Here is a 57,671-nt window from a genome sequence, read left to right on the forward strand (position 1 = left end):
ACCGGCGACGCGCGCCTTGTCTCGACGGATTTGCGGTCTCCAACGCGGCACGTGTACGAAACGGCAACAGGCCCTAGACCCGAGCCACGGCCGCCGGTGGAAGAGCGTGATTCGATATACGACACATTGACGATGCTCGGCGATCACACTTGTACGATAGTCGGACCGGGCGTGTGTACCGGCACAGCATTGCCTGCCGCTTTGACACGCCCGATGGCTCGGCTATGGCGTACCTTCCTTGAGACCCGAACCACGCCGCCCACTGTGATTTTTCGGTACCCATGGTGATAGAGGCCGGACCCTTGTCCGGCTTCAGCCTTTGGGTATCCCGTCCGGCGCCAGCAAGCAGCGCGATTGCTTGGCACCGCCAGCGGCGTGGTGCCAGAGCACCCCGACTTCGACTGCTGGCAGACAACGATAATCAGTGATTTGCGCTATGTCCTGTAAAAGCAATCACAGTTCACCAATCAACTTGGGCTTGTACCCTTCTTTTTGGAAGACGGCTTTGATGGAGCTTTCGAGGTGGTCATGTCGGGGCCTGCCGACTTTTTCGCCTTCTCGGGTTTCTTCGTGGCCGCCGATAGGAGTTCGGCTTCTGCACGGAACCAGTGTTCTTCCTCCTTGCCTTCGGGATAGCTTTCGCTTTCCCAGATGAAATAGCTGCGCTGACGAATGTCATGCTCTGTTACTGGAGCATTGCTTTTCTTGGCCATGACTTCCTCACGGGTGGTGAATGCGCCGGCAGAGCATGAGGTCTGCCGGCAGGGGCCGTCTTCCGACTGAATTACAGGCACTAGCGTGCCGCCTTCGGGGATCGGGTGTTTTGATCAGGGTGAACTTTTCATCTTTGTTTTGTCGCTTGGCACCGGGTCGCCAAGCTCGTTTCGTGGCGCGCGTCCCAGACGGCTCTCCACTGCCAGCACATGACGGGTGGTGGCAAGAACGGAGTCGGGATTGAGGCTGATCGCGTCGATACCGAGTTCGACCAGAAATTCCGCCATCTCCGGGTAGTCCGAGGGCGCCTGGCCGCAGAATCCGGAGTGGATGCCATTGCGTCGACAGCCTTCCACGGCGAGACGGATCATGGTCTTCACTCCGTCGTCGCGCTCGTCGTAGTCGAAGGCGACGATTTCGGAGTCACGGTCCACACCCAGCGTGAGCTGGGTGAGATCGTTGGAGCCGATGGAAAAACCCGCAAAACGGCTGGCGAAGGCGTCGATCAGGATCACGTTGTTCGGAATTTCGCACATGGCATAGATTTCAAGGCCGTTCTCGCCACTTTGCAGACCGCACTCGGCCATTTTCCGCAGCACCGCATCGGCTTCCGGGATACGGCGCACGAACGGGATCATGAGTATCACGTTGGTGAGTCCCATTTCGTCGCGCACGCGTTTCATGGCGGCGCACTCCATGGCGAAGCCGTCGGCGTAGGCGGGGTGGGTGTAGCGCGAGGCGCCGCGAAAGCCGATCATCGGGTTCGATTCGACCGGCTCGAAGTCGCTGCCGCCGAGCAGCGCGGCGTATTCATTGCTCTTGAAATCGGACATGCGCACCACGACCGGCTTCGGCCAGAATGCCGCGGCAATGGTGCCGACGCCTTCCGACAATCGGGCCACGAAATACTGGTGTCCGTCCGCGTAACCGTGGAGCAGCGTTTCGATCTTCGCCCGCTCGGCCGGGTCCGAGACCCGCGCCGGCTGCAGCAGGGCCAGTGGATGGGCCTTGATGGATTCGTTGATGATGAATTCCATGCGCGCCAGACCGATGCCGTCGTTGGGCAGGAACGAGGCCTTGAACGCCAGATCGGGGTTGCCCAGGTTGATCATGATGCGGGTGGCCGGTCGCGAAAGGTCGGCCAGATCGATCTCGTCCACGGTGTATGCCACCTGGCCGGCGTAGACGCGCCCCTTGTCGCCCTCGGCGCAGGACACGGTCACTTGCGTGCCCGTGGCTACGCGAGTGGTGGCGTTACCGGCGCCGATGACCGCGGGGATGCCCAGCTCGCGGGCGACGATGGCGGCGTGGCAGGTTCGGCCGCCGCGATTGGTGACGATGGCCGCGGCCTGTTTCATGACCGGCTCCCAGTCCGGGGTGGTGGTGTCCGCCACCAGCACCTCGCCGGGCTGGAATTCGCGCAGGCGTGCCACGTCCGTGATCACCCGGGTGATGCCGGTCGCGATGCGGGCGCCAACCGAACGGCCTTCGGCCAGCACCGGGCCGCCGCCGGTCAGCCGGTAGCTTTCCAGGACTGTGCCGCGCCTTTGCGAGGCCACCGTCTCGGGCCGGGCCTGCACGATGTAGAGCCGGCCGTCGGTGCCGTCCTTGGCCCACTCGATATCCATGGGCCGGTCCGCGCTTGCCCGCTCGCTGTAGTGCGCTTCGATGCGCAGGGCATAGTCGGCCAGTGTGAGCACCTCTTCATCGTCAATGCAAAAGCGCGAGCTATCCGCCTCGGGGGTGGGCACGTTGCGTGTGGCTGCGCGGGTACGGCCCTCGGCATAGACCATTTTCATGTGTTTGGCGCCCAGTGCACGGCGCAGTACCGCGCGGTGGCCGGATCGCAGCGAGGGCTTGTGCACATAGAACTCGTCGGGATCGACGGCGCCCTGCACGATATTTTCTCCCAGCCCCCAGGCGCCGGTGATGAAGACCACGTCCCGAAAGCCGGATTCGGTATCCAGAGTGAACATCACACCGCTGGCTGCCTGGTCCGAGCGCACCATCTTCATGACGCCGATCGACAGCGCCACCTTGAAATGGTCGAAGCCCTGATCGATGCGGTAATGGATGGCGCGGTCGGTGAACAGGCTGGCGAAGCAGCGTCGACAGGCGTCGAGCAGGGAATGCTCACCGTGCACGTTGAGAAAACTGTCCTGCTGGCCGGCGAAGCTGGCGGTTGGCAGATCCTCGGCGGTCGCCGAACTGCGCACCGCCAGACTGAGGCCGGGGCCATATTGGCTTTGCAAGCGCCCGTAGGCATCGATGATTTCGCGCGCCACCTCGGGCGGCAGGCCGGCGCCGTAGACAATCTCGCGGGCCTGCTTGCCGCGTTGGGCGAGTGTGGCCACGTCATCGCCATCGAGGTCGTCCAGGGCCTCGTGCAGGCCCTGCCAGGCATCGGCGCGGTCCAGCATCAGCCGGTAGGTGTCGGCCGTGATGGCAAATCCGTTGGGTATGGGCACGCCTTGTGGTACCAGCTCGCGATAAAGCTCGCCCAGAGAAGCGTTCTTGCCTCCAACCAGCGGCACATCATCAATGCATAGTTCGTTAAAGAAACGCAGGTATTGATAGGTCGGCATGGTCGGCTCGGCGTGTTTCAGGCTATGAGTCAGAAGCGTTCATGATCAGGCGGGCGGCAGAGATCATCGGAGCTCAACAGTGGGTCGTGAGCCGCGGTGGCTTACGGCGACCCGAAAACGGTAGCCCGAGTCTATGAAGTCGAAATTGATCGAAATCATAAGCGCGGCGCAAAATGGAACTAATTGAAGAGAAGGAAGTATTAGATATAAGCCCGTTCCGCATGGATCCGTTGACCCCGTGGCGCACGCATGTCAGTACGCTTGCTGAAACAAGGACAATGCGATCCCCGGGGAGGCAGTCCGGGGCGCGGGCTTGGTGTCAAGGCTCGCCCTTCGTGCTCATTCGTCATGCCGGTCGGCGCGAGCTGGGCCTGGAACGCCGAATCCTTGGAGGAATGATGATGTGCTGGGTCTGTTTCGACCTATCGTGACCAGACAAGCCGCCATCCTGGCGTTGCTCGCACCCAAGTTGCCGCTGGACGAGGTCTGATCGCCTAGTTCCGTGCCGAGTACGGCTTGCACCGAACTCTGCCGCTATAGTCCGGGGCCTGCGCATTCTGGCCGGTGACTACTGCAAGGTGGCGAACGCGCTGGTCCTGCCTTGATGTGCCAGCTGTTTTATTTTCGCCACTAGACCGAGCGCGTTGGCACGCAACGCGCCAGTTTCCTCCCTCGCCATTTGCGCGACCTGCTGATCGCGACGGTGCTGGATAGCGCTGGCCAGCTGCTGGGCGTTGCGGTGTCGATGCCTTGGATCGAGGCGCAGGCCGGGCGCCCGGCTGGTCGAAGTCGGGCATGTGGCGCTGTATCCGCTCGATACCGGGGTTGGCAGGGGTTTCAGATCCACGCGAATCAGCACCAGCGCGCGCCGCTCAGATACCCGTTGTGCATGCATAGCTGTTTCATTCTTATACCGAACACCTGAGATATCGGTACCGGGCCTCCTATTTTGCGAGATGCCAGTCAGTCATGGCCGTACGAGCGTCTTTCATGGCATATCCAAGCACGTCCGGTTAGGCCTTTCTGGAAATGCGCATGTAGTGACGCGGATCAACTTCCAGGCGCGTTGTTCGGGACACACTGGCCAAAGCGCGGCTGAACCCTGCTTTCCAAGGAGCCGGCCACATGCAGACCTATGAATTGCAGGGCCACAGCCAATAGGATTTCGCCATGACACGTATTGCCATTAACGGCCTTGGCCGCATTGGCCGCCTGATTATTCGTCATTACATGAACGAGTCTGTCGACGATGTGCATATCGTCGCAGCGAATGACTTAGTGTCGACGGATGATCTGGCCTATCTGATTCGCTACGATTCTGTACACGGACGGGCGCCTTTTTCCGTGGAAGCCACAGCGGATATGCTTCGGCTTGGGGATCGCGAGATCCAGGTATTTGCCGCCGAGGATCCCGCGGAACTTCCTTGGGGAGAGCTCGGCGTGGACGTGGTGTTGGAGTGCACCGGTCGTTTCACTCGGCGGGAAGCCGCAGCTGCCCATATTGATGCAGGCGCCAGACGTGTCGTGATTGGGGCTCCGGCTAAAGACGCCGACTTCACTTTGATTTTGGGCGTCAATGAAGATGATTTCGATGCGGCCCAGCATCGGATTATCTCCAATGCGTCCTGCACCACGAATTCCCTAGTACCGCCGCTCAAGGTACTCCTGGATAATTTCGGGGTGGCAATGGCAATGGTCACTACCGTGCATGCTTACACTGCGACACAGGGACTGGTCGATCATCCGGAAAAGAAAAGAATCCGGGGCCGGGCTGCCGCCGTCAACCTTATCCCCACCAGCACTGGCTCGGATGTGGCGACGACGCAGGTGTTGCCGGAATTGACCGGTCGACTGCGAGCGCTTGCGATACGTACGCCGATCCTCGACGGTGCCATCACCGATATCAGCGCTGTTCTCGAAAAAACAGCCACGGTCGAAACTGTGAATGCGGCATTCCAGGCGGCTTCGGCGCAAGGTCCGATGGCCGGCATTCTCGGCTACAGCGAAGAAGACTTGGTGTCTTCCGACATCATAGGCGATCCGCGCTCAAGCATTGTTCATGCCCAGTCTACACGCATGGTCGCGGATCGCATGGTCAAGGTTCAATGTTGGTATGACAACGAAGCAGCTTATGCTAAGCGCATGCTCGACGCCGTGCTTAAATTGCCGTTATGATTCGTTCGCGAGAGCTATATGCAAATCTGGTGTATGGGGACCTGGATCTCGCGGCGTTCCGGTGATCGTTGACTCGCTCGTCTGCTCAATGCCGTCGACGACAGTGTCGCCTTGCTTGAGCCGTGCGAGCCATTGATAGCCGCGGAGCCGGCGTTTGGTTGCCGACTGCCCGAGCTTGAAGCTTCGACTCAGGATTGTGGCCCCTGTCACGTAACCGCATGTCTTGGCGATTCGCACACGCCCGCTGCAAACGTCGATTCGATCGGGTTCGTGGTGCGGATCGGTTGCCAGTGCGCCCCCGGGAAATCGTAGAACGTCAGCAGTGCGTCCCGCTCCTTGGCCAGCCCGTCAGCCGCGTTCGGCGGCTTGTCGCTATAGGCGCCAATAAAGGCATCGAAGGCGGTGTCGGCATCGGCGCGGGTCCCGGCCATCCAGATCGCCTGCCGCGCCGACTTGGCCTTGGGCTGGGTTTTCTTCGGCGATTTGTTGTTCAGGACGTTCGCGGTCTCGTCGACCCAGCAGCGCTGATGGCGGTGCTCGGAGACACCTGGGCGTTGACGCTCCGGAAACCGAGGGGCCCCGTTGCCGACTATTTCAACCCCGCCTGTATACCACTTTCGAGCGTAGCTCTAACAAATCCGGCGAGGGGTACCGAGTGGCCTGTGACCTTTTCCGCCCCCGACCGAATTACACGAGCGATGCTGCACTAACCGTCTGTGGCCGGGTTGATGTGTATCAAGTGCGCATCGCCGCCGTCCTGAAATGATCGGGTGACAGGCTAAGGCTTGTCGCCGCCATGAGAGGGCGGCGTTGCGGTCGCGGCCGTCCGCGGTTTGCCGGGCACGATTTCTTCGGAAGGCCGGGCGTCGGCGGAACCTCTCCGCGTCGGATGGCACGGGGTGATCCGGGCGCCGGAGCGGATGTCGGGCGTGGATGAGCACATATATCTCGCAAAAAGGCGATGTATCGTCCCGCGCAGGCTATATATTGAGTGTCTGTTTCGGTTATCGGATGGCCCATTGGCGGTCGCTCCCAAGTGCGCAAGGGTAACGGTATGTCAGGTCAGAAGTATGTTCTGGAAGTTCAGGCCCGGTTGCCGGATGCGTTGTCGGAGCTCAAGGCACTATCCGAGAATCTGCTTTATGCGTGGGACCGTCATATCCGCGGTCTTTTCTGGCGCATGGATACGGCCTTGTGGGAGCGATGCGGCCACAATCCCAAGGTTTTTCTGCGCCGTATTTCGCAGGAGCGCCTGGCCGAGCTGGCCGGCAACGCAGCGTTTCTGGAGGAATACCAGTATGTGCTCGGCCTGTTCCGCACTTACCGGGACCAGACCCGGGCCCCGTCAGCGCTTGTGGCGGAAAAGATGGGGGCGGAAGACGGCTTGGTCGCCTATTTCTGCGCCGAGTACGGACTGCATGAGAGTCTGCCCATCTATTCCGGCGGGCTGGGTATTCTGGCCGGAGATCATTGCAAGGCGGCCAGCGGGCTGGGGCTGCCCTTCGTGGCCGTGGGCCTGATGTATCGACAGGGCTATTTCCGGCAGCAGATCGAGCGCGACGGCACCCAGAATGCGATATTTCAGCCCCATGATCTGCGCGATCTGCCGATTACGCGGGTCGATGGGGATGATGGCGAGCCGCTGCAGATCACTGTGCCGTTCCCGGATCGCGAGGTGGCGGTCCAGATCTGGAAGGCCGAGATCGGCCATCTCGCACTGTACCTGCTCGATACCGATGTCGCCGACAATGCCGGGTCCGATTGTTCGATCACTTTTCAACTCTATGGCGGCGACCGGCGCCGCCGGATCGAGCAGGAGCTGATCCTCGGTATCGGCGGCGTGCGCGCCCTGCGGGCCCTCGGGCTGAAGCCGTCGGTGTGGCACGTCAATGAAGGGCATGCAGCGTTTCTGATGATCGAGCGCTGCCGCGAGGCGATCGAGTCCGGCATGCGCTTCGAGGCCGCTATGGAGCAGGTGGCCGGCGCGACCGTTTTCACCACCCATACGCCGGTGGCGGCCGGGCATGATGTGTTCGAGCCGGATCTGGCGGCGGCCTACCTCGGCCCGTATGCCAGGGCCATGAACCTCGAGCTTGATGAGTTGCTCGCACTCGGGCAGAGCGAGCAGAACGACGCAGCCTTCAACATGACCACGCTGGCGTTGCGCACGTCGCGTTATCAGAACGCGGTGAGTCGTATCCACCGCGGCGTGACGGCCGGGATGGAAAGCCATATCTGGCCCCAGGTGCCGGTTGATGAGTCGCCGTTGCAGTACGTGACCAACGGGGTGCATGTACAGACTTTTCTGTCGCGGCAATGGAGTTATTTCTTTGACATGCATGCGCCGGGCTGGCGTGTCCGGCAGTGCGACCACCATTTCTGGCGCAATCTGGTCCAGTCCATCCCCGATCAGCAGTTCTGGCTCCAGCGCATGTCGATCAAGGCCGACATGCTGGATTACGTCGCCCGGTGTCTGACGCGCCAGTATCGGCGCCAGGGCGTCGGCGACGCCCATATCGAGCGTCGGCTGGCGGTGCTGCGGCCCACCTTCGGGCGCGATCCCATGGTCATGGTGTTCGCGCGGCGGTTCGCTACCTACAAGCGGGCGACGTTGCTGCTGCGCGATCCGGACCGGCTGGCCGCCTTGCTCAATGACGCCGAGCGGCCGGTCATCCTGTTGTTTGCGGGCAAGGCCCATCCCGCCGACGAACCCGGCCAGGCACTGATCCGTACGCTCGTGGAATATTCGAGAAAGCCGCAATTCGCGGGCCGGTTGTTCGTACTGGAGGATTATGACCTGGCGCTGGGCCGCCAGCTCGTGGCTGGCGCGGACGTCTGGCTCAATACGCCGTTATACCCGATGGAGGCCTGTGGTACGTCGGGCCAGAAGGCAGCGCTCAACGGCGCGCTCAATGTGAGTGTCCTCGACGGCTGGTGGGGCGAGGGCTTTCAGGGCGACAACGGCTGGGGCATCACGCCCTACAGCCACAGCGATCCCGAACGGCGCGACCACTACGAAGCCGAGGACCTGCTCGATCTGCTGGAAGACGAGGTGGTGCCCCTTTACTTCAACCGTGGCGACCTGGGTTATTCACCCGGCTGGATAGCGCGAGCCAAGGCCGCGATTTATACCGTGCTGCCGCGTTTCAATGCGCAGCGCATGCTGCTCGATTACATCGAAAACCTGTATCTTCCGGCCAGTCGCCATGGTCGCCGGCTCGCGGAAGACGACGGCCAGCCCGCGGCCGACCTGGTCGCCTGGAAACAACGCGTGGCGCAGGCCTGGCCGGGCGTGACGCTCAGCCGCAGCAACGGCTGCGTTGAGCAGATCGACAGCGGCGATACGCTGGAATTGCATGTCGCGGTCGAACTTCAGGGTCTGGAGGCCGATGACCTCCAGCTTGAATGCGTGATGACCCGGGTCCGCGACGACCGCGAGAGCGAGTCGGCGATCTGCTGCCGCCTGGTGCCCGAGAACGGCGGCAACGGGACCGCGATCTATCGGCTGGCTGAACCCATCGAGGTGCCGGGGCGCTATGAGTACCAGGTGCGAGCCTATCCTTGTCATCCGATGCTGGCGCATCCGTTCGAGACCGGCCTGATGCGCTGGCTCTGAGGCCCGGGACAGGGCCCTAGCCAGGCGCCAGACGACCGTACAGCTGGTTGAGCGATCGATATTCGGCGCGCGTATGGCCATCGTCCGGCACCCGGTCGAGTTGCCACGACCAGTTGCCGGCCGCGGTGCCGGGACGATTCATGCGGGCTCCGGCGCCCAGGCCCAGCAGATCCTGCATCGGCAGTACGGCCAGTTGTGCAACCGAGGCCAGCACTTCACGGCGCAGCGCCGCGGGTACGTCCGCCGGGCCGCCCAGATAATCCCGGGCGTGCCGTTGCACCGCGTTGCTGCAGTCCTCGGTCCACCAGCCGACCAACGTGTTGTTGTCGTGCGTTCCGCTGTAGACGACGGTCTGCGGGACGTGGTTGTGCGATAAGTGCACATTGTCGGCTCCGCCGCCGAATGCGAACTGCATCACCCGCATGCCCGCCAGGCCAGCACGATGACGTAACTGGTCGACGTCCGCGGTAATCTGCCCCAGGTCTTCGGCCACCAGCGGCAGCGGGCCGAGCGCCGCGGTCAGACCCGCGAGCAGCGCCGCGCCCGGGCCGGGCGCCCACTGGCCGGTGGCCGCGTCCGGGCTGTCCATCGGCACTTGCCAGGCGGCGACCAGCCCGCGGAAATGATCCAGCCGCACGAGATCGAACAATGCCAGTTGGCGCCGCAGGCGCTCGATCCACCACTGCCAACCGTTTGCGCGCATCGCCGTCCAGTCGTAATGCGGCATGCCCCAGAGCTGTCCGCCGGCGGAAAAATAATCCGGCGGCACGCCGGTGTTGGCGGTCATGCGGCCCTGGTCGTCGAGCTGAAACAGTGGGCGCTGCGCCCAGACGTCGGCGCTATCGTAGGCGACGAAAAACGACAGATCGCCGAATAGCCGGATGCCGCGCCGGTGCGCCTGTTCGCGGAGCTGCGACCAGGCGCGGTGGCAGCGATACTGGCGCCGGTAGGTCGCGTGAATATGCTCGGCATGGCGCTTGCCGGCCGCCTCGAGCGCCCGGGGTTCGCGATTGGCGAGGGCGGGCGGCCACTCATACCAGGGCCGGCGGTGTGCCTGTCGCAGCGCCATATACAGGGCGTAATCCGGCAGCCAGTAATGCTGTGCGGCGACAAACGCGGACAGATGGGCCGGATCGCCGGCCGCGCATGCCTCGGCGGGGTCGATCAGCGTCGGGTCGATCGCGAATACCGAGGCACTGCGATAGGGGCTGCCGGTCTCATCGCGCGGGTTCAGTGGCAGCGTCTGCCACACGCTGAAGCCCGCAGCGCAGAGAAAATCGCAGAATCGCACGGCCTCGGCGCCCAGGCGACCCGGTGCGCCGCGCCCGGGCAGCGAGGTCGGGTGCAGCAGGACGCCGCTGCGTCGGAGGTCGAGCGCTTGCCGCATGATCGTCAGTGGGCGCGACGCATGGTGTCCACCTGGCCCCGGCTCACGCCATGCGTGAATACATGGGCCAGCGTATCCGGCGGATCGCGACCGAGGAGCTGATACAGCGCCGCCAGATGCACCCGGAACAGGCGTTCGAAGTGGGTCACCGTATCGGCCGCACTGTCACCGCCGAACCACCAGAACCAGTCCGAGGCCTCGCACAGCGAGAGCTGGCGCTCCGCCGCCGCGCGCGTGGCCTCGTCCAGGGCCGGCGCCGACTGGTCGAACACATGCTTGGCGGCCGCCAGCATATCCCACGCCCGATTTTTCTCGCTGTCCCCGATCCAGGTCGAGAACGTGCCGTAGACCCAACTGCCGGCGACGAGTCGCGGCAAGCGGGTCGTGGCCTGGCCATGTTCGGCCAGATAGCGCGAAAAGGTGGTGGTGGCCAGGCGCTCGTGGGCCGCCAGCGCGGTGTAGAGCGCATCGAGAAAATGGTAGCCGTTGTCGGGATAGTATTCCCAGGCGTTTTCGCCGTCGAGAATGATCGGCACCACCATGGGGCTGTCATCCGTTCGCGCAGCGTCGATCGCCTCCAGGCGCTGGACGAGATCGGCCACGGCGTCGTCGGCGTGCCAGTCGCGATAGACGAAACCGATGGCGTCGGCCAATGCATCGTCGCGAAAGAAGCAGGCCGGCCCGTCCGGGTCCAGGCGGTAGGCGCGATAGAGCGCGTCCGCGCCCGGGTCGTCGGCGTCCAGGCTATGGCGCAGCACGGCCTGGCCGCTGGCCACCCAGTCGAAGCCGGCCTCGCCTGCCAGTGCCACACTGCGCCGGCAGACGCCGCCTTCGGCCGGCCAGCAGCCGGCCGGCGGTTTACCGAAGAACCGTTCGAAGGCCTCACGCGCCCGGGCAAGCTGCCAGCGCGCCCGGGTTTCGCCTTCCGGGTAGGCAGCGCTCAGCGGCATCGGGCATTCCGGCCAGGCGGCGCGCGCGCTGTTAAGGTCCAGCAGCAGCGGTAGAATAGGGTGGCTGTACGGGGTGATCGACAGCTCGATGCGGCCGGCGTCGGCGAGCGCCCGGTACCGGTCCACCACAGCCGCGATCAGTTCACTGATGACCGCGACCAGCGTGCGGCATTGCAGCATGCTGTAGTGGCGTTGATGCGCCAGCAAATCCTGCACGCGCTGATCCGTGCGCCGCACCGTTTCGCCGATCCAGCCGAGGTGATACCAGACCAGCAGATCGACGAAGAATTGATCGTGCAGATAACTGATCTCATCCGGCTGGGCGAGCATGTGACGCGCCGTATCGACCAGTTTCTGATACACGGGAAAATGCGCGAACAATGGGTTTTCCGCGCCGCGCAGGCAGGCCCGGAGCAACATCAGCCGCTCTTCGCGTTCGTTGGGAATCAGCGGCTGCTGCAGCGCGGCCAGCAGGGGATCGTGAATCGGCCCGCCGCCGACCGCGACGGCGGCGAGGTCGGTGGCGTACGCCTCGATCTGCTCCAGCAGCACCGGCGAAAAATTCACCACCGCGCGAACATCGGGGTGCGCTTCCAGATGCGCGACCATGTCCACGTAATCCTTGGTGGCATGCAGGTAAGTCCAGGGATCCTGGAATCGTCCGCTGGTCGGATCGAAATAATCCGGCTGGTGCATGTGCCAGCACAACACGATCTGAAGCGGTGAAAGTGCGGCTTTAGCCATTGAGGAGCGCCTCCCGGGTCACCAGCACAATGCCTTCGTCAGTGACTTCAAAGCGACGGAAATCGGCGGTCTCGTCGATGCCGATCTGGGTGCCGTCGGGAATATGGCAGTCGCTGTCGATCACGGCGTTGCAGATTCGGCAGTCGGCGCCGACGACCACGTCGGGCAGAATCACCGAATCCTCGATCACGCTGCGTTCGGCGACGAGCACGCTGGAGAACAACAGCGAACGGCGCACGGTCGCACCGGAGACGATGCAGCCCCCGGCGACCATGGAGTTGACGGCTTCGCCGCGCCGCCCGTGATCGTCGAACACGAACTTGGCCGGCGGCACCTGTTCCTGATAGGTCCAGATCGGCCAGTCGCTATCGTAGAGATTGAGTTCCGGCGTTACGTTGATCAGTTCGAGATTGGCCCGCCAATAGCCGTCCAGGGTGCCGACGTCGCGCCAGTAGCCGGTGCCGGCCTCGGCGTTCTTGTTGAAGTGATAGGCATACACGCCATGGGCTTCGGTCACCGCGCGCGGCAGAATATCCTTGCCGAAATCGCGGCTCGAGTCCGGGTCGCGGGCATCGGCCTCGAGCATTTCGATGAGGTAGCGGGTGCTGAAAACATAAATGCCCATGGAGGCAAGAGCGCGATCGGGCTGGCCGGGCATCGAGGTCGGCTCGGCGGGTTTTTCGTCGAAGGCGACGACGCGTTGTTCGTCATCGACCGACATCACGCCGAACCCGCGGGCTTCGGCCAGCGTCACATCGACGCAGCCGACCGTGACGTCCGCATCGTGGCTGACGTGGAAGCCCAGCATCGGGCCGTAATCCATCTTGTAGACATGGTCGCCGCCCAACACCAGCACGAACTGCGGCTCATGTTCGGCGATGATGTCCAGATTCTGATAGACCGCGTCGGCGGTGCCGAGATACCAGGCTTCGCCCATGCGTTGCTGGGCCGGCACCACTTCGACGAACTCACCGAACTCGCCGCGCAGAAAGCCCCAGGCCTGATGCATGTGGCGGATTAATGGATGCGCCATGTATTGGGTGAGCACCGAAACGCGCCGGATGCCGGAATTGATACAGTTCGACAGAACGAAATCGATGATCCGGAATTCGCCGCCGAAGGGGACGGCGGGCTTGGCCCGGCGTCGGGTCAGGCCGCCGAGCCGGGTACCGCGGCCGCCGGCCAGCACCATGGCGAGGGTGTCGCGTGTAACCAGACTGATGAAACGATTCGCATGCGCCGGTTGTTTTTCTGCAGTCATGACCGCCTTACCCTCCGATGAGCCCGCAATATCGAGATTAGTCCAAAAACGGGCCCGCCGGGTTGATCTCGCGCAAAATCGTGCGAGGGACTATCGTGCAAAGTGGGACGGACAATTCGACCCGGGGCGCAAACGTTGTGACTGACGCACAGGACGAACCACTGATCCGGTTGCTGGATGCGCGCCTGCACGATCCGCATCGACTGCTCGGGCGGCATGTGGACGCGGAGGGCGAAGTGGTTCGCGCCTTCCTGCCGCATGCTCGCCAGGCCTGGCTTATGCCCTTGGACGAGCCGATGGAGCGCCATGGCAATTCCGCACTATTCGTCTGGCGTGGCGCCGATGGCCGGTTGCCGGACGACTACCGGCTGCGTTGGGTCGACGAATACGGCCACCGGCATGAGCAGCACGACGCCTATGCCTTTGCCTCGCTATTGCACGCGACCGACCTGGCGCGCTTCAACGCGGGTGAGCATACGCAGGCCTGGCGCTTGCTCGGCGCGCATCTCGCAACCGATCAGGGCATCGAAGGCACGCGTTTTGCCGTCTGGGCGCCGCGGGCTGCGCGCGTGAGTGTGATCGGCGACTTCAATCGCTGGGATGGTCGCGCGCATCCCATGCGCATTCATAGTCGAAGCGGCGTATGGGAGCTTTTCGTCCCCGGACTGGACGAAGGCGCGCTATACAAGTTCGAGATCCGCGATAGCGAGGATTGCGTACGCACCAAGACCGATCCCTATGGCCGGCGATTCGAACGGCGCCCGGCGACTGCTGCGATCGTGACCGGGCCGTCGCGGCATGTCTGGGGCGACCAGGACTGGATGGCCACGCGTGGTGACTGGCAAACCGCGCCGATCGCGATCTATGAAGTGCATCTGGGCTGCTGGCAGCGGGAGCCCGATGGCCGGTTTCTCGATTATCGGCAGCTCGCCGACCGTCTGTTGCCGCATGTGCGCGATCTTGGCATGACGCATATCGAGATCATGCCCCTGACCGAGCACCCCTTCGATGCGTCCTGGGGCTACCAGCCGACGGGTTATTTCGCGCCCACCAGCCGTTACGGCGAACCGGACGACCTGCGCTACTTCGTCGACCGATGCCATCAAGCCGGCATCGGCGTCTATCTGGACTGGGTGCCGGGCCATTTCCCGCGCGACGACTTCGGTCTGGCCCGCTTCGACGGCAGCCCGCTGTACGAGCATGCCGACCCGCTGCGCGGCGAACACCCGGAGTGGGGCACATTGCAATTCGATTACGGGCGGCCCGAGGTACGCAGTTTCCTGTTGTCGAGTGCGTTGTACTGGCTGCAGGAGTTTCACTTCGACGGTCTGCGTGTCGACGGGGTGGCGTCGATGCTGTATCTCGACTATGCCCGCGCGCCCGACCGCTGGCGGCGCAACCAGCACGGCGGCAACGAGGATATCGAGGCCATCGAATTCCTGCGCGGCCTCAATGTCCTGACCCATGGCGAATGTCCCGGCAGTGTCACCATCGCCGAGGAATCCACCAGCTGGCCGGGCGTGTCGCGCCCGCCCGAGGCCGGCGGACTCGGGTTTTCCATGAAATGGAACATGGGCTGGATGCACGACACGCTGGATTATCTGCACCGGGCGCCCGTTCACCGCGCCTATCACCACAAGGAGCTCACATTCGGTCTGCTGTACGCCTTTAACGAGAATTTCGTGCTCCCGCTGTCGCACGACGAAGTGGTGCACGAAAAAGGCTCGCTTTACGGCAAGATGGCCGGCGACCCGTGGCAGAAACGCGCGAACCTGCGGCTGCTTTATACCTATCAGTTCACCTACCCGGGCAAGAAACTGCTGTTCATGGGCGCCGAGATGGCCAATCCCTGGGAATGGAACGACCAGCTTGCCCTGCCGCATTTTCTGCTCGACGAACCCGAGCGGCGGGGCATCGCGACCCTGGTCGGCGATCTGGGGCGTCTGTACAGCGCGGAGCCGGCCCTGCATCGCCGAGATTTCCAGCCCGACGGCTTCGCCTGGCTCGATTGCGACGACGCCGTGCACTCGATCATCGCCTATCGCCGTTGCGATGGTGATCGGGAAGTTCTGGTGGTGCTGAATTTCACCCCCGAGGCGCGCCCCGGATATCGGCTCGGAGTGCCCGAGGCCGGCCGCTATCGCGAGTGTTTCAACTCCGACGCGGCCATCTACGGCGGCGGCGATGTGGGTAACCTGGGCGGGGTGATCAGCGAACCCGTTGCCTGCATGCGCCAGAACCAGTCCGTGGTGCTGACCCTGCCGCCCCTGGGTGGGCTGATTCTGCAGCGGGATCGGCGCTCATGACGGCGGCGCCGAACCGGCACGACGCGCGGCGGCGCATACTGTTCGTCGCCAGCGAGGCGGTCCCCTGGATCAAGACCGGCGGGCTGGCGGATGTCGCCGGTAGCCTGCCGCGGGCACTCGCCGCGGCCGGCCACGACGTGCGTCTGCTGCTCCCGGCCTATGGCGATATCCTGGCGCGACACGCCGGCTGGAGCCCGGTGTCGGCGTTCCGAGCGCCGGTTCCCGGGGCGCGGCTGTTGACGGCGCCCGCCGATTCGACCGGACTGAGAACCTGGCTGGTCGACCTGCCGGGCTTCGGCGACCGGCGCGGCAATCCATACCACGATCAACAGATGCAAGACTGGCCCGACAATGCCTATCGTTTCGGGACGTTCTCGCACATCGCGGCCCGGCTGGCCGGCGGGCGCGCGGGTCTGGCCTGGCAGGCCGATGTGCTGCACTGCAACGATTGGCAAACCGGACTGGCGCCGGTGCATGCCATGCTCGAGCGCATTCCCGCAACAACGGTATTCACGATCCATAACCTGGCGTATCGCGGCCTGTTCGAGCCCCGGACCCGGGAACGGCTGGACTTGCCGGCCTGGCTCTGGCATCCGGATGCGCTTGAGTTCTATGGTCAACTCGCGTTCATCAAGGGAGGGCTGGCATTCGCGGACAGCGTGACCACGGTGAGCCCGACTTATGCCGATGAGATCCGGACGCCGCAATCGGGCCAGGGTCTGGACGGTCTGCTTCAGGCCCGCGGCGATCGCCTGTCCGGCGTCCTGAACGGGTTGGATGTGGATATCTGGAACCCGGCCGACGATCGGCATCTGCCCACGAGTTTCGACGTCGACGACCTGGGCGGCAAAGCGATCTGCAAGGCCGCTCTCCAGCGCGAACTGGGCCTGGCCGAACGGGCCGACGCACCGTTGTGCGGCGTGATCTCCCGGCTCGTGGCGCAGAAGGGGATCGACCTGGTGACGGCCGGGTTGCCGTGGTTGCTCGAACGTGGCGGTCAACTCGCATTGCTCGGGCGCGGCGACCCGGCACTCGAGGCGCAACTGCGGGACATCGCCGCCATGCACCCGGATGCGGTGGCCGTCCGGCTCGAGTTCGACGAAGGGCTGGCGCATCGCATCGAGGCCGGGGCCGATCTATTTCTCATGCCGTCACGGTTCGAGCCCTGCGGCCTGAACCAGATGTACAGCCAGCGTTACGGCACGCCGCCGCTGGTGCATCGTTGCGGCGGTCTGGCCGACAGCGTCACCGACACCGACGACACGACGCTCGCGGCCGGCCACGCCACCGGCTTCGTATTTCAGCCGGCCACGGAAGACGCCTATATGCACGCGCTGGACCGGGCGCTCGCGTGTTTCGCCCGGCCGCATCAATGGCGGCGCCTGCAGCGCGCCGGCATGGCCCGGGATTTCAGCTGGCAGGCCAGTGCCGCGCGCTACCTCGAAATCTACGATCGCGCCGGCCCGGGGCGCTGATCGATTGCGTTATCGGCGCCGGCGTTTTTGATCTCGCTCAAAACTCCTGTCGGAGCCCCGGCGTAGCTTTGATACGGAGCTTCGATTTTCGCGGGTGCTGGTTTTTGCGCCCGCCGCCTGCGAGGAGTATGGGCATGCCACGAACGACGCAGTTTCAACAGGTCTACGACGATCGAATCGCCGTATTGCACGGCGCGCCGGATGCCGCCCACCGGCGCTGGGCGATCTGGGCCGAGCAGGTTCGCCGCGGCGGGATTCCCTGTTTCGGCACCGACGAACGCAACATGTGCGAAGAATACGATTGCCCGTGGCGACCGCAGTGTCGCGCGCGACGCGCGGCATGGAAGCGATAGCAGCCGTGGCGTTCGCGTGGCACCGGATCGCCGTCGTGACGGCCCTGCGCGGACACGCGCTCGATGCACCGCCTTGAGAGGCGGCCGTTGAAGGCCGCTGACGCGCTTGGGCAGGCGATGACCATACCCTGTGGGCGGGTGCTGCCCGCGGGATTTCGATTGCGCCGCGTTCGCGGCCCCCGTGGCAAGACACGCAATGACGGCGACGCCGGTCGGCGCGGCGCCGGATTCGTTCCGCGCGCCCGGCAAGGAAAGACGGGATGACCACGCTTGACGCGGATCTGTTGCAGCGCATCGACGCCTACTGGCGCGCGGCGAATTATCTCTCGGTCGGGCAGATGTATCTGTTCGACAATCCACTGCTGCGCCGGCCGCTCGAACCAGGCGATATCAAGCGCATGCTGCTGGGCCACTGGGGAACGACGCCTGGCCAGAATTTCATCTATGCGCACCTGAATCGGGTGATCAAGGCGTACGATCTCGACATGATCTATCTGTCCGGCCCGGGGCATGGTGGGCCGGCGGTGTACGCGAACACCTATCTCGAGGGCACGTACAGCGAGATCTATCCGAACGTGGGCTGCGACGAGGCGGGCCTGCGGCAATTGTTCGTCCAGTTCTCTTTTCCCGGCGGCGTGCCGAGCCACGCATCGCCGGAGTGCCCCGGCTCGATCCACGAAGGTGGCGAGCTGGGTTATTCACTCAGCCATGCCTTCGGCGCCGTCTACGATAACCCGGCGCTCATTGCCGCCTGTGTGATCGGCGATGGCGAGGCCGAGACCGGGCCGCTGGCGACGGCCTGGCATGGCAACAAGTTTCTGAACCCGGCGACCGACGGCGCCGTGTTGCCGATCCTGCATCTCAACGGCTACAAAATCGCCAATCCCACGATTCTGGCGCGTATCGGCGACGATGAACTGGATCAGCTGCTGCGCGGCTACGGCTGGACGCCGATCCGGGTCGCCGGCCGTGAACCGGCGCTCATGCATGAGGCCATGGCAACGGCGCTGGACGCGGCCATCGAACAGATCGACGCCGCCCGGCGCGGCGCCCGCGAGCGGGTCGCGGCGGGCGGCCACGGCGCACGTCCGCGCTGGCCAATGATCGTGCTGCGCTCGCCCAAGGGGTGGACCGGGCCGGTCCGGGTCGACGGTCGACCCGTCGAGGGCACGTTCCGCGCCCATCAGGTGCCGATTTCCGATCCGCGGTGCAATCCGGCGCATCTGGCGCAGCTCGAAGCCTGGCTGCAAAGCTATCGCCCGGACGAGCTGTTCGACGAGGGTGGCAGGCTGCGCCCGGAACTGGCCGACCTGGCGCCGGTGGGCGGCCGTCGCATGGGGGCCAATCCGCACGCCAATGGCGGATTGTTGCGCCGCGATCTGCGGATGCCGGACTTCCGCGACTATGCGGTCGATGTACCGGCGCCCGGCACGCCGGGGATCGGCGATACCCATGCGCTCGGCCCGTTCCTGCGCGACGTGATCCGCCTGAACGAAGCGCGCCGCAATTTCCGGATCTTCGGCCCCGACGAAACGTTGTCGAATGGTCTCGACGCGGTGTTCGAGGCGACCCGGCGGCAGTGGCTCGGCGACATCCGGGACGACGACGCATGGCTCGCCCCGGACGGGCGGGTGATGGAGGTGCTCAGCGAGCATCAATGCCAGGGCTGGCTCGAAGGCTACCTGCTGACCGGCCGCCACGGCCTGTTCAACTGCTACGAGGCCTTCATCCACATTATCGACTCGATGTTCAACCAGCATGCGAAATGGTTGAAGGTCACCGCGCGGCTGCCGTGGCGGCCGCCTCTGGCATCGCTCAACTACCTGATCGCCTCGCATGTGTGGCGGCAGGACCACAATGGCTTCTCGCACCAGGATCCGGGTTTCATCGATCATGTGGTGAACAAGAAGGCCGAAGTCGTGCGGGTCTATCTTCCGCCGGATAGCAACTGTTTATTGTCGGTGATGGATCACTGTCTGCGCAGCTGCCACTACGTGAATGTAGTGATCGCAGGCAAGCACCCGGCACCGCAATGGCTGGCGGCCGGCGAGGCCATCGTGCACTGCAGCCGGGGCATCGGGGTGTGGGAATGGGCCGGCAACGAGGCCGACGCCGAGCCGGATCTGGTGATGGCCTGCTGTGGCGATGTGCCGACGCTCGAGACGCTGGCCGCCGTCTCGATCCTGCGCGAGCATCTGCCGGAACTCGCCGTCCGTGTGGTGAACGTGGTCGATCTGATGAAGCTGCAGCCGGCCAGCGAACATCCGCATGGCCTGAGCGATGCCGATTTCGACGATCTGTTCACCACGGACCGGCCGGTCGTGTTCGCGTTCCACGGCTACCCGTGGCTGATTCATCGCCTGACCTATCAGCGGCGTAACCGGCGGATTCGCGTTCATGGCTACCAGGAGGAGGGCACCATCACCACGCCGTTCGACATGACCGTGCTCAACGGACTCGACCGCTTTCACCTGACAATCGATGCCATCGACCAGTTGCCGCGCCCGCACGCCCGCGCGGCACGGCTCAAGCGGTTGCTGGGCGACAAGCTCATTCAGCACCGCCAGTATATCCGGCACCACGGTGAAGACATGCCGGAAGTCCGCGACTGGTGCTAGCCGGCGCCGTAGGCACGCACCGACGTTGCCGCGCGACTGTCGCGCCAATCGGCCGCGGGCGGTTGCGGTGTCATTGACCCGGATCAAGCCATGGCGGCCGCAAGCCGCGCAGAATGCAATGGTTGGCACGGCGATCGCCGGGCGGTATGCGGTCGGAGGCAGGCATGAATCGGACCCCTCGTGCACCGGGGCACAGCGTCGACACAGGCGCGGTCACGCGAGCGTTGCCGGCGGATGGCGACGACTGGATGCTGAGCGTGGATATTCGCGGGTTCGCCCGGCACTACCTGATTCGCATCGAGCTGCCGGGGGTCGCGGCCCGCGATATCGGATTGTCGGTGAACAATGGCGTGCTGTTGCTGACCGGCGAGCGGCCGCGCCTCTGGCACGGTGAACATCGCGGTTATGCGCCGCGTCTCGGCCATCAGCGCCACTTCGCACGAAGTCTCAGCCTGCCCGTGGATGCCTCGTGCGAGGGCTTCGAGGTCACGCGCGAGGATGGCGCGGTCGAGATCCGGTTCGCCAGGCAGGACAGCGTCTCGCCTGGCGGGGCCAATCAATCGGGGCCGATCACAACGGCATGAAGACCATGCGCGATCAAGGCGACGGCAGGTCGGGTGCGGCCCGCGGCACGAGGCCAATCGATCCGATCACCGGGACTGACATTTCATGAATATAAACAAGAATCTCTACCCTTATATCTGGTCGGTGCTGATCCCCGTTCTGGTGCTGATCGCGATGGTGCAGTTTTCGACCGGCGGATCGCAGCCGGCCAAGCTGCCCTACAGCGCGTTCCAGCACGAACTCGCGCAAGGCCATATCAAGAGCGTGGTGGTCGGTCAGCAATCGCTCAGCGGCGAATTCAAGCAACCGCAGAACGGCAAGCGCCAGTTCACGACCCTGCGGGTGCCCGCGGACATCCGCGCTGAACTGGACAAGGCCGGGGTGAGCTATCGCGGTGCGCCCGATACGAGCTGGATCGGCGCGCTGTTGTCGTGGATTCTGCCGATGGGTTTGTTTCTGGCCGTCTGGGTCTTTCTCATGCGGCGGATGGGGGGCGGTAACGCCGGCGCCGGTGGTTTCATGCAGGTCGGCAAGAGCCGGGCCAAGATTTATGTCGAGACCGATACCAAGGTCGCGTTCGATGATGTCGCCGGCGTGGACGAGGCCAAGGAGGAACTGGTCGAACTGATCGATTTTCTCAAGGATCCCAAGCGCTACGGCACGCTCGGGGCGCATATTCCCAAGGGGGTGCTGCTGGTCGGCCCGCCCGGCACGGGCAAGACCCTGCTGGCGCGCGCCGTGGCCGGCGAGGCCGAGGTGCCGTTCTTCTCGATCAGCGGCTCCGAATTCGTCGAGATGTTCGTCGGTGTGGGCGCCGCACGCGTGCGCGATCTGTTCCAGCAGGCGCGGGCCAAGGCGCCGGCCATCATCTTCATCGATGAGCTGGACGCGCTGGGCCGTGCTCGTGGTGTGTTCAATCAGGGCGGTAACGACGAACGCGAACAGACGCTCAATCAACTGCTGGTCGAACTCGATGGTTTCGATCCGAGCGGGGGCCTGGTGCTGCTGGCGGCCACCAACCGGCCGGAGGTCCTCGATCCCGCGTTGTTGCGCGCCGGGCGTTTCGACCGCCAGGTTCTGGTGGATCGACCCGACAAGGCCGGGCGTATTCAAATCCTTCAGGTGCATGCGAAGAAAATTCGGCTCGCCGAGGATGTCGCGTTGGAGCAGGTGGCGGCCCTCACTACCGGTTTCACCGGCGCGGATCTGGCCAATCTGGTCAACGAAGCGGCACTGCTGGCCACTCGACGCCGCGCCGACGGCGTCACCATGGCCGATTTCAACAACGCCATCGAGCGCATTGTGGCGGGGCTCGAGAAGAAGAATCGCATCCTGAACGCGCGTGAGCGTGAAATCGTCGCCCACCACGAGATGGGCCACGCGCTGATGGCACGGCTGCTGCCCGGCGTGGACCCGGTGCACAAGGTCTCGATCATCCCGCGCGGGATCGGCGCGTTGGGCTACACCCTGCAGCGGCCCATCGAGGACCGCTTTCTCATGACGCGCGAGGAACTGGAGAACAAGATTGCCGTACTGCTTGGAGGGCGGGCGGCGGAAAAACTGATCTTCGAGCATCTGTCGACCGGCGCAGCCGACGATCTGTCCAAGGCGACCGATCTCGCGCGCAGCATGGTCGCGCGTTACGGCATGGACGAACAGCTCGGTTATGTGACCTACGACAACGAGCGGCCGAGCTATCTCGGTCCCGGCTATCCCGGCCAGGGCGAGCGACTGTTCAGCGAACACACCGCCGATGCCATCGACCGCGCCGTGCGCACGATCATTCATGATGTCTTCGAACGCGTTTATACCGCGCTGCAACACAATCGCATCGTACTCGAAAGAGGCGCGCAGGAACTGCTCGAACACGAGACGCTCGAAGCTGCTGATCTTGATCGTTTGACCGCCAAGCTAGTCGAAGATGGCGGCTCGTCGGTGAAACCGTTACGCCTCGGTGCATCGACATGAGAGCGAAGTGGGACGGGTACGCCGTTACGCTGGTTTTTTCGCGGAGCTGATCCGGCCTCTTCTGAGGCGCATACGCCCGATAAGTTGGCTGTTTGATTGCAATCAATACGGCCCCGGGCCCCGCGCCGGATAATCAGCGCATCGTGATCCGAGCGTATCGGTGTCGAAGTTGGCTTTTCCTGCATGGTATCGATGGGCGTCCGCGGTGGCTGTCGTCGCCGTCACGGGGTGCTCTCTTGCGCCGCGTTACACGCCGCCCGCCCTGCCGGTGCCGGCCACCTATGGCGACACCGTCCAGCGCCCGCCACATGAAGCCGAAGACGACATCGCGGCCATCGGCTGGCGCGTGTTCTTTCGCGACCCTCGTCTGCAGCGCCTGATCGAGGCGGCGCTGACACACAACAGCGATCTGCAAATAGCCGTACGACGCGTCGAGGAAGTGCGTGCGCAGTATCGGATCCAGCGTGCCGCGACGTGGCCGGGGCTCGAGGCCGGCGGCGCGGCCGCTCGCGGCAACCTGTCCGACAATTCGCCCTTGGTCGGTGGGAGCGATGTAAAGCAGTATCAGGCCACGATCGTGGTGCCGGTGTACGAGCTCGATTTCTGGGGTAGGGTGGCGAACCTGCGGCGCGCCGCACTGGATGAATATCTGGCGACTGATCAAGCGCGGCAGGCGTTTCGGATCAGCCTGGTGGCCCAGATCGCGAACGCCTATCTGCTGCAGCGCGAGCTGGATGAGCGGATCGTGCTGGCCGTGCAGACCCTTGCCAATCGTCGGGAGTCATTGCGCATCGCGCGGCGACGCTATGAGCTCGGGGCCACCTCGGAGCTGGAATTCCGCCAGGTCCAGACACTGGTGGGCAGCACGAGGGTGGATCTCGCGGCGCTGCGCCAGCAACGTGCGCAGAACCACAATCTCATGCAGCAGCTTGTGGGCCGCTGGCCCCAGGGTCTCCCCGCGGCTCGACGTCTGGCCGATCAGGCGATCGTCACCGGGCTCAAGCCCGGGCTGCCTTCCGATCTCCTGCTCGACCGCCCGGATCTGCGGGCCGATGAGGCACGGTTGCGCGCTGCGAACGCAAATATCGGCGCCGCGCGAGCGGCTTTTCTGCCTCAGATCACTCTGACGGGCAGTTACGGCAGCGCGAGCGCCGAACTCAGCGATCTGTTCGCGGCCGGTACCGGCAGTTGGCTGTTCGTACCGCGGCTGACGCTGCCGTTGTTCGACTACGGCAAGCGCCGGGCCAATCTGGACCTGGCGCATGCGCGCGAGAACACGGCGGTGGCGCAGTACGAGGCGGATGTGCAGCAGGCGCTTCGCGAAGTTCGCGACGGGCTGGCCGCCCGCCGTTGGCTGAGACTTCAGGTTGAAGCCTTGAAATATACGGTGGCCGCCCAGCAGGCGCGGGTGGAACTCGCCCGTCGCCAGTATGCCAACGGGGCGGTTGCGTTCATCGAGGTGCTCGATGCGCAGCGCGAGTTGTTCAACGAGCGGCAACGTCTGGTTCAGGTCCGCCGCATGGAACTTGCCAATGCCGTCGATCTTTACCAGGCGCTCGGGGGCGGCGGGCGCGATGACCGGCGGGCCGGAAAATCGAGGACGAGCACGTGACGACGAATCCCGCCATGAAGAGATATCTGCTGTTGGGGGGCGTGGTGGCCGTCTTCGTGGTGCTCGCGGCGTGGGCCTGGCTGCGCTGGCAACCGACGGGCCCGGGCCCGGGATTTGCCGTGAGTAACGGGCGGGTTGAAGCCGTCGACGTCGAGATCGCGACCCGATACGCCGGCCGGATTCACGATATCGAGGTGAATGAGGGGGACTTCGTCGAAGCCGGCCAGGTCGTGGCCCGCATGGATGTGGCTACATTGAAAGCCCAGCTGGCCCAGGCGAGGGCACGGGTTCTGCAGGCCCGCAGCAGTCGAACGTCGGCGTTCTCGAACGTAGCGCTGCGCCAGGCGGAATACGCCAATGCCGAGGCGATCGTGGCACAGCGTGCTGCGGAGCGCGACGCTTCGGCCAAGCGTCTGAGACGTTCCCGCGCCTTGCTGGCCGAGCGTGCCGGCTCGCAGCAACAACTCGAGGACAGCGAATCGGCCTACAAGCAGGCCAGAGCAACGCTGGCCGCTGCGCACGCTCAGGTCCGCGCCAGCAAGGCCGCGATACAGGCGGCGCAAGCTGCCATCAGCCAGGCGGAGGCATCGATTCAGGCGGCGATCGCGGCCACCCAGGAATTGCAGTCTGAACTCGAGGACAGCGTGCTGCGCGCGCCGCGTCCCGGGCGCATCCAATATCGGGTCGCGCAGCCGGGCGAAGTGCTGGCCAGCGGCGCCAGCGTACTCAGCATGGTGGATCTGAGCGACGTATACATGACGTTCTTCCTGCCCACGGCGCAGGCGGGCCGCGTGGCCCTCGGTGCCCAGGCGCGGATTGTGCTGGACGCCGCGCCCGGGTACGTCATCCCGGCCCGAATTTCATACGTGGCGGATGTCGCCCAATTCACGCCCAAGACCGTGGAAACGGCCGAGGAGCGCCAGAAACTGACCTTCCGGATCAAGGCCCGGATCGATCCGGCGCTGTTGCGCCGTCATCTCAAACAGGTCAAGACCGGGCTGCCGGGCATGGTCTATGTGCGTCTGGATGCCGATGCCGCATGGCCGGCGAATCTTCGAGTCAAGCTGCCGCATGGATGATGTCTTCACAAGCAATGCCGGGCCGCCGGGCGGTGGGGAGCCGGTCGCACGGCTGTCCGGTGTGCGCCTGCGTTACCGGCGGACCGAGGCACTGGTCGACGTCGATCTGAGCCTGCCGGCCGGCTGCATGATCGGGGTGATCGGTCCGGACGGCGTGGGCAAATCGAGCCTCCTGTCCTTGATCGCCGGCGCCCGCGCCGTCCAGAACGGGGCCGTGGAAGTGCTCGGCGGCGACATGGCCGATGCCGGCCACCGCCGACGCAGCTGCCCGCGGATTGCCTACATGCCGCAGGGGCTTGGGAAGAACCTCTACCCGACATTGTCGGTATTCGAGAACATCGATTTCTTCGCCCGGCTGTTCGGTCAGAGCGCTGGCGAACGGCGACAACGCATTGCGCAGTTGACGACCAGCACCGGACTGGCGGCTTTCGTCGATCGGCCGGCCGCGAAGCTCTCGGGCGGCATGAAGCAGAAGCTGGGACTGTGCTGTGCGCTCATCCACGACCCGGATCTGCTGATCCTCGACGAACCCACCACCGGTGTCGACCCGCTGTCGCGCCGTCAGTTCTGGGAGCTGATCGATCGGATTCGCGGCGAACGGCCGGGCATGAGTGTCGTGGTGGCGACTGCATACATGGCCGAGGCCAGCCGCTTCGACTGGATTGTGGCGATGGATGCCGGGCGGATACTGGCTTGCGATACTCCGGCCGGGCTGCTGGAACGTGCGCGGTCCGAGACCCTCGAGGCCGCTTTCATCGCCTTGTTGCCGCAGGACAGGCGGCGCGATCACCGGGCGATCGAGATCCCTCCGCTCGGTACGACGGCACGTGAAACAGCCATTGAGGCGCGCGAACTCAGCATGCGTTTCGGCGATTTCACCGCGGTCGACCGGGTCAGTTTTCGTATCGCTCGCGGGGAAATCTTCGGCTTCATCGGTTCCAACGGCTGTGGCAAGACCACGACCATGAAGATGCTGACCGGTCTGCTCTCGCCGAGCAACGGCCAGGCGTGGTTGTTCGGTCGCACCGTGGATGCCGGCGACATGGCAACCCGGCGCCGCGTCGGCTACATGTCGCAGGCGTTTTCGCTTTATACCGAGCTCACGGTGTACCAGAACCTGGTGCTGCACGCGCGGTTGTTCGGTATTCCCGCTTCGAAGCGTGCCGCGCGCGTGCAGACGATGATCGAGCGCTTCGGCCTGCCGCAGGCCGTTGACGCCTTGCCGGATGCGTTGCCGCTCGGCCACCGGCAACGGCTGTCGCTGGCGGTGGCGATGATCCACCAGCCGGAAATCCTGATCCTGGACGAGCCGACCTCCGGGGTCGATCCGATCGCTCGCGATGCGTTCTGGCGGATCCTGGCTGAATTGTCGCGCAGCGACGGCGTGACGATCTTCGTTTCCACCCATTTCATGAATGAAGCCGAGCGTTGCGACCGCGTTGCGTTGATGCACGCCGGCCGCGTGCTGGCAACGGATTCACCGGCCGCGCTCACGCATGATCGCGCTGCTGACACGCTCGAGGATGCCTTCATCGGCTATCTGCAAGACGCCGCGGGCCCGTGCACGGTGCCGGGCGACGAACTGGCGGCCGGGTCAAGTCTCGCGCCGGCCGGGGTCGCACCGGCCAGTCGACGGCGATTCGATCCGCGTCGCATGATCAGCTATGCGCGTCGAGAGGCGCTCGAGCTTCGGCGCGATCCCATCCGCTTGACGCTGGCGCTGGTCGGCAGCGTGATTCTGATGCTGGTGATCGGCTACGGCATCAACATGGATGTCGAGAATCTGAGTTTCGCGGTGCTGGACCATGATCAGACCACGCTCAGTCGCGACTACGCGGACAGTATCGCGGGCTCGCGTTATTTCACCGAAAAGCCGCCGATTACCGACTACGCAGATCTCGATCGACGCATGCGCAGTGGTGAGTTGAGCCTGGCGATCGAGATCCCGCCGCACTTCGCCCGCGATATCATGCGCGGTCGGCCGGTCGACGTGGGGGCCTGGATCGATGGCGCCATGCCGAGCCGGGCGGAGACGGTGCGCGGCTACGTCCAGGGCATGCATCAGCATTGGCTGGCGCACCTCGCCCGCCAGGCCGGGCGTGGCCGAGCCGCCGCCGGGCGGGTCGACATCCAGACGCGTTATCGCTACAACCCCGATGTCGAGAGCCTGACGGCAATGGTACCGGGCGTGATCCCGATGCTGTTGATGCTGATTCCCGCCATGCTTGCCGCGCTGAGCGTGGTGCGCGAAAAGGAATTGGGTTCGATCACGAATTTCTATGTCACGCCGACCACGCGCCTGGAGTTCGTGCTGGGCAAACAGCTGCCGTATGTCGTGCTGGCCATGCTCAACTTCGCGTTGCTGACGTTGCTTGCGGTCACGTTGTTCGGGGTACCGCTGAAGGGCAGCCTGGTCGCGTTGACGGCAGCGGCGCTGATCTACGTCACCAGTGCGACCGCGCTCGGTCTGTTGATCTCCACCTTCATGCGCAGCCAGATCGCGGCCATCTTCGGCACGGCCGTGCTGACCCTGCTGCCGGCGGTCAGTTTCTCCGGGATGATCAACCCGGTGTCCTCGCTGGAAGGCGCCGGCCGGGTGATCGGCGAGATCTATCCGACCGCCCATTTCGTCACCATCGCCCGCGGCACCTTCTCCAAGGGGCTGGGTTTCGCCGATCTGTACGGCTCGTTCTGGCCGCTGTTGCTCAGCGTGCCGGTCCTGCTGGCGCTGACGGTCGTGCTGCTCGGCAAACAGGCGCGTTGAACATGCGTACGGCGAATATATGGAACCTGGGGATCAAGGAGCTGCGAAGCCTCGCGCGCGACCGGATGATGCTGGTGCTGATCGTCTATGCCTTCACGTTCGCGATCTACAGCGCGGCGACTGCCATGCCCGAGTCGCTGCACAACGCGTCCATCGCCATCGTCGATGAGGACGGCTCAGCGCTGTCCTGGCGGATCGTGGACGCCTTTCAACCGCCGTACTTCCAGCGCCCGGCGCTGATCAGTCCGGGGCAGATGGACGCACGCATGAACGCCGGGCGCGACACCTTTGCGCTCGATATTCCGCCGCATTTCCAGCGCGATGTCATGGCAGGGCGGCGGCCGCAGATCCAACTCAATGTCGACGCCACCCAGGTTCGCCAGGCGTTCACAGGCAATGCTTACATTCAGAGCATTCTCAACGACGAAATCGCCGATTTCGTGCGCCGCCGGCAGAGTGAGCCCGTGTCGCCCATCGGTCTCGTGCTGCGTGCCCGCTTCAATCCGCAGCTCAGCGAGGCGTGGTTCGGGGCGGTCATGGAACTCATCAACAACATCACCATGCTTTCGATCGTCCTGACCGGGGCGGCACTCATTCGCGAACGTGAGCACGGCACGGTCGAGCATCTGCTGGTCATGCCGGTCACGCCGCTGGAGATCATGCTGAGCAAGGTATGGTCAATGGCGCTTGTGGTACTGGCTGCCGCCGCGTTGTCGTTGTTCTTCATCGTGCGCGGTCTGCTGGCCGTGCCGACCCACGGTTCGACGCTGCTGTTTCTGTGCGCCGTGGCTCTGCATCTGTTCGCCACGACGTCGATGGGCATCTTTCTGGGCACGCTCGCGCGCTCGATGCCTCAATTCGGCCTGTTGATCATTCTGATTCTGTTGCCGCTGCAGATCCTGTCCGGCGGCATGACACCGCGCGAAAGCATGCCGGCGGCCGTCGCCGACATAATGCTGGCCGCTCCCACGACGCACTTCGTCTCGCTGGCCCAGGCCGTGCTTTACCGTGGCGCCGGAATGGCCACGGTCTGGCCGCAACTGGCTGCGATCGTGGCCATCGGCACGGTGCTGTTCGCGGCATCGCTGGTTCGCTTTCGAAAGACCATCGCCACGATGGCCTGAGCTCGCGCCCGGCACCGTGTCGCCGCTATCCATTTGACCGAGATCAACAGCCGCTCGTCGCGCAAGGTCTAGGTTGTGGCATATCTTAGCCATCCGGGCCTCACGAAGGCCGGCTGCAGTGCAGGTCCGGGCTGCAGTCCCCAACGGCTTCGAGTATGGCGAAGCGATCGGCCCAACCGTTCGTCTTTCGTACGCACTCGCCGCTTCGGATCGGTCACGCCGTGTGTTGCGCCGGCCGCTTGTCGCGGATCGATGCAACGCGGTCGCGCCGCGAGCGGGTGGCCAACCCCAGAGTGCCGGAATAGATGCACCGATCCGGATCGAATACGAGTGGTTTGTCATGAGTTGGAGACAGCATTTCCCGATCCTGATCATTGATCCCGAGTGGCGGGAGACGGGAGCCGGCGGCCAGATGGTGCATGCCCTGAAAAGACGTCTGGAAGAGGGATTGCACACGGTGCTGCATGCGGCCAGTGCGGCCGACGGCGCCGCCCTGATCCAGGCGCATCCGGAAATAAGCACGGTCGTCATCAATGGCGACATTGACGGCGTGGCATCGAGCGGGCCGCTCGAAACGCTGATCGAGCGCGTGCGCGCACGCAATGCCGAGGTCCCGATCTTTCTGTGCACCGACAAGGTCGCGCTCAAGTCGATCAGCATCGAGGCGCTGCGTCATGTGCGCGGGTATTTCTGGAAGCTCGAGGATACGCCGGTCTTCATCGCCGGCCATATCGAGGAGGCGGCCAGCGAATATCTGGACCGGCTGTTGCCGCCGTTCTTTGCCGAGCTCGTGCGCTACGGCGAACAGTACAAGTACTCCTGGCACACGCCGGGCCACAGCGGCGGGGTGGCGTTTCTCAAGTCGCCGGTGGGCCGGGCGTTCTTCGAATATTTCGGCGAGAACGTGCTGCGTTCGGACCTGTCGGTATCCGTGCCGGAGCTGGGTTCGCTGCTGGAACACTCCGGCGTGGTCGGCGCTGCCGAACGCGAGGCGGCGGAGACCTTCGGCGCCGATCGCACCTATTTCGTCACCAACGGTACGTCGACCGCCAACAAGATCGTCTGGCATGCCAACGTCGCGCGCGGCGATGTGGTGCTGGTCGATCGCAACTGCCACAAGTCGATCCTGCACGCGATCGTCATGACCGGCGCGATACCGATCTATCTGCCGACCACTCGCAATGCCTACGGCATCATCGGCCCGATTCCGCGCGCGGAACTCACCGCCGAACGCATCGCCGAGCGTCTGGCGGCGCATCCGCTGGTACCGGCCGGCCAGGCACACGCCCGGCTGGCGGTGATCACCAATTCCACCTACGACGGGCTGTGCTACGACATCGACGCTCTACGCGAGACGTTGGCCGGGACCGTGGACGTGCTGCATTTCGACGAGGCCTGGTTCGCCTACGCCCGGTTTCATCCATTCTATGCCGGGCGCTTCGGCATGGCCGAAGGCGCCGCGCGCCCGGGCCAGCCGGCCACGTTCGCCACGCAATCCACGCACAAGCTGCTGGCCGCGTTCTCGCAGGCCTCGATGGTGCATGTACGCGAGACCGACGAACAGCCGCATGATGCCGAGCGCTTCAACGAAGCGTTCATGATGCATACGTCGACCTCGCCGCAGTACGGCATCATCGCGTCGCTGGACGTGGCCACCCGCATGATGCGCGGCCCGGGCGGTCAGGCGTTGATCGACGACACGCTCAACGAAGCCCTGGCGTTTCGCCAACGCTTCGCTCAAGTCGCCGCGGAACTGAGTAGCCAGGACTGGTGGTTTCAACTATGGCAATCGCCCGCGGCGATCGGCGAGCCGGGGCCGACGACGGCTGGCAACCCGGCGCAAACGCTGGCACCGGCGGACTGGTGGGTGCGTCACGGCGAGGACTGGCACGGCTTCGATGTGCTGGCCAGCGGCCATGTGATGCTGGATCCGATCAAGGTCACGATTCTCACCCCCGGCATCGGCGCAGACGGCGTGTCGGGCGGGTGGGGCATACCCGCGGCCGTGGTGGCACGGTTTCTCTGGAATCGCGGCCTGGTGGTCGAAAAGACCGGCCTGTACTCCTTCCTCGTGTTGTTTTCGATCGGGGTCACCCGCGGCAAGTGGGGCAGCCTGCTCGCCGAGCTGTTCGAGTTCAAGGCGCTGTTCGATACCAACGCGCCGGTCGCGCAGGTGTTTCCCGCGCTGTACGCCGAGCACGAAGCGGTCTACGCCGGGCTCGGGCTGCGCGATCTCTGTCAGCGCATGCACGCGTTGATTGCGCGCCGCAGCGCGCTGCGTCTGATGCAGGAGATCTACACCACCATCCCCGACGCGGCGATGACGCCGGCCGAGGCCTACGACGCACTCGTGCGCCGACGTGTGGACAACGTGCCGATCGATGCCCTCGAAGGGCGGATCGCCGCCGTCATGCTGGTGCCGTATCCCCCGGGCATCCCACTCATCATGCCGGGCGAGCGCTTTGGCAGGGCGGAGCGCGCGATCGAGACCTATCTGGAATTCTGTCGAGCAACCGAAGTGGAGTTTCCGGGCTTCGCCGGCGAAGTGCACGGCCTTTCGATCGCCGAGTCCGATGACGGCCCACGCTATAGCGTGCCGTGTATTTGCATCGATTGAGCGACTTTCCGCGTTGGAGTTGACGCCGGTCAATTCGGCGACCGGCAAAGCCCTCTATCTTTGTTTTCGAGCCCGGTCTTGTCATCGATGGCCCGGTTTGGTGGGGGTTAACAAATTTTCGAGGCCGAAAACGGCCACGCGGAGGTTGGACGCATGAGTGCGCTAGTCGAGGACAAGGTCGCCGTGGCGGAACAGCCGGCCGGCCGCAAGGTCGGCCTGATCAGCCTGGTCGGCATGGTGGTGGGCGCCATGATTGGTGGCGGGGTGTTCAACCTGCCGCAGAACATGGCGGTCGGGGCGTCGCTGATGGCGGTGGTCATCGCCTGGGTCGTGACCGGCGTCGGCATGTTCTTCCTTGCCAATACCTTCCGCACCCTGGCCGACAAGCGCCCGGACCTGGATGCCGGTATCTATACCTACGCGCGCGAAGGTTTCGGGCGCTTCGCCGGCTTTCAGATGGCCTGGGGCTACTGGCTCAGCGCGGCCTTCGGCAACGTGGCGTTCGCTGTGCTCGTCATGCAGACATTCGGCTACTACTTTCCGAACGTGGCCACTGGCTGGCCGGCGATCATCGGCGGCTCGCTGTTGATCTGGGCCATGCACTTCGTGGTGTTGTTGGGTGTCAAGCGCGCGGCGTTCCTCAACGCGATCGCGACAGCGACCAAGATCGTGCCGATCATCGCTTTTATCGTCATTCTGGCCGTATTCTTCAATAGTGCCCAGTTTTCCAGCGACATCTGGGGACGCCAGCTGCATCTCGGTAACCTGCTGACACAGGTCAAGAGCACGATGATGGTCACGCTCTGGGTATTCATCGGCATCGAGGGCGCGGTTGTCGTCTCCGGCCGTGCCCGGAACAAAGAGGAGGTCGGCCGGGCGACCTTTATCGGGCTCATCCTTTGTCTGCTTCTGTATTTCCTGGTGTCGGTGCTGCCGTTCGCGCTGTTGTCGCAGCCGGAACTGGCCGCTCTTAAGGGCCCCTCAACCGCGTATGTGCTCAAGCAGGCCGTGGGCAACTGGGGTGCCTTCGCCATGATTCTTTCCGTGCTGGTCTCGCTGCTGAGCTGCTGGCTGGCCTGGACCATCATGGTGGCCGAACTGCCGTTCGAGGGCGCCAAGGATGGCGTGTTCCCGGCGGCGCTGGGGCATGAGAACCGGCATCACTCGCCGGCGCCGTCGCTGTGGCTATCCTCGGCGGTGATGCAGGCCACGATGTTCGTGGTGCTGTTCGCGCATAACGCGTGGTTGTGGCTGGTGGCGATCACCGGCGTGATGGTGTTGCCGCCCTATCTGGCGAGCACCGCCTATCTGTGGCGCTATGCGCGTACGCCGGCTTTTGCCGAGGCCCATGGTCACGAACACCGGCGCCCGGCGCTGATCAGCGGCATCCTCGGCACGGTCTACGCCGTGTGGATGCTGTACGCGGCCGGCCCGCAATTCATTCTGTTGTCGACCATCATCTTCGCCCTCGGCATCCCGGTGTACTGGTACACCCGGCGCCACAACAGCCCGGATATGCCCGTGTTCAGTCGTCGTGAGAGCGCGGCCAGCATTGGCCTTGTGGGGGTGGCCGCGGTCGCGCTGGCGCTGATTGTCACCGGCACCGTCGGCATCGGCTGAGTATGGCCGCGCCCTCACTGATCCGCAATTCCATGTCTGCCATCAAGGCCACCCCGATGTCCTACGATCATCTGTTCCAGTTTCTGTTCTACGGTGCCGACGGCGGCCGGGACACAGCCGAACGACGCCACCTGCAAAGGATCGTGGACGCGATCCAGGAACTGGGTTATGAGGTAGCTCGGGCCGCCTCGGTGGAGGAGACGCGTTTTCTCATCCGCAGCAATGCCTCATTCGGCTGTCTCGTGCTGCAGTGGGACGAGCAGGGCGATACCGAACACACGGACGCCCTGGTGGCCTGGGTGCGCGAACGGGGGCTCGAATGCCCGATTTTTCTGCTGACAGAGCGCATGCAGTTGGCCGCGATTTCGGAGGCCACGCTCGATCGGGTGACCGGCTATATCTTCCTGTCCGAGGATTCGCCGGGGTTCATTGCCGAGAACCTGGCGCGCCACCTGCATGGCTATGCGGAATCGCTCAAGACGCCGTTCTTCGGCGCGATGGTCGATTACGCGGCACAGGGTAACCAGGTCTGGACCTGTCCGGGGCACAACGGCGGGGTGTTCTACAGCAAAAGCCCGATCGGGCGGGTGTTCGTCGAACATTTCGGCGAAGCGATCTTCCGTAACGACCTGGACAACTCGGTGGTCGAACTCGGCGATCTGCTCACCCACGAAGGCCCGGCGCTGGCAGCCCAGCGCGAGGCAGCGAAGATCTTCGGTGCCGACCGCACCTATTTCGTGCTCAACGGCACCTCGACGTCGAACAAGGTCGTACTCAGCGCCCTGGTCGGCCGCGACGACCTGGTGCTGTTCGATCGCAACAACCACAAGTCGGCCCATCACGGCGCGCTGGTGCTGGCCGGCGGCATTCCGGTCTATCTGCCGACCCAGCGCAACGGCTACGGCCTGATCGGGCCGATCGATCACGACGCACTGGATGAAAACCGCATCCGCGAGTCGATTCGCCGCAATCCGCTGGTCGCCGATGCCTCGATCGCCGATCGCGAGCGGCCGTTCCGTGTCGCCGTGATCGAACAATGCAGTTACGACGGCAGCATCTACAACGCGCAGATGATCCTGGAAAAACTGGGCCCGCTTTGCGACTACATTCTTTTCGACGAAGCCTGGGCCGGTTTCATGAAATTCCACCCGCTGTTTGCGGGTCATTTCGCGATGGGGCTGGAATCCCTGGGCGACAAGCAGCCCGGCATCATCGCCACGCAGTCGACCCACAAGCAGCTCGCCGGGTTCTCGCAGGCGTCGCAGATTCATGTGCGCGACGCGCATATCGCGGGCCAGAAACGCTGCATCGAGCATCGTCGCTTCAACGAGATGTACATGCTGCATGCCTCGACGTCGCCCTACTATCCCTTGTTCGCCTCGCTGGATGTGGGCGCGCAGATGATGAAGGGGCGTTCCGGTCAGGTGCTCTGGGACGAGACCATTCGTCTGGGCATCGAGCTGCGCAAGAAGATTCGCCAGCTCAAGCACCATTACGAGACAACCGAATCCGATCGGGCGAAGCGCTGGTTCTTCGATCCCTTCGTGCCGGATCGGCTGTGGTTGTCACAGTCGGGCCCCTGGGAAGCCATCGACGAGGAGGTCGCCTGGGCGGACATCGAGACCGATCGGCTGGCCAGCGACCCGGCCTGCTGGGCGCTCGCCCCCGGGGCGGACTGGCACGGCTTCGGCCATCTCGTGCCGGGCTATGCGATGACCGATCCGAACAAGCTTACCTTGCTCACGCCGGGGCTGAATCCGGCCACCGGCGCCTACGCCGAGCACGGTATTGCCGCCCCGGTGGTGGCGCAGTATCTGCGCGAGCAGGGCATCGTGCCCGAGAAGAACGATCTCAACAGCCTGTTGTTCCTGCTGACGCCGGGCCTGGAGGCGAGCAAGGCCGGTACGTTGTTGAGTGCCCTGGTTGCCTTCAAACGGCTGCATGATGCCAATGCGCCGCTGGACGCGGTGATTCCGGCATTCGTGGCGGCGCACGGCGCGCGCTACGCCGGTCTCGGCCTGCGCGATTTGTGCGCCGAGATGCATGCCTTCTATCGCGATGCCGACACCGCCAGCCTGCAACGTGAACAGTTCCGTGTCGCCCATTTTCCCGAGATCGCGCTCACGCCCAAGCAGGCGACCGACCGCCTGATTGCAAACGACGTGGATTTTCTGCCGATCGACGAGATCGAGGGCCGTATCGCGGCCACGCTCGCGCTGGTCTATCCGCCGGGCATCGGCGTCATCGTGCCCGGCGAGCGCTATGACGAAGCGGCCCGCCCGATGCTCGATTATTTCCGTGTGTTCGAGGCCGCGGCCAATCGCTTCGCCGGTTTTGCCAACGAAATCCAGGGCCTGTACGCGGTCGCCGAAGGCGATGGTCGCACGCGGCTGTACACCTATGTGGTGCACGAATGAGCCGCGTCGGCGTCGGCGGGCGCCGTCTACCCGGCATCGATGCGGCGGGCCGCCGCGCGCGTCGACGTTTGTCCGTTCCGAGGAGTTAGATCATGAGCCAGCTGGGCACCCATTCCGAAGTCGGCACGCTGCGGCGCGTGCTGGTCCATCGTCCCGATCTGAGTTTGCGCCGGCTGACGCCGGGCAACCGCGAAGCCCTGTTGTTCGACGATGTGCTCTGGGTCAAGCGCGCCCGCGAGGAGCACGATGTGTTCGTGGATTCGCTGCGCGAGCGCGACGTCGAAGTGCTGTATCTCCAGCACCTGCTCACCGAGACCCTCGAGGATGCCGAGGCGCGGCATTGGTTGCTCGAGCGCGCGATTACGCCCGGCAATATCGGTGTCGCGCTGTGCGCCGAAGTGCGGGCCTATCTCGCCGAGCTGCCGGCCCGGGAACTGACTGACCTGCTCATCGGCGGCCTTGCCCGCGCCGAGAGCCCGTTCCACGGTACGGGCCTGACGACCGAAGTCATGGATGGCCACGACTTCATCCTGCCGCCACTGCCGAATCATCTGTTTACGCGCGATACCTCATGCTGGATCTACGGCGGCGTCTCGGTGAACCCGATGGCCAAGCCGGCGCGGCGCCGCGAAACACTCAATTACCAGGCGATCTATCGCTTCCACCCACTGTTCCGCGATCAGCCGTTTGCGTTCTGGTTCGGTGACGAGGCACGCAGCTACGACGGCCAGACCATCGAGGGCGGCGACGTCATGCCCATCGGCCAGGGCACCGTGCTTGTCGGCATGGGCGAGCGCACGACGCCACAGGCGGTCGAAGCGCTGGCGCTGAATCTGTTCGCCGGCGGCGGGGCCGAGCGCGTGATCGCCGCCGCGTTCCCCAAGGCGCGTGCGGCCATGCACCTGGATACGGTATTCACATTGCTCGACCGCGATGCGGCGACGATGTTTCCCGCCGCCGTCGAATCGTTCCGGACCTGGAGCCTTCGCCCCGGCGAGCGCGAAGGCACGCTCGATCTGCGCCCCGAGACCAGCTTCCTCGACGCGGTGACGGATGCGCTCGGGGTCAGGACGCTGCGCGTGATCGCCACCGGCGGCGACGAATACGAAGCCGAACGCGAGCAATGGGACGACGGCAACAACGTACTGGCGATCGCGCCCGGCGTGGTTGTCGCCTACGACCGCAATGTCTACAGCAATACCCAGCTGCGCAAGGCCGGCGTCGAGGTGATCACCATCCCCGGCTTCGAGTTGTCGCGCGGACGTGGCGGGGCGCACTGCATGAGCTGCCCGCTCGAGCGCGATCCCGTCTAGTTCGCCTGTTCCCAAGGAATCCGATTATGCCTTTCAATCTCTGCAACCGCAGTTTTCTCACCCTCAAGGATTTCAGTCCGGCGGAGATCGGCTATCTGCTCGATCTGTCGCGCGAGTTGAAGGCGGCCAAGGCCGCCGGCACCGAGCAGCCGCGGCTGCTCGGTCGCAATATCGCGCTGTTGTTCGAAAAGGACAGCACCCGTACGCGCTGCGCTTTCGAGGTCGCGGCCCACGACCAGGGCGCGCATGTGACCTATCTCGGCCCGAGCGGGTCGCATATGGGAGTCAAGGAAAGCATCAAGGACACCGCGCGGGTGCTCGGGCGCATGTTCGATGCCATCGAGTATCGCGGTTTCGGCCAGAACATCGTCGAAGAGCTGGCAGCGTATGCCGGCGTACCGGTCTGGAACGGGCTGACGGCCGACTTCCATCCGACCCAGGTGCTCGCCGATTTCCTGACCATGCGCGAGCACAGCGACAAGCCGCTCAAGGACATCACTTTCTGCTTCGTCGGCGACGGCCACAACAACGTCGCCATATCGCTCATGGTGGGCGCCGCCAAGCTCGGCATGGGGTGTCATATCGCGGCACCGGCCGCGCGCCAGCCGGCTGCCGAGCACCTGGCATACTGCCGCGAGCTCGCTGAGCACACCGGCGCGCGTATTCGGGTCAGCGATGACGTGAGCGAGGCGGTGGCCGGCGTGGATTTTCTCTACACCGATGTATGGGTTTCGATGGGCGAGCCGGAACAGGCCTGGGCCGCGCGGATCGACTTGCTGCAGCCGTACCAGATCAATCGGCGCATGCTCGATCTGACCGGCAACCCGGGCGTAGGCGTCATGCACTGCCTGCCGGCGTTCCACAACCGCGAGACCACCTACGGCGAGAAGATATTTCAGACCCACGGTCTCGAGGCGATGGAGGTCACCGACGAGGTCTTCGAATCCGGGCACTCCATCGTATTCGATCAGGCCGAGAACCGGCTGCATACCATCAAGGCGATCATGGTCGCCACGCTGGGGCGCTGAGATGCGGGTCGTGGCCGCACTCGGCGGGAATGCGCTACTGCGGCGCGGACAGCCCCTGAGTGCCGAAAATCAACGCGAGAATGCCCGGGTGGCGGCCGAAGCGCTGCTGCCCATCGTGGCCGCCGGTCACGAACTGGTGATCGCGCATGGCAACGGGCCCCAGGTCGGACTGTTGGCGTTGCAAAACGACGCCTACAAGGCGGACGAGGCGTATCCGCTCGATGTCCTGGGGGCCGAGTCCGAGGGCATGATCGGCTATCTGCTGGAGCAGGAACTGGCCAACGTACTGCCGCTGAATCGTCGCGTGGTGACGTTGCTGACCCAGGTGGAGGTGGATCGGCATGACGCGGCGTTCGCAACGCCCTCCAAGCCGATTGGTCCGGTGTATAGCCGCCACGAGGCCGACGCCCTGTCCGTCCGACATGGCTGGAACATTGCCGCCGATGGGGCGTCGTATCGCCGGGTGGTGCCGTCGCCGGCGCCGCGGCGCATTCTGGAGCTGGACGCAATCGGCCTGTTGCTCAGGCATCGCATGATCCCGATCTGCGCCGGCGGCGGGGGGATTCCGGTGGTGCGACGTGAGGATGACCGCTATGCCGGCGTCGAGGCGGTCATCGACAAGGATGCGACCAGCGCCCTGCTGGCCCGCCAGCTTAAAGCGGACGCGTTATTGATGCTCACGGATGTCGATGCGGTACAGACCGATTTCGGTACCCCGCAGGCCCGCCGTCTGCGCCGTGTCGGCGCCGACGCGCTGGACGATATTACGTTTGCCGGTGGTTCCATGGCGCCGAAGATCGCCGCAGCCCAGGCGTTTGTTCGCGAGACCGGCGGCTTCGCGGCGATCGGGCGCCTCAACGATGCGGAACTGTTGCTTGTGGGCCGTGCCGGTACGCGGATCGAGGCCAGTCCCGGCGGGGAGCGCTCCTATTACTGGCACAAGAACAACTGAAAAACCCCGGCATCGGCTGGCGCCGGGGCGCATGGCCATCGTGATCACGGTGTTTCCATCTCGTGTTTGATACGGCGCAGCCGGTCGATATCGCTCAGATGTATGATCCGGCCGCTTTTTTGAATAAGCCCTTGTTGTTCGAGTTGCGAGAGTGTGCGCGAAAGGGATTCATGACGCATGCCGAGATGGCTGGCGATATCGAGGTAGGTCATGGGCAGCCGCAGATCAACGGCCGATTGCCCGCGGGCGCTGAATATCGCGCTCAGGTCGAGCAGAAACGCAATGACTCTTCGCGCGCCGCCGTTCAGGGCAAGCGTGAGATGCGCCTCGTATTCACGCCGCAGGGACCGGCTCATCAAATGCATCAACTGGCGCTGAAGGACATTGTCGATCGCATGCAGCGGGATGTGACACAGCCATGAGTCTTCCAGGGCGGAAAGACTTCGCGACCAGCGCGTTTGATAGGCCTCGGCCAGGCCGATGATCGTCCCCGGGAACCGAAAGGCCATCACGCGCTCGGTACCATCGGCGGCGTCGAAAAAAGCCTTCATGGCGCCGGCGCGCAGGGCATACAGGGTATCGATCGGGTCCCCCTGGCGCACCAGTATCTGGCCGGCGCGCAGTGGGTGCTGTGGGCGCCCGACTGTCTGTTCAAAGCGGGTCAGGTGCTGGTCCTCGAGCTCGGCCGGCAGGCAGCCCGACTTGAACACGCATGCATGGCAATTGCCGTTTCGACGCGTTCGCGCCGAGGGCCGGTCGATCCGGCCCGCGCGGGGCGGGCGGCATGTCGGGTCCCGGGTCGACGCTTTCATGCTTGGAATCGAAGTGGTCGGACGAGGACCCCATGCTAGCCACGCCCACATCGTGTTTTATGACTTATGTCATGAATACCACACGGCGATCATGCGATCCGGCGTACACGGCCTGGGGCGGCGGGTGTCCGGTGCCGATCATGGGGCGGTTGCCCGTTCGGCGCGGCCCACGTCGTTGACCGGAGTCAACGTCCTGATGTGGCGACTCATTCAGTCTGGTTGCGGCGGCGTTACAGTGCATGCGTGGAAGGCCGCGGCGCCGGCGACGCGGCGGGCCATCGCGGCCGGTCAGGCATGCACGCCGGGCGGGGCCTGTTTAATCTTGACCCCGGCGGGCCGGCATATGATGCCTGCGGATGAATGCGGGGCCCGTGACGCGGCCCCGGGATCGAGGGCGGGACGATGATGAATTACACCCATATTCTGCTGGACGTGAGCAGTCGCCGCGAACGAGCGGCCGTATGTGAATACGCGCTGCTGCTGGCACGTGAGCATCGCGCCCAGGTTACGGCCGTGCATCTCGGCGCGGCCGATGCCGACAATCCGAGTCGTGCCTCGGCCCAGGGCGCTGCGGCGATGGATGAATTCGACGCGCTGGCGCAGCAATATCCGGATGTGGCCTGGCGCCGGTTTTCCGCAACCGGGTCGTGGGTCGATACCATCGCGCAGGAGGGGCTTTACTCGGATCTCATCATGACCCGGCAGTTCGATCCGAACGATGGCTCGCGGTACGCCGGCTACGACGCGCCGGTGCACATCGCGCTGCTGTCCGGGCGTCCCGTGCTGGTTGTCCCGCGTGCGGATCGGTTTTCCAGCGTGGGCAGCCGTGTGGTGCTGGCATGGAATGCATCGCCCGAGTCGGCGCGCATGGTCAGTGCGGCATTGCCCCTGCTGATGCATGCCCGAGCTGTCGATATCGTCATCGTGACCGAGACAACGCGCCCGCCCGGGACCGTCGCCCCCGTGACCGGCGATGACATCGCATCGTATCTCGCGCGCCATCGGGTCGAGGCCTCGATCACGACGGTCGCGGCGGGTGCGTTGGAAGTCAGTGAAGTGCTGCTTTCCGTGGTCGCGGACAAGGGCGGGGATCTGCTCTGCATGGGGGCATACGGACACGCCAGGCTGCGCAAACTGGTGGTCGGCGCCACGAGCCGGGCGCTGATGCGCAACATGATGGTGCCCACGCTAGTGGCGTGTTGAGGCATGACCGAGCATGCATCCGACCCGGGTTTGCGCGTCGCCGACTTGCTGCATTACAGCCGCAACGCCAGCATCCACGAGCTCTGCCTGCCGCATTCGCTGTCCCCGCTTGCGCTGGCTCAGCTGGGCGACGAAGTGTGGCGCGAGCGTCAATTGGTCCGCGGCGAAACGCTGTTCCGCCAGGGCCACGGCATGCACGCCTTGTACTGCGTCACGTACGGGCTGCTCAAAACCGTCATTGTCGATAATGAAGGGCGCGAACAGATCACCGGATTTCATTTTCCCACCGAGCTGGCGGGGCTGGATGCGCTGCCCCGACGTGAACACGTCTGTATGGCCAGCGCGGTGACCGCCAGCCGGGTCCGCGTCCTCCCGCTGCACCGCCTGCAGGAAGCGATGCACCAGGCGCCGGCCTTGCGCGACGCGTTCGTGGACCTGGTCGGTCGTGCCCTGGCACAACACGAGCAGCTCTTGCTGGTGGTCAACCAGCGACGCTCGATAGAACGCCTCGCCATCCTGTTGCTGAGTTTCAGCTGTCGGCTGGGCCGCAATGGGCGCGCCGCGACCGTGCTGCGGCTGCCCATGTCGCGTGCCGAGATTGCCAACTATCTGGGTTTGACCCAGGAAACCGTATCCCGCGCCTTTCGCCGTTTGCAGACGGCGGGAATGCTCACCGTGCGAGGCAAAAACGTGACCCTCACGGATCCGGCACGCCTGACCCGATGCGCCACCGAGGACTGGTCCGAGACGTACTGAGCGGCGCCGCCGGCGCAGCGTCTTGCGCGACCGTTGGCTCCGGGCGCGTATGCTTGCGGTCGGGGCCGCGCCGTTGCCGGGGTGCCGGATGTGCCGGTGATCTGCGACCGTTTATCCAGTGTCGACAGTGCGGGCGTAGACAGCCGATTATTGAGCGAAGTCAAGGGGATCGGCGTCCCGGAGCGCAAAGATAATCGAATGTTCCATGATAAAATCAATCGATGACGACTTTTTCAGTTCTGGCGATGCTCGGCAACCACTACTGCGTATCGCTGCTCAAGGAGATGCAGACGGCGATCGAAGCGTCGGAATGGGCGCGCGCAGGCGAGCGCCTCCGGATATTCAGCGCCCGGGCGGATGCCTACTTGTCTGCTGAAACGGCGTTGCTCGAGCCGCAGCCCTGCACGGCGTCACCCGTCCATCGGCATCGGTGGCTGCGTCTGCGGCGCCAGGAACAGCTCATCCTGCAGCGTCGGCAGCGTCTGCGGGCGCATGTGTCGGCGCGGCGGACCGAGCCGTCGTGCCGGGAACTCACCGCGCTGATCAGGCTGTTCGCGGCGCATGGCCGCACCGGGCATAGTCTGCTGGAGGCGCTGCCGCAGAGCGAGGCCCTGCTGCAGGCATTCGCCGAGCGGCTGCAGGGGCGCGACCCGGAAGGCGACAACCAGGCGCAGCCGCCATCGGTGAATGCCTTCGATGGCTACCGGCTGCAGGAACGGCCGAACGACGACTCCTGAGCCCGTCCGTCGCCTGCGCCCGTCTCAGATGATGGCACGTCGCCGGGTATCGGTTCGGCCCGGGTCGGCCGCGGGGGACCCGTCATCCGATTTTGGCCTTGTGATGAATCGGTCGGCGGCGGGCACGACGGCGTCGTCGTTCTTGAGGCGGTTCAATCCGGGCAGATCGTCGATATGAATCTCCTTGCCGCTTTTCCGGATCAGGCCCTGTTTCTGTAGTTGGGAAAGCGTGCGCGAGAGCGACTCATGCCGCATGCCCAGATAGCTGGCGGCATCGAGGTAAGTCATGGGCAGGCGCAGATGTCCCGGGGACTGGCCCAGCGCCTTGAATATGCCGCTCAGCTCCAGCAGGAACGACACGACTCTTCGGCTGCCGCTGGTCAGCGCCAGGGTGAGATGCGACTCGTACTCACGCCGCAGACAGTCGCTCATCAGCCGAATCAACTGGCGCTGCAGCGAATCGTATATCGCGTTCAAGGGGATGCGGCACAGCCAGCTGTCCTCGAGGGCCGCAAAGCTGCGCGCCCATTGCTTCTGGTACGGTTCGGCAAGGCCGATGATCGCGCCGGGGAACCGGAAGGCCATCACCCGCTCGGTGCCGTCGGCCTCATCGATATAGGCCTTCAGGGAGCCGACCCGCAAGGCATAGAGCGAATCGATTGCATCGCCCTGATGAACGAGGGTCTGGCCCGCTTTCACCGGGCGCGAGTAACGCCAGATCTGATGCTCGAAGGTACTGAGGCTGTCACCGTCGAGATCGGCGGGCAGGCAGTGCGGTTTGAAGATGCAGGCCACACACTTGCCGTGCCCGGCCGTGGTTGGCCCCGCCGGTCGCGGCCAGGGGCGGCTCGGCGCGGTCGTGGTGGGGCGACCGGACACCGTGGCCATTCGGGGAATCGACATCTGACTTCTCCTGGGCCTGAGCCCTGCGAGACGATGAATATGTGTCGAATGTAGGCGTTCTGGGAAATGGACTTGTGATCTGGATCAATACTTTTCCGCACCGAAACTTCGATACTATCCCAATCCATGATTTTTTATCGTCGGCGCCGCACGCAATCGATGACGGCGTATCGGGGCGCCCGGCCCGGCGCTTGATCCCGGCGGGGTGCGGGCGCCACAACACCGCGTTCAGAAACGGCTGATGGCACTTTACGGCGCCTCGCACGGGCCAAGGGCACCGTGTCGGTGCTGGCGGGCCAGGCCGATGTTCGGGTCGTGCCGGATCTCGAAGCCCGCAACATGCGGGCCAGGCAGATCGAGTATCGTGCCGGTACGCATCTGGCGGCTGTGGTCGGCGCCCGGGTGCCGGTCGTGATTGCCAGTCGCGCCGACAGCGCGCTGGCGCCGCGCGGTCTTTTAGCGGCAGTGGCAACTGGCCCGGCCGGCGTCGAATAACCCACCCGTCGCGCCCGGGCGCAGCGCCGGGTCTTGCTGCTGTGATCAGGATCAAAGACGGCGCGCGGCAGCGGCCTAGACTCCTTGGCATGGTGGCGCGCCGCGCGCGCCACACGCGTTACCACCGGCCCAGGCGGCCTTACATGCAGGAGTGGACCCATGCCGAACCCGACGCAATCCGCAAGACTGGATGAAAGCATTCTGCGATCACGCTATGACAACTTCATCGGCGGCGAATGGCGCGCGCCGGCGAACGGGCGCTACTTCAGCGATGCCAGCCCGATCGATGGCAGTGCGCTGTGCGAAATCGCGCGTTCCGATGCCGAGGACGTCGAGCATGCGCTGGATGCGGCGCATGTCGCCAAGGCCGGGTGGGCCCGGAAATCGCCGAGCCAGCGCGCGGCGATACTCAACCGCATCGCCGATCGCATCACCGACAACCTCGAGCTGCTGGCCCGGGTGGAAACCCGCGACAACGGCAAGCCGATCCGCGAGACGCTGAACGCCGACATTCCGCTGGCGGCCGATCATTTTCGTTACTTCGCGAGCTGCATCCGCGCCGAGGAGGGCAGCATCGGCGAGATCGACCACGACACGATTGCCTATCACTTCAAGGAACCGATGGGCGTCGTCGGCCAGATCATCCCCTGGAACTTCCCGCTCCTGATGGCGGCCTGGAAGATGGCGCCGGCGCTGGCGGCGGGCAACTGTGTGGTGATCAAGCCGGCCTCGGATACGCCGATGAGCCTGGCCGTGCTCATGGACCTGATCGGCGATCTGTTGCCCGACGGCGTGCTGAATGTCGTGTTCGGCCATGGCTCGGAAGTCGGCGGCCCGCTGGCACGCAGCCCGCGCATCGCCAAGATCGCGTTCACCGGCGAGACCACGACTGGGCGCCAGATCATGCAGTACGCCGCGGAGACCATCATTCCGCAGACCATGGAACTGGGCGGCAAGTCGCCGAACATCTTTTTTGCCGATGTCATGGACGCCGACGACGACTTCTTCGACAAGGCGCTGGAAGGCTTTGCGTTGTTCGCCTTCAACAAGGGCGAGGTCTGCACCTGCCCGTCCCGGGCACTGGTGCAGGAATCGATCTTCGACGCGTTCATGGAGCGGGCGGTGGCCCGCGTGGCCGCCATCAAGGTCGGCGATCCGCTGGATCCCGAAACCCAGATGGGGCCGCAGTGTTCGGCCGGCCAGCTCGAAAAGATTCTCAATTACATCGACGTCGGCAAGCAGGAAGGCGCGGACTGTCGCACCGGCGGTCAACGCGCCGAGGTGGCCGAGGCGCTCGCCAACGGCTACTACGTCGAGCCGACCGTCTTCGTCGGCCAGAACAGGATGCGCATCTTCCAGGAAGAGATCTTCGGCCCGGTGCTGTCGGTGACGACGTTCAAGGACAGGGACGACGCCATCCGAATCGGCAACGACACGCTCTATGGGCTGGGCGCCGGCGTGTGGTCGCGCAACGTCAATCATACCTATCGCGTCGGCCGCGCCATTCAGGCCGGCCGCGTGTGGACCAACTGCTACCACGTCTATCCCGCCCATGCCGCCTTCGGTGGCTACAAGCAATCCGGCTTCGGGCGCGAGACCCACAAGATGATTCTCGATCATTATCAGCAGACCAAGAACCTGCTGGTCAGCTACAGCACGAAAGCGATGGGTTTGTTCTGAACGGATCGATACGGGTGGCGCGCCGGCGGTGGATGTGAACCGGGGCGTCATCACGACCGGGTCGGCACCGGTTCTGCGTCGACTGTTAGCGAAAAAGGAGTGAACGATGACGATTGAAGACAAGGTCGCGCTGGTCACGGGCGGTGCGCAGGGCATCGGTCTGGGCATCGCCCGGCGGCTGGCCAGCGACGGGGCGGATATCGCCCTGGTCGATGTCAAGGGCGACAAGCTCGCGGCCGCGGCGCGCGAGATCGAGGCGCTCGGCCGGCGGGTGACCACGTTCGTTGCCGACGTTTCGGACCGCGATCAGGTCCATGCGGCGGTCGATCATGCCGAGCACGAGCTCGGCGGATTCGATGTGATGGTCAATAATGCCGGCATCGCCCAGGTGAACCCGATCCTGGATGTCACGCCGGAAGAGGTCGACCGTATCATCCGGGTCAATATCGAGGGTGTGCTGTGGGGCATCCAGGCGGCGGCGAAGAAATTCCGGGCGCGCAACCAGAAGGGCAAGATCATCAATGCGTCCTCGATTGCCGGCCACGAGGGTTTCGCCATGCTTGGCGTCTATTCGGCCACCAAATTCGCGGTACGGGCGTTGACCCAGGCCGCGGCACGCGAACTCGCCGCCTCGGGCATCAACGTTAATGCCTACTGCCCGGGCGTGGTCGGCACCGACATGTGGGACGAGATCGATGCGCGGTTCGCCTCGCTCACGGGCGCAGCCAAGGGCGAAACCTACGACAAATACGTGGGCGGCATTGCGCTCGGCCGAGCGGAGACGCCCGACGACGTGGCTGCACTGGTGTCCTATCTCGCCGGCCCGGATTCCGACTACATGACCGGTCAGGCCGTGCTCATCGACGGTGGCATGGTCTATCGCTGAGCCCGAACGCCCCGGCGCCAGCGTCGGGGTGCACCGGTGATGGTCGCGGGGTCGAGGGAGGTGTCGTATGCCGGATCGACTGCAATTCACGCCGCGGGCGGCGGCGCTCGTGCGCCGGCTGGCGGCCGTCCACGGACCGTTGATCTTTCATCTATCCGGCGGCTGCTGCGAGGGCAGCGCGCCGATGTGTTTGCGCCAGGCCGATTTCCGCGCGGGCAGCCGGGATGTGCTGCTGGGCGAGATCGAAGGCTGTCCCTTCTACGTCGGCCCGGCGCAGTTCGAGTATTGGGCGTCATGCGAACTCACGATCGATGTCACGACCGCGGGCGGCGACAGCTTTTCCCTGGAAGCGGCCGATGGCGTGCGTTTCATCGTGCGCTCGCGCCTGTTCACCGACGCCGAGATTGCGGCCCTTGCGGCGGCCGGCCCGCCCGCGCGCGGGCCGCAAGTCGATCCCGGCCACGGCGCAACGGAATAGCCCACCGCCTGCGGTAGAACGTGGTCGCTGACGCGCCGCCGGCGACCGATCGGACGGCATGACTTGACCGAAATCAAGGCCTCATCGCGGGCACACGGCATGATCGATCCTGATTTGTGGACCAGCCCGACAGGTGACGTGGTGATTCGAGTCGCGGTATTGCGTGAGACCGAGCCCGGTGAGCGTCGCGTGGCGATGGTGCCGGCGGTGGCCCAGCGGTTGGCCCGATGGGGCTGCAGGCTGGCCTTGCAGGCCGGCGCCGGGGCGGCCATGGGCTGTCGCGACGAGGCGTTTGCCGGAGTGGAGATCGTGGATGACATCCCGGCGCTGGTCAGTGCCGCGGATATCGTGCTCGCCGTCCAGCTGCCGGAACCCGGTGTCATCGAGGCCATGCGCGAGGGCAGCCTGCTGATCTGCTTCGCTCACGGCGGCGCAACAACCGCGCCGGCGCTGGCGCGGCTTGCCGCGCGCCATGTCATCTGTCTGGCGATGGAGCGCGTGCCGCGGATCAGCCGCGCGCAGGGCATCGATGCCTTGTCGAGCCAGGCCGCGCTCGCCGGCTATTACGCGCCGCTGCTGGGCGCGACCCAAATGGGGCGGATTCTGCCGCGCATGACCACGGCTGCCGGGTCCCTGCAGCCGGCCTCGGTGCTGGTGATGGGCTTGGGTGTGGCGGGTTTGCAGGCCATCGCCACGGCGCACCGGCTGGGCGCGGTGGTCGCGGGTTACGACGTACGCCCGGAAACACGCGCCGAGGCCGCTTCGCTCGGCGCCCGCTTCGTCGATACCGGCGTGGAGGCCAGCGGCGAGGGTGGTTACGCCCGGGAACTGACGCCCGCGGAGAAGGAAACCGTCGCCCGGGCCGTGACCCGGCATATTCAGGCCGCGGATATGGTAATCACCACCGCGGCCGTGCCGGGCCGCCCGGCGCCGGAGCTCATCAGCACCGAACAGGCGGCCGGCATGAAGCCGGGGGCCGTGATCGTCGATCTGGCCGCCGACAGTGGCGGCAACTGTGCGCTGAGCCGGCCCGGCGAGACCGTGCGCCAGGGCGGCGTCACCGTGATCGCGCCGTGCAACGTGCCGTCGATGCTGGCCGAGCACGCCAGCGAACTGTACGCCCACAACCTGCGCAACCTGCTCGAACTATTGATCGTCGACGGCGAACTCGCCCCGGACTGGACCGACGAGGTGCTGGCCGCCATGCGCCTGCGGGGCACGGCCGAGCCGGCCCGCGCGAGTGCCGCTGTCACTGCCGAATAACGCATCGACTCGAGGCCCGTATGGACGCACAACTGACCATCGGCGGCGTGATCGCCCTGTATATCTTTCTGCTGGCGGTATTCACCGGCTACGAGGTGATCGCCCGGGTACCGGCGATTCTGCACACGCCGCTCATGTCCGGTTCCAATTTCGTGCACGGAATCGTGGTGGTGGGGGCGCTGTATGCACTGCTCGATGCCCATTCCGTTGTCGGCATGGCCATCGGTTTCATCGGCGTGCTGTTGGGCTCGGCCAACGTGGCGGGTGCCTACGTGGTCACCGAGCGCATGCTGCAGATGTTCAAACCCAGCGATCGCAAGCCGGGTTGAGGAACCACCCGTGAATATACAACTGTGCATCGAACTGGCCGGTCTCGTCGCCGCCTTCCTGCTGATCTATGGACTCAAGCGCATGTCGTCGCCGGTCACGGCGCACGGCGGCATCGTGCTCGCGGGTGTGGGCATGCTGGTGGTGATCGTGGCCAGTTTCTTCCACGTGCTGGATGTCCCGGCGGCGGCGCGGGCCGGGCTGGGGCTGAAAATCGGGCTGGCCGCGCTCGCGCTGGCGCTCGGCCTGGGCTGGGCGGGGTGGACCGGCCGCCGCGTGGCGATCACGGCCATGCCGCAGATGGTGGCGCTCTACAACGGCATGGGCGGCGGCGCCGCGGCGGCGATCGCGGCGGCCGAGCTGGTCGCCGGCACCGGCACGGGTCTGGCGCACTGGGGCGTCACGCTGCTCGGTGCCGCCATCGGTTCGATATCGTTATCGGGCTCGGTCGTGGCCTGGGCCAAGCTCGATGGCCGGCTGGGCGCACCCTGGCGCGTGCGCGGACAACAGTTCATCAACGCCGGCGTGCTGGCGGCCCTGGTGCTGCTCGGCGCCGGTATCCTGATCATGCCGGGCGGCGCCGGAACGTCGGCGCTCGCCGTGTTGTTCTTTGGGGCCGCGTTCGCGCTCGGTGTTCTGGTGACGCTGCCGATCGGCGGGGCCGATATGCCGGTGGTGATTTCACTCTACAACGCCTTCACTGGCCTGGCGGTGGGTCTGGATGGATATGTGCTCGGCAATCCGGTGCTGATGATCGCCGGTATGGTGGTCGGCTCGGCCGGCACCCTGCTCACGCTGTTGATGGCACGCGCCATGAACCGCTCGGTGCGCAACGTGTTGTTCAGCAATTTCGGCGATATCGCCGAAGCGTCCGGCGAGGCGATGAGCGGCCGTCTCAAGCCCACGGAAGCCAGCGACGCCGCCATCGCCATGCGTTATGCGGGCAAGGTGATCATCGCGCCCGGCTATGGGTTGGCGGCGGCCCAGGCGCAGCACAAGCTGTATGAATTGGTGAAACTGCTGCAGGCCGCGGGCGTGGCCGTGAAATTTGCCATTCACCCGGTGGCGGGCCGTATGCCGGGGCATATGGATGTGCTGCTGGCCGAGGCCGGCGTGCCCTACGACCTGCTCTATGAGCGCGATGACATCAATGCGGAATTCGCCGACACCGATATCGCGCTGGTGATTGGAGCAAACGATGTGGTCAACCCCGCGGCGCGCACCGAGAAATCGTCGCCGATCTACGGCATGCCGATTCTCGATGTCGATCGGGCGCATCAGATCTATGTGATCAAGCGGGGCCAGGGCAAGGGCTATGCCGGGGTGGAGAATGCATTGTTCTATGCCGACAACTGCAACATGGTGTACGGCGATGCCCAGGCCGTGCTTACCCGGATGGTCCAGGCGATCAAGGCATTGGGTGAGGACGCCGCGCCGGATCGCGCGGCGTGATGGGCGCCGGTGGATGTCGGTACCGCGGCCGATCAGGCGTCTTCGATCACCTCGATACGCGGCTCGAGCTGGATGTCGGCGGTCAGCGAATTGGTGACCAGACAGGCCGTTTCGGCCTTGTCCAGACACTGACGCGCCAGGTGCTCGTCGGCCGCGTCGCGGACCACCAGATGCGGTTTCACGGTGAGGCGCGAAAAATGGTTGCGGCCCTCGTGGCGTTCCAGCACGCCGTGGACGTCGCACTCGATGCGCGCCCAATCGAGCCTGGAGGCGCGCGCGACGCCGCGGAACGTGAGCACGAAACAGCCGGCCACGGCGGCCATCAGCAGGGTCTCGGGCGACCAGTAGCCGGCCGGGCCATCGAATTCCGGCGGCGCGGTGGCCGCGAGTTCGGGCAGTCCATCGGCGCCGAGGCGAATCTCGCCTTCCGTCGAACCCCGGGCATGGACGTGATAATGATGAGGAAGTGATTGCATGGGACGCTCTACCTGGTGCGAAAATCCAACGATAGGCCGTGTGCATTCACCCGGCGTTGACGTGCGTCAATGGGCGGCGCGAATGGCCGCCCCGGTGTGCCGTCGGCGCGCCAGCGCAGGCAGTCGCGCGTGAGCTATCTGGTCGTCAATGCGGGCTCGTCGTCGCTGAAGATGGCGCTGTTCGGCCGTGTCCGCGGCGGGGCGCTGGTGCGTCATCTGCGCGCATTCGTCGACTATCACGACACTCCTGCCCGCCTGCACTTGTGCGATGCCGAGGGACGGTTGCGCCGGGAAACGGATCTGCCCGATGGCCCCGAACGTCTCCCCGCGGCGCTCGAACGGGTGCTGGCCACATGCGAAGACAGCGCCGGTGGGGCGGCCCTGACGGCGGTCGGCCACCGCGTGGTGCATGGCGGAACGCGCTTTGCCGCGCCGGTGCGCATCGATTCCGCCAGCTTGGCCGCGCTGGAAACGCTGGTGCCGCTCGCGCCCCAGCACCAACCGCATAACCTGGCCGGTATCCGCACCATCGCGCGCCTTCATCCCCCGCTGGCACAGGTTGCGTGCTTCGATACCGCGTTTCATCGCAGCCAGCCGATGGTGGCGCAACGATTCGCATTGCCGCGACACTGGTTCGAGCAGGGGGTCCGGCGCTACGGTTTTCACGGTCTGTCATACGAATACATCGCCGGCCGTCTGCACGCGATCGATCCGGCGGCGGCCCGGGGACGCGTGATCGTGGCGCATCTGGGGCACGGCGCGAGCCTGTGCGCGCTGGACGCTGGCCGCAGTGTGGCCACGTCGATGGGCTTCAGTACGCTCGACGGTCTGCCGATGGGCACGCGCTGCGGCGCGCTGGATGCCGGCGTTCTGCTGTACTTGCTGCAGCAGGCGGGGCAGTCGGTGGGCGATATCGACGATATGCTTTATAACCGTTCGGGCCTGCTGGGTGTGTCGGGCTTGAGCGACGACATGCGGGCGCTATTGGCCAGCGACACACCGCAAGCGGCCGAAGCGGTTGCGTTGTTCGTTCATCGCTGCGTGTGCGAGATCGGTGCCATGGCGGCAGCGCTCGGCGGTGTCGATGCGCTGGTGTTCACGGGCGGGATTGGCGAGCATGCGGGGCCGATCCGCGACCGAATCCTCGCCGCGCTGGCCTGGCTGGGCGTGGCAATCGATCGCGCCGCGAATGCCGCCGATGCGTTGCGGATCAGCACCCGCGACAGTGCGGTGCGCGCCTGGGTGATTCCGACCGACGAGGAACAGCAGATCGCACGTCACTGCGAGCGCCTGATCGCAGCCGACGGCACCGCTTGAGCTGCCGGCGTCGATCAAGCGCTGGCCCGGGCTTCGAGCGACTCGAATAGCGCGCTCAATTCGCTGAATGCGCCCGAGGTACACAGGGCGTCTTCGCGCTCGTGCCGCGCCAGCGGGTGATAGTTGGTGAGTTGGTGGTCCAGAATGTGCGTATCGGCATCGGAGGCATCCGACGTGCCGCGGGCCTGTATACGGCGACGCGCGGTTTCCGGCGACACATCCATGTCGAGGATATGAAACGGGCAGTCCGCCTCGTGGGCGACAGCGCGCGCGGCCTGTCGTTGATCGCGATCGAGAAAGGTGGCGTCGAGAATGACCGGCCATCCACCGCGCAGCGCCGTCTGTGCGAGTTCGAACAGGCGCTGGTAGGTGGCCGCCGAGGTCTGCGCGTCGTACAGGCCGTGGCCGGGCGCGTCGGCCGGGTGGGTGAGCGGGCAAATCCCGTGCATGCGCTTGCGCTCGATGTCCGAGCGAATGCGGATGTAGCCGAAATGCTCGGCCACGCGTTGCGCCGCCCAGCTCTTGCCGGAACCGGAGACGCCGTGGGTGATGACGAGCCGCGGCCGCGCCATCGACAGCGCATGCGCGGTATCGAGATAGCGCGGCCGGTCGCGATCGGTGTCGGGGCGGTCGCCGGTGAGTCGCGCCACCTTTTCGCGTACCAGCGCGCGATGTACGAGGTAGGGCCGCAACACGGCCAGCCCGTCGTAATCGCCGGTGATCTCGAGATAGTGGTTGAGAAACCGATGCCCGGCTTCGGCCAGACCGTGGGCATGCAGATCCATGAGCGTGAACGCCATGTCGTCCATGACGTCGAGCCAGCGCAATGCGGGGTCGAACTCGACGCAGTCGAAGGCCTCCCAGCGCCCGGCCCGGAAGATCAGGTTGGCCAGATGCATGTCGCCATGGCATTCGCGCACGAAACCGTCGGCCCGGCGGTGCGCGAGTTCGGGCGCCGCGTCGGCGAAGCAATCGCGCAGCCAGGCGTTCAATGACGCGAATGCGGGATTGGCGGCCGGATCGAGCAGCGCAGCGAGTTCATCGAGGTTGGCCCGTGCGGCGGTCATGATCGAGTCCGCACTGCCATAGCGGGTTTCGGGCGGGCCGGTCGGGGCGTTTTCGTGGTAGCGGGCAATGGTGGCGGCGAGCCCGTCGACGGCTTCAGCGGTGATCCGTCCGGATCGCGCACAGGCGTCGCCCTGGGCTTCCGGGGCGAATCGCGCCATCTGGACCGCATATTCGAGCACCGGCCCGTCGCCGCGAAAGCCCGGCCCGTCGTCGCCGTCGCGTATCGCCACGCAGCCGAGATAGAGGTCGGGCGCGAACCGCCGATTCAGCTGAATCTCGGCTTCGCAGCAAGCGCGCCGCCGCGCCAGCGTGCTGTAGTCCACGAACGCCAGTTTCAGTGCCTTCTTGATCTTGTAGACATAGTCGCCGGCCAGCAGCAGTGTCGAAATATGGGTGTCGATGCGCACCACCGTATCCACGGGGTGCGCATAGCATGCCGGCGAGCAGAGGGCATCGATCACCTGCTGCTGTGTCGCGCGGGCGTCGAGGCCGTCATGGTGGTCGAGGCTATCGTCCGTGGTCATGATCGCGATTCCTCCGCGCGTGGATCCTGGGCGTCGTGGCCATTGGTGAGCAGGACGGCGGCGCCTTCGAGCCGCCCGTCGCGCAGCGCGCTCAATGCCTCGTTTGCCTGCTCCAGGTCATAAGCCGTGGTCGTGGTCTGAATAGGAATCCGGCCCGCGAGTTCGAAGAATTCCTCGCCGTCGCGGCGTGTCAGGTTGGCGACCGAGCGCAGCGTGCGTTCTTCCCAGAGCAGGCGATAGGCGAAGCTCGGGATGTCGCTCATGTGGATGCCGGCGCAGACCACTACGCCGCCCTTGTCGGTCGCGGCGAGCGCGGCGGGCACGAGGGCGCCGACCGGGGCGAAGATCAGTGCGGCGTCGAGTTTTTCGGGCGGCTGTGTTTCCGAGTCGCCGGCCCAGACGGCACCGAGCCCGCGGGCAAAATCCTGGCCCGCGGCGTCGCCCGGGCGGGTAAAGGCGTAGACGTTCTGACCATGAAAACGCGCCACCTGGATCGCGATATGGGCCGCCGCGCCGAAGCCGTAGAAGCCGATATTCCGGGCCTTGCCGGCCATACGCCAGGCCCGATAGCCGATCAGCCCGGCGCAGAGCAGCGGCGCAGCGGCCTGGTCGCTGAATACCGCCGGGATGGGGAAGCAGAAGCCGGCGTCGGCGACGGCATAATCGGCGTACCCGCCATCGATCTGATAGCCGGTGAAGCGCGCGCGGTCGCAAAGATTCTCCCGCCCGCTCAAACAGAACGTGCACTCGCCGCAGGTCCAGCCGAGCCAGGGCACGCCGACACGGGCGCCGATGCCGATGTCGGCCACGCCATCGCCGACGGCCGCGACCGTGCCGACGATTTCGTGCCCGGGCACGAGCGCGGCGGCGGGCTCGGGCAACTCGCCGTCGACGACATGCAGATCGGTGCGGCAGACCCCGCAGGCATGCACCCGGATCAGCAACTCGCCGGCACCAGGTTCGGGCCGGGCGCGGGCTGGGTCGAGGCGAAGCGGCCGGCCGGGCGCTTCGAGAACCATGGCGCGCATATCGCATCCTCCGGACTGGGTTTCAGGATGGGAGCCCTGTGCTACATGCGAATGACCATACGCCCATCGACCGTGCCGGCGGCAAGGTCGGCGAACACATCGTTGATGTTTTCCAGCCGCGTTTCATGGATATGCGGGCGTACGTGGCCATCCGCCGCGAAGGCCAGCGCCTCGGCCATGTCCTTGCGGGTGCCGACGATCGAGCCGCGGATCGTGAGGCGCTTGAGCACGACGTCGAAAATCGGCGTCTTGAACTCGCCCGGCGGCAGACCGTTCAGGGCAATGGTGCCGCGCCGCCGGACCAGCGACAGGGCCTGGTTGAAGGCCGGCACCGACACCGCGGTCACCAGCACGCCATGCGCGCCGCCGCCGGTTTCATCGATGACCTGCTCGACGGCCGTGGCGTCGGTGGCATCGACCGCGACATCCGCGCCCAGATCCCGCGCCAGGGCCAGCTTGTCGGCGGTCACGTCGAGCGCGACCACGTGCAGCCCCATCGCCTTGGCGTACTGGATCGCGACATGGCCGAGCCCGCCGACGCCGGAGATGGCCACCCATTCGCCCGGTTTGGCCTCGGTTTCCTTCAGGCCCTTGTAGGTGGTGATGCCGGCGCAGAGAACGGGGGCGATGGAAAGAAAGTCGACGTTGTCCGGCAGGCGCGCGACATAGTCGGCATGCCCGATGGCGTATTCGGCGAAGCTGCCGTTGACCGTGTAGCCGCTCATGTTCTGGGTTTCGCACAGCGTCTCCCATCCGGTAATGCAGTGTTCACAGCGTCCGCAGGCATCGTGCAGCCAGGCAATGCCAACGGCGTCGCCTTCCTTGAGATGCGTCACGCCCGGGCCCACGCGAGCGACGATGCCGGCGCCTTCATGGCCCGGCACGAACGGCGGCGTGGGCTTGACCGGCCAGTCGCCGTTGGCCGCGTGCAGGTCGGTATGGCAGATGCCGCTGGCCATGATCTTGACCAGCACCTCGTTCGGGCCGGGTTCCGGAATCGGAATTTCGTCGAGCGTCAGCGGCTGGCCGAAGGTGCGCACCACGGCGGCGTTCATCATCTGCGTCATGTCGTCATCCTCTGGAGAGACAAAATCCGACATCGACGTTATCGCCGTCGCGCCATGGCGCTGTTGATCGAGATCAACGCCGATGCGCGGCGTCGCCCGGTACAGGAAGGAGTGAACCGGTTCGCCATCGGCCGCGCCGCCAGTACGCCGAACATGTTCGCGAGGTCGAGCGCGAGGCGTTGCCCTTATGGTTGCCTGGATCCGGCGGCGCCGGAACCATGGGGCAAGGGCCGCGACCCTGTCGGCCGTTTTGCCAGAGCGGCTTTCGGCGCCGCGGCTTCAGCCGAGTCCGATGATGATCAGCGCCACGATTCCGGCGACCGGCCAGATCAGCTCGTGGTTCGCGCGCACGCAGGCCCAGGAGAAACGCTGGGTGTCGCCACTGCGCCAGGGCGTCAGCCGGGGGAAGAAATCCGGCACGTGGGCCGCGTGTTCATCCACGGCGGGCCCGAACAGCTCGCGTAGCTTGCCGTACTCGCGACGATACTTGCGCGGCATGTAGTGCCTGAAAAACACATACAGCCCCGCGATCCCGGCCATCCAGATGGCGAGCCCCTGATAGTCGTAGGGGTTGCCGGCCGCGATGAACAGCCCGGTCATGACCAGCGCCGAGCCCACGTACGCCGGATTGCGGGTGTGCGCATACGGTCCGGTGGTGATGACGTTCTGGTTCTTGCGTAGATGGCCGAAGGTCCAGATACGCAACAGCAGCCCGAGGACCACGATCACGCTGCCGAACGCGAACGTTGGCGGCCAGGGCGCGGCAAACAGCAACAGCCCCAGTGCTGCGACGTAGGCCAACAGCACCCGCGGCGTCAGCCGGCGCGCCCGCAGACGCGTGATCAGATCGGCGTTCTGCATCGAGTTCTCGTCGGGATAGATTCGATGCGCGCCCTTGCCGGCATTCCGACGGCGCGACGGGCGTGACGTATCGCGCTTCGCATGGGTCATAACGGTCCTCCCGGGCGTGCTGGCTCGCGCAATACTGGGGGTTAATGTGTGCGTATTTCGTTCAGGTTTCGTTTTATTTTCGTAATATTGAATCGGAACGGATGGTGCACCAGACACGACTTCCGGCGGGTCGCCATGGCCAGAAGGGTCATGTGGCGGTTGTGAACGGTGCGCTCGGCCGATGCCGGTTGCCATGGATGACGGCCATGGGATGACGCTCGGTTTCGACCCGCGGTGGCCTGTCGCCGCATGACCGGATACGGCGCGTCGCCGGGCCTTCCGGAATGCGCAAGAATGCCTCGACACCCATCGCGCGAACGCACCGTGCCGACCTTCGCGCGTGATGACGAGATCGCCCCGGCCGGCGGTCGACGCCCGGGGCGACGGCGCTATCAGGCCAGACGCGTGAGCCAGCCGTGCTTGTCCTCGGCACGGCCGTACTGCAGGTCGAGCAAGGCCTTGCGCAGCCGCTGGGCGACTTCGCCGTTGCCGCGCTCGGGGTCGCCGATGGTGTCGTGTTCGGTCATCAACGCACCGATGGTCGTGATCACGGCGGCGGTGCCGCAGGCGAAGACCTCGCTGATCTCACCGCTGTTCACCCCGTCACGCCATTCGTCGATGCTGATGGCGCGCTGTTCGGGCTGCAGGCCGATTTCCCTGGCCAGCGTGAGCACCGAATCGCGCGTCACACCCTCGAGAATGGTGCCGGTCAGGGCGGGCGTGACCAGACGGCCGTCGCGGTAGACGAAGAACAGGTTCATCCCGCCCAGTTCCTCGACCCACTTGTTTTCCGCGGCATCGAGAAACGCCACCTGCTCGCAGCCGTGGTCGATCGCTTCCTGCTGGGCGACCAGCGAGGCGGCATAATTGCCGCCGCACTTGGCTGCGCCCGTGCCGCCGGGGGCGGCGCGATTGTAATGCGACGACAGCCAGATGGAGATCGGCTTGCCGGCGCCCTTGAAGTATGAGGCGGCGGGCGAGGCGATGACGTAGTAATCCACTGCCG

The 57,671-nt window shown here is 65.1% G+C and carries 43 protein-coding genes and 1 pseudogene (1 of these 44 running past the window's edge); 29 read left to right on the forward strand and 15 right to left on the reverse strand.

The features are described from left to right. Positions 1–467: 467 nt before the first annotated feature. The 3 genes from ACS8YF_RS12015 to ACS8YF_RS12025 all read right to left on the reverse strand — a co-directional run bounded on the left by ACS8YF_RS12015 (position 468) and on the right by ACS8YF_RS12025 (position 4,194). Positions 468–713 carry a DUF2934 domain-containing protein gene (locus ACS8YF_RS12015; RefSeq protein WP_440850442.1) on the reverse strand — a complete coding sequence of 82 codons (246 nt, stop codon included), beginning with the start codon at positions 711–713 and terminating at the stop codon, positions 468–470. 114 nt (positions 714–827) lie between these two features. Beyond that, the gene (ppsA, locus tag ACS8YF_RS12020; RefSeq protein ID WP_440850443.1) at positions 828–3,299 is read right to left on the reverse strand and encodes a phosphoenolpyruvate synthase; all 2,472 of its coding nucleotides are present in this window, start codon (positions 3,297–3,299) and stop codon (positions 828–830) included. 568 nt (positions 3,300–3,867) lie between these two features. Then, positions 3,868–4,194, reverse strand: a complete 327-nt coding sequence (locus ACS8YF_RS12025) for a hypothetical protein (RefSeq protein ID WP_440850444.1) — start codon at positions 4,192–4,194, stop codon at positions 3,868–3,870. Between the two features lie 275 nt (positions 4,195–4,469). Between ACS8YF_RS12025 and gap the strand changes: the two genes are divergently transcribed. Next, a complete protein-coding gene (gene gap / locus ACS8YF_RS12030) occupies positions 4,470–5,474 on the forward strand; it encodes a type I glyceraldehyde-3-phosphate dehydrogenase (RefSeq protein ID WP_440850445.1) in 1,005 nt (334 codons plus the stop codon). 206 nt (positions 5,475–5,680) lie between these two features. Here the strand turns inward: gap and ACS8YF_RS12035 are convergent, their stop codons facing one another. Then, the gene (locus ACS8YF_RS12035) at positions 5,681–6,067 is read right to left on the reverse strand and encodes a transposase (RefSeq protein ID WP_440850490.1); all 387 of its coding nucleotides are present in this window, start codon (positions 6,065–6,067) and stop codon (positions 5,681–5,683) included. A 461-nt stretch (positions 6,068–6,528) separates the two neighbouring features. Between ACS8YF_RS12035 and glgP the strand changes: the two genes are divergently transcribed. Next, positions 6,529–9,090 (forward strand): alpha-glucan family phosphorylase, encoded by a 2,562-nt coding sequence (gene glgP / locus ACS8YF_RS12040; RefSeq protein ID WP_440850446.1) that lies wholly within the window; start codon positions 6,529–6,531, stop codon positions 9,088–9,090. 16 nt (positions 9,091–9,106) lie between these two features. On the opposite strand, the gene malQ is transcribed toward glgP, so the two are convergent. The 3 genes from malQ to glgC are packed head-to-tail and all read right to left on the reverse strand — an operon-like array spanning position 9,107 to position 13,432. Beyond that, complete coding sequence (gene malQ / locus ACS8YF_RS12045) at positions 9,107–10,477, reverse strand: 4-alpha-glucanotransferase (protein ID WP_440850447.1); 1,371 nt, start codon at positions 10,475–10,477, stop codon at positions 9,107–9,109. Between the two features lie 5 nt (positions 10,478–10,482). Further along, positions 10,483–12,171, reverse strand: coding sequence for a glycoside hydrolase (locus ACS8YF_RS12050; protein WP_440850448.1), 1,689 nt, complete (start codon positions 12,169–12,171; stop codon positions 10,483–10,485). Beyond that, positions 12,164–13,432: a glucose-1-phosphate adenylyltransferase gene (gene glgC / locus ACS8YF_RS12055; RefSeq protein ID WP_440850449.1), complete on the reverse strand. Its 1,269-nt coding sequence runs from the start codon at positions 13,430–13,432 to the stop codon at positions 12,164–12,166. Before glgC ends, ACS8YF_RS12050 begins: the two co-directional genes overlap by 8 nt. Positions 13,433–13,569: 137 nt before the next feature. Between glgC and glgB the strand changes: the two genes are divergently transcribed. The 16 genes from glgB to arcC all read left to right on the forward strand — a co-directional run bounded on the left by glgB (position 13,570) and on the right by arcC (position 39,242). Continuing rightward, positions 13,570–15,738 carry a 1,4-alpha-glucan branching protein GlgB gene (gene glgB, locus ACS8YF_RS12060; protein ID WP_440850450.1) on the forward strand — a complete coding sequence of 723 codons (2,169 nt, stop codon included), beginning with the start codon at positions 13,570–13,572 and terminating at the stop codon, positions 15,736–15,738. After that, entirely contained in the window at positions 15,735–17,213 is a 1,479-nt protein-coding gene (glgA, locus tag ACS8YF_RS12065) for a glycogen synthase GlgA (RefSeq protein ID WP_440850451.1), read from the forward strand. Before glgB ends, glgA begins: the two co-directional genes overlap by 4 nt. Positions 17,214–17,347: 134 nt before the next feature. Then, entirely contained in the window at positions 17,348–17,566 is a 219-nt protein-coding gene (locus ACS8YF_RS12070) for a hypothetical protein (protein ID WP_440850452.1), read from the forward strand. Positions 17,567–17,826: 260 nt separating this feature from the next. Beyond that, complete coding sequence (locus tag ACS8YF_RS12075) at positions 17,827–20,184, forward strand: phosphoketolase family protein (RefSeq protein WP_440850453.1); 2,358 nt, start codon at positions 17,827–17,829, stop codon at positions 20,182–20,184. 164 nt (positions 20,185–20,348) lie between these two features. Continuing rightward, a complete protein-coding gene (locus ACS8YF_RS12080) occupies positions 20,349–20,768 on the forward strand; it encodes an Hsp20/alpha crystallin family protein (protein WP_440850454.1) in 420 nt (139 codons plus the stop codon). 85 nt (positions 20,769–20,853) lie between these two features. Then, positions 20,854–22,716 (forward strand): ATP-dependent zinc metalloprotease FtsH, encoded by a 1,863-nt coding sequence (ftsH, locus tag ACS8YF_RS12085; protein ID WP_440850455.1) that lies wholly within the window; start codon positions 20,854–20,856, stop codon positions 22,714–22,716. A 205-nt stretch (positions 22,717–22,921) separates the two neighbouring features. Then, complete coding sequence (locus ACS8YF_RS12090; RefSeq protein WP_440850456.1) at positions 22,922–24,328, forward strand: efflux transporter outer membrane subunit; 1,407 nt, start codon at positions 22,922–22,924, stop codon at positions 24,326–24,328. Between the two features lie 14 nt (positions 24,329–24,342). Further along, the gene (locus tag ACS8YF_RS12095; protein WP_440850457.1) at positions 24,343–25,407 is read left to right on the forward strand and encodes an HlyD family secretion protein; all 1,065 of its coding nucleotides are present in this window, start codon (positions 24,343–24,345) and stop codon (positions 25,405–25,407) included. Beyond that, a complete protein-coding gene (gene rbbA, locus ACS8YF_RS12100; RefSeq protein ID WP_440850458.1) occupies positions 25,400–28,171 on the forward strand; it encodes a ribosome-associated ATPase/putative transporter RbbA in 2,772 nt (923 codons plus the stop codon). Before ACS8YF_RS12095 ends, rbbA begins: the two co-directional genes overlap by 8 nt. Before the next feature lie 2 nt (positions 28,172–28,173). Continuing rightward, the gene (locus ACS8YF_RS12105; protein ID WP_440850459.1) at positions 28,174–29,295 is read left to right on the forward strand and encodes an ABC transporter permease; all 1,122 of its coding nucleotides are present in this window, start codon (positions 28,174–28,176) and stop codon (positions 29,293–29,295) included. A gap of 340 nt (positions 29,296–29,635) precedes the next feature. After that, positions 29,636–31,912, forward strand: coding sequence for an Orn/Lys/Arg decarboxylase N-terminal domain-containing protein (locus ACS8YF_RS12110; protein ID WP_440850460.1), 2,277 nt, complete (start codon positions 29,636–29,638; stop codon positions 31,910–31,912). A gap of 153 nt (positions 31,913–32,065) precedes the next feature. Next, entirely contained in the window at positions 32,066–33,532 is a 1,467-nt protein-coding gene (locus tag ACS8YF_RS12115) for a basic amino acid/polyamine antiporter (protein ID WP_440850461.1), read from the forward strand. Positions 33,533–33,588: 56 nt separating this feature from the next. Next, positions 33,589–35,949 (forward strand): Orn/Lys/Arg decarboxylase N-terminal domain-containing protein, encoded by a 2,361-nt coding sequence (locus ACS8YF_RS12120; RefSeq protein ID WP_440850491.1) that lies wholly within the window; start codon positions 33,589–33,591, stop codon positions 35,947–35,949. Between the two features lie 92 nt (positions 35,950–36,041). Beyond that, positions 36,042–37,262, forward strand: a complete 1,221-nt coding sequence (gene arcA / locus ACS8YF_RS12125; RefSeq protein WP_440850462.1) for an arginine deiminase — start codon at positions 36,042–36,044, stop codon at positions 37,260–37,262. Between the two features lie 26 nt (positions 37,263–37,288). Beyond that, complete coding sequence (argF, locus tag ACS8YF_RS12130) at positions 37,289–38,290, forward strand: ornithine carbamoyltransferase (protein WP_440850463.1); 1,002 nt, start codon at positions 37,289–37,291, stop codon at positions 38,288–38,290. A gap of 1 nt (position 38,291) precedes the next feature. After that, a complete protein-coding gene (gene arcC, locus ACS8YF_RS12135; protein ID WP_440850464.1) occupies positions 38,292–39,242 on the forward strand; it encodes a carbamate kinase in 951 nt (316 codons plus the stop codon). Between the two features lie 44 nt (positions 39,243–39,286). Here arcC and ACS8YF_RS12140 read toward each other — a convergent pair whose 3' ends face one another. Continuing rightward, complete coding sequence (locus ACS8YF_RS12140) at positions 39,287–40,054, reverse strand: Crp/Fnr family transcriptional regulator (RefSeq protein ID WP_440850465.1); 768 nt, start codon at positions 40,052–40,054, stop codon at positions 39,287–39,289. Positions 40,055–40,459: 405 nt separating this feature from the next. On the opposite strand from ACS8YF_RS12140, the gene ACS8YF_RS12145 reads away from it, so the two are divergent. From ACS8YF_RS12145 to ACS8YF_RS12155, 3 genes are all read left to right on the forward strand, one after another. Further along, positions 40,460–41,257, forward strand: coding sequence for a universal stress protein (locus tag ACS8YF_RS12145; protein WP_440850466.1), 798 nt, complete (start codon positions 40,460–40,462; stop codon positions 41,255–41,257). 3 nt (positions 41,258–41,260) lie between these two features. Continuing rightward, positions 41,261–42,013 (forward strand): helix-turn-helix domain-containing protein, encoded by a 753-nt coding sequence (locus ACS8YF_RS12150; RefSeq protein ID WP_440850467.1) that lies wholly within the window; start codon positions 41,261–41,263, stop codon positions 42,011–42,013. 221 nt (positions 42,014–42,234) lie between these two features. After that, positions 42,235–42,750 carry a hypothetical protein gene (locus ACS8YF_RS12155; RefSeq protein ID WP_440850468.1) on the forward strand — a complete coding sequence of 172 codons (516 nt, stop codon included), beginning with the start codon at positions 42,235–42,237 and terminating at the stop codon, positions 42,748–42,750. A gap of 24 nt (positions 42,751–42,774) precedes the next feature. Here ACS8YF_RS12155 and ACS8YF_RS12160 read toward each other — a convergent pair whose 3' ends face one another. Continuing rightward, complete coding sequence (locus ACS8YF_RS12160) at positions 42,775–43,653, reverse strand: Crp/Fnr family transcriptional regulator (protein ID WP_440850469.1); 879 nt, start codon at positions 43,651–43,653, stop codon at positions 42,775–42,777. 267 nt (positions 43,654–43,920) lie between these two features. On the opposite strand from ACS8YF_RS12160, the pseudogene ACS8YF_RS12165 reads away from it, so the two are divergent. The 7 genes and pseudogenes from ACS8YF_RS12165 to ACS8YF_RS12195 all read left to right on the forward strand — a co-directional run. Further along, positions 43,921–44,148: pseudogene (locus ACS8YF_RS12165) on the forward strand (hypothetical protein); the annotation flags it as partial. A gap of 159 nt (positions 44,149–44,307) precedes the next feature. After that, positions 44,308–45,828 carry an aldehyde dehydrogenase family protein gene (locus ACS8YF_RS12170; RefSeq protein ID WP_440850470.1) on the forward strand — a complete coding sequence of 507 codons (1,521 nt, stop codon included), beginning with the start codon at positions 44,308–44,310 and terminating at the stop codon, positions 45,826–45,828. A 106-nt stretch (positions 45,829–45,934) separates the two neighbouring features. Further along, positions 45,935–46,714: an acetoin reductase gene (locus ACS8YF_RS12175; protein WP_440850471.1), complete on the forward strand. Its 780-nt coding sequence runs from the start codon at positions 45,935–45,937 to the stop codon at positions 46,712–46,714. 67 nt (positions 46,715–46,781) lie between these two features. After that, positions 46,782–47,192, forward strand: a complete 411-nt coding sequence (locus tag ACS8YF_RS12180) for a DUF779 domain-containing protein (protein WP_440850472.1) — start codon at positions 46,782–46,784, stop codon at positions 47,190–47,192. 99 nt (positions 47,193–47,291) lie between these two features. Then, positions 47,292–48,455, forward strand: coding sequence for an NAD(P) transhydrogenase subunit alpha (locus ACS8YF_RS12185; RefSeq protein WP_440850473.1), 1,164 nt, complete (start codon positions 47,292–47,294; stop codon positions 48,453–48,455). 20 nt (positions 48,456–48,475) lie between these two features. Continuing rightward, positions 48,476–48,784: an NAD(P) transhydrogenase subunit alpha gene (locus tag ACS8YF_RS12190; RefSeq protein ID WP_440850474.1), complete on the forward strand. Its 309-nt coding sequence runs from the start codon at positions 48,476–48,478 to the stop codon at positions 48,782–48,784. Between the two features lie 10 nt (positions 48,785–48,794). Continuing rightward, positions 48,795–50,234: an NAD(P)(+) transhydrogenase (Re/Si-specific) subunit beta gene (locus ACS8YF_RS12195; protein ID WP_440850475.1), complete on the forward strand. Its 1,440-nt coding sequence runs from the start codon at positions 48,795–48,797 to the stop codon at positions 50,232–50,234. Between the two features lie 32 nt (positions 50,235–50,266). Here ACS8YF_RS12195 and ACS8YF_RS12200 read toward each other — a convergent pair whose 3' ends face one another. Then, on the reverse strand, positions 50,267–50,710 hold the full coding sequence (locus tag ACS8YF_RS12200) for an OsmC family protein (protein WP_440850476.1): 444 nt from the start codon (positions 50,708–50,710) through the stop codon (positions 50,267–50,269). Between the two features lie 129 nt (positions 50,711–50,839). Between ACS8YF_RS12200 and ACS8YF_RS12205 the strand changes: the two genes are divergently transcribed. Next, positions 50,840–52,027 (forward strand): acetate/propionate family kinase, encoded by a 1,188-nt coding sequence (locus ACS8YF_RS12205; RefSeq protein ID WP_440850477.1) that lies wholly within the window; start codon positions 50,840–50,842, stop codon positions 52,025–52,027. A 14-nt stretch (positions 52,028–52,041) separates the two neighbouring features. Here the strand turns inward: ACS8YF_RS12205 and ACS8YF_RS12210 are convergent, their stop codons facing one another. The 5 genes from ACS8YF_RS12210 to ACS8YF_RS12230 all read right to left on the reverse strand — a co-directional run. Beyond that, positions 52,042–53,619 (reverse strand): AAA family ATPase, encoded by a 1,578-nt coding sequence (locus ACS8YF_RS12210; protein ID WP_440850478.1) that lies wholly within the window; start codon positions 53,617–53,619, stop codon positions 52,042–52,044. Beyond that, a complete protein-coding gene (locus ACS8YF_RS12215) occupies positions 53,616–54,647 on the reverse strand; it encodes a zinc-dependent alcohol dehydrogenase family protein (protein ID WP_440850479.1) in 1,032 nt (343 codons plus the stop codon). The genes ACS8YF_RS12210 and ACS8YF_RS12215 overlap by 4 nt, the downstream gene beginning before the upstream one ends. A 41-nt stretch (positions 54,648–54,688) precedes the next feature. After that, positions 54,689–55,714 carry an alcohol dehydrogenase AdhP gene (adhP, locus tag ACS8YF_RS12220; RefSeq protein ID WP_440850480.1) on the reverse strand — a complete coding sequence of 342 codons (1,026 nt, stop codon included), beginning with the start codon at positions 55,712–55,714 and terminating at the stop codon, positions 54,689–54,691. Between the two features lie 279 nt (positions 55,715–55,993). Then, entirely contained in the window at positions 55,994–56,665 is a 672-nt protein-coding gene (locus ACS8YF_RS12225) for a methyltransferase family protein (RefSeq protein WP_440850481.1), read from the reverse strand. Between the two features lie 392 nt (positions 56,666–57,057). After that, positions 57,058–57,671 carry the 3' portion of a branched-chain amino acid aminotransferase gene (locus ACS8YF_RS12230; RefSeq protein WP_440850482.1) on the reverse strand. Its footprint extends 487 nt past the window's final position, so 614 of the gene's 1,101 nt are visible here — the last part of the coding sequence; its start codon lies beyond the right edge, outside the window; its stop codon occupies positions 57,058–57,060.

Origin of the sequence: Salinisphaera sp. SWV1, from assembly GCF_052044155.1 — a bacterium.
Classification (GTDB): Bacteria; Pseudomonadota; Gammaproteobacteria; order Nevskiales; family Salinisphaeraceae; genus Salinisphaera.

What these genes read in the sequence shown, in the direction of transcription:
- ACS8YF_RS12175 (WP_440850471.1), top strand. Translation starts at nt 45,935, where the DNA reads ATGACGATTGAAGACAAGGTCGCGCTGGTCACGGGCGGTGCGCAGGGC.
- ACS8YF_RS12070 (WP_440850452.1), top strand. Translation starts at nt 17,348, where the DNA reads ATGCCACGAACGACGCAGTTTCAACAGGTCTACGACGATCGAATCGCC.
- ACS8YF_RS12025 (WP_440850444.1), bottom strand. Translation starts at nt 4,194, where the DNA reads ATGCATGCACAACGGGTATCTGAGCGGCGCGCGCTGGTGCTGATTCGC.
- arcC (WP_440850464.1), top strand. Translation starts at nt 38,292, where the DNA reads ATGCGGGTCGTGGCCGCACTCGGCGGGAATGCGCTACTGCGGCGCGGA.
- ACS8YF_RS12160 (WP_440850469.1), bottom strand. Translation starts at nt 43,653, where the DNA reads ATGTCGATTCCCCGAATGGCCACGGTGTCCGGTCGCCCCACCACGACC.
- ppsA (WP_440850443.1), bottom strand. Translation starts at nt 3,299, where the DNA reads ATGCCGACCTATCAATACCTGCGTTTCTTTAACGAACTATGCATTGAT.
- ftsH (WP_440850455.1), top strand. Translation starts at nt 20,854, where the DNA reads ATGAATATAAACAAGAATCTCTACCCTTATATCTGGTCGGTGCTGATC.
- ACS8YF_RS12095 (WP_440850457.1), top strand. Translation starts at nt 24,343, where the DNA reads ATGAAGAGATATCTGCTGTTGGGGGGCGTGGTGGCCGTCTTCGTGGTG.
- glgP (WP_440850446.1), top strand. Translation starts at nt 6,529, where the DNA reads ATGTCAGGTCAGAAGTATGTTCTGGAAGTTCAGGCCCGGTTGCCGGAT.
- adhP (WP_440850480.1), bottom strand. Translation starts at nt 55,714, where the DNA reads ATGACGCAGATGATGAACGCCGCCGTGGTGCGCACCTTCGGCCAGCCG.
- malQ (WP_440850447.1), bottom strand. Translation starts at nt 10,477, where the DNA reads ATGCGGCAAGCGCTCGACCTCCGACGCAGCGGCGTCCTGCTGCACCCG.
- ACS8YF_RS12075 (WP_440850453.1), top strand. Translation starts at nt 17,827, where the DNA reads ATGACCACGCTTGACGCGGATCTGTTGCAGCGCATCGACGCCTACTGG.
- argF (WP_440850463.1), top strand. Translation starts at nt 37,289, where the DNA reads ATGCCTTTCAATCTCTGCAACCGCAGTTTTCTCACCCTCAAGGATTTC.
- ACS8YF_RS12180 (WP_440850472.1), top strand. Translation starts at nt 46,782, where the DNA reads ATGCCGGATCGACTGCAATTCACGCCGCGGGCGGCGGCGCTCGTGCGC.
- ACS8YF_RS12015 (WP_440850442.1), bottom strand. Translation starts at nt 713, where the DNA reads ATGGCCAAGAAAAGCAATGCTCCAGTAACAGAGCATGACATTCGTCAG.
- ACS8YF_RS12150 (WP_440850467.1), top strand. Translation starts at nt 41,261, where the DNA reads ATGACCGAGCATGCATCCGACCCGGGTTTGCGCGTCGCCGACTTGCTG.
- ACS8YF_RS12080 (WP_440850454.1), top strand. Translation starts at nt 20,349, where the DNA reads ATGAATCGGACCCCTCGTGCACCGGGGCACAGCGTCGACACAGGCGCG.
- glgC (WP_440850449.1), bottom strand. Translation starts at nt 13,432, where the DNA reads ATGACTGCAGAAAAACAACCGGCGCATGCGAATCGTTTCATCAGTCTG.
- arcA (WP_440850462.1), top strand. Translation starts at nt 36,042, where the DNA reads ATGAGCCAGCTGGGCACCCATTCCGAAGTCGGCACGCTGCGGCGCGTG.
- gap (WP_440850445.1), top strand. Translation starts at nt 4,470, where the DNA reads ATGACACGTATTGCCATTAACGGCCTTGGCCGCATTGGCCGCCTGATT.
- ACS8YF_RS12190 (WP_440850474.1), top strand. Translation starts at nt 48,476, where the DNA reads ATGGACGCACAACTGACCATCGGCGGCGTGATCGCCCTGTATATCTTT.
- ACS8YF_RS12200 (WP_440850476.1), bottom strand. Translation starts at nt 50,710, where the DNA reads ATGCAATCACTTCCTCATCATTATCACGTCCATGCCCGGGGTTCGACG.
- ACS8YF_RS12155 (WP_440850468.1), top strand. Translation starts at nt 42,235, where the DNA reads ATGACGACTTTTTCAGTTCTGGCGATGCTCGGCAACCACTACTGCGTA.
- ACS8YF_RS12145 (WP_440850466.1), top strand. Translation starts at nt 40,460, where the DNA reads ATGAATTACACCCATATTCTGCTGGACGTGAGCAGTCGCCGCGAACGA.
- ACS8YF_RS12110 (WP_440850460.1), top strand. Translation starts at nt 29,636, where the DNA reads ATGAGTTGGAGACAGCATTTCCCGATCCTGATCATTGATCCCGAGTGG.
- ACS8YF_RS12105 (WP_440850459.1), top strand. Translation starts at nt 28,174, where the DNA reads ATGCGTACGGCGAATATATGGAACCTGGGGATCAAGGAGCTGCGAAGC.
- ACS8YF_RS12215 (WP_440850479.1), bottom strand. Translation starts at nt 54,647, where the DNA reads ATGCGCGCCATGGTTCTCGAAGCGCCCGGCCGGCCGCTTCGCCTCGAC.
- ACS8YF_RS12115 (WP_440850461.1), top strand. Translation starts at nt 32,066, where the DNA reads ATGAGTGCGCTAGTCGAGGACAAGGTCGCCGTGGCGGAACAGCCGGCC.
- ACS8YF_RS12140 (WP_440850465.1), bottom strand. Translation starts at nt 40,054, where the DNA reads ATGAAAGCGTCGACCCGGGACCCGACATGCCGCCCGCCCCGCGCGGGC.
- ACS8YF_RS12120 (WP_440850491.1), top strand. Translation starts at nt 33,589, where the DNA reads ATGTCCTACGATCATCTGTTCCAGTTTCTGTTCTACGGTGCCGACGGC.
- ACS8YF_RS12170 (WP_440850470.1), top strand. Translation starts at nt 44,308, where the DNA reads ATGCCGAACCCGACGCAATCCGCAAGACTGGATGAAAGCATTCTGCGA.
- ACS8YF_RS12185 (WP_440850473.1), top strand. Translation starts at nt 47,292, where the DNA reads ATGATCGATCCTGATTTGTGGACCAGCCCGACAGGTGACGTGGTGATT.
- ACS8YF_RS12050 (WP_440850448.1), bottom strand. Translation starts at nt 12,171, where the DNA reads ATGGCTAAAGCCGCACTTTCACCGCTTCAGATCGTGTTGTGCTGGCAC.
- rbbA (WP_440850458.1), top strand. Translation starts at nt 25,400, where the DNA reads ATGGATGATGTCTTCACAAGCAATGCCGGGCCGCCGGGCGGTGGGGAG.
- ACS8YF_RS12225 (WP_440850481.1), bottom strand. Translation starts at nt 56,665, where the DNA reads ATGACCCATGCGAAGCGCGATACGTCACGCCCGTCGCGCCGTCGGAAT.
- ACS8YF_RS12210 (WP_440850478.1), bottom strand. Translation starts at nt 53,619, where the DNA reads ATGACCACGGACGATAGCCTCGACCACCATGACGGCCTCGACGCCCGC.
- glgA (WP_440850451.1), top strand. Translation starts at nt 15,735, where the DNA reads ATGACGGCGGCGCCGAACCGGCACGACGCGCGGCGGCGCATACTGTTC.